This is a genomic window from Pseudomonas moraviensis (genome assembly GCF_900105805.1).
Classification (GTDB): domain Bacteria; phylum Pseudomonadota; class Gammaproteobacteria; order Pseudomonadales; family Pseudomonadaceae; genus Aquipseudomonas; species Aquipseudomonas moraviensis_A.
The window spans coordinates 740,479-797,663 of the sequence record NZ_LT629788.1 but is presented as its reverse complement, the minus strand read 5'-3'; the positions used below and the strand labels follow the sequence as shown (position 1 = coordinate 797,663).

Here is a 57,185-nt window from a genome sequence, read left to right as displayed (position 1 = left end):
TCTTACCCAACTGATAAAAGTCGAACGGCAGGTTTATATCTACGGACTTGCAAAAGGCATTGCCAGTGTAATTTCCCGACGTTATCTAACAACCTGACTGAAACTAACATCGAACTAAAAGGCCATCATCGCGAATAACCGTTGGGGTGATTCGATTGCCAGCGCCAAGTGTCGGCGACCATGTCCTGCAAGTTGCGCGTGGCCTTCCAGCCGAGTTCTTTTGCGGCTTTCGAAGCGTCGGCGAAACTTTCGGCAATGTCACCAGCCCGACGCGGCATCATCCGGTACGGCACCGGCCGCCCGCAGGCCTGTTCGAAGGCATGCAGCACTTGCAGCACGCTGTAGCCATCGCCGGTGCCGAGGTTCCAGGTGTGGATGCCGGTGCGTTCACTGATCGACTGCAACGCCTTCAAGTGGCCGTCCGCCAGATCGACGACATGGATGTAATCGCGCACGCCGGTGCCATCGGCGGTCGGGTAATCGTTACCGAAGATCGACAGTTCGCGCAGACTGCCGACCGCGACCTGGCTGATATACGGCACCAGATTGTTCGGGATGCCGTTGGGGTCTTCGCCCATGTGCCCGCTGGCGTGGGCGCCGATAGGGTTGAAGTAGCGCAGCAGTGCGATGCTCCAGCGCGGCTCGGCGAGGCTCAGGTCGCGCAGCACGTTCTCGACGATCAGCTTGGACTGGCCGTAGGGATTGGTCGGATTGCCCGTTGGAAAATCCTCGCGAATCGGCATCTCCTCAGGCTCGCCGTACACCGTCGCCGAGGAACTGAACACCAGTCTGAACACCCCCGCCGCCGCCATCGCCTGACACAGGGTGATGCTGCCGCCGACGTTGGTTTCGTAGTATTCGAGCGGCTTGCGCACGCTCTCGCCCACGGCTTTCAGCCCGGCGAAATGCAGCACGGCGTCGATCTGATGTTCGCGGAAAATACGATCCAGCAATGGGCGATCGCAAACATCGCCGCGAATCATCCACGGGCTTTTGCCGCAAATGGCTTCAACGGCGTGGAGTGCCGCATCGCTGCTGTTACAAAGATTATCCAGAACGACAACTTCATAATCTGCTTCAAGCAATGCAAGTGTGGTATGCGAGCCGATATAGCCGGCGCCACCCGTTACCAGAATCTTCATAGCGCGATCCGTCATTGAATAAATACCCGGTAGCGTGTCAAGCCTTACCTGGTGGATATGCGGGGCAATTCACACAAACAAGGCGACAACAACCTCAAACAAATTTAGTTCAACCACTGGCAATAAATATTTTCGCCGGTCAAACTATCTGCGGATACTTATTAGCACTCCCCGTGCACTTATCACTATCAACGGATACCGACTAAAAATAACTTAAAACACAGTAGTCGACATCTCATAACATTAACGCCTTTTAACGGCGCAACTAATTGCCACCCACAGCCTGACTCGGGTATTAAAGTAAGCCTTCAATAATCATTGAAACTTGCCGCCACTCTCTGGTGCGCAACCGTCGCCTGTGTTCCATGACTGTCCAGGATACTTTTATGATTCGTAAATGTTTGTTCCCCGCTGCCGGCTATGGCACACGTTTCTTGCCGGCAACCAAAGCCATGCCGAAAGAGATGCTGCCGATCGTCAACAAGCCGTTGATCGAATACGCCGTTGAAGAAGCACGGGACGCCGGTCTGCAACACATGGCCATCGTCACCGGCCGGGGCAAACGCGCGCTGGAAGACCACTTCGACATCAGCTACGAACTCGAGCACCAGATTCGCGGCACGGAGAAAGAGAAATTCCTGGCCGGCACCCGTGAGCTGATCGACACCTGCACCTTCTCTTACACCCGTCAGGTGGAAATGAAAGGTCTGGGTCACGCGATTCTCAGCGGCCGTCCGTTGATCGGCGACGAGCCGTTTGCCGTGGTACTGGCCGACGACCTGTGCCTGAACCTCGAAGGCGACGGCGTGCTGTCGCAGATGATCCAGCTGTACAAGAAATTCCGCTGCTCGATCGTCGCCATCCAGGAAGTCCCGGCCGATCAGACTCACAAGTACGGGGTGATCGCCGGCGAGCTGATTTCCGACGGCATCTACCGGGTCAACAACATGGTGGAAAAACCGGCGCCGCAGGATGCGCCGTCGAACCTGGCGATCATTGGTCGCTACATCCTTACGCCGGATATCTTCGACCTGATCGCCGACACCGAACCGGGCAAGGGCGGCGAAATCCAGATCACCGACGCCTTGATGAAACAGGCGCAGAACGGCTGCGTGCTGGCGTACAAATTCAAAGGCCTGCGCTTCGATTGCGGCGACGCCGAGGGTTATCTGCAGGCGACCAACTTCTGCTACGACAACGTGTACCTCAAGGGCCGCTGAGACGGCTTTCCACTTCCCCACAGGCAGGCAACCATGAACATTGCACAACATTCGACAGAGATTGAACGTGAGGTGGGCAACCTCGGGGTGATGAGCTGGTTGTCGCGCCATCAACCGCTGCCCAGCGCCAACGAAACCTGGCTGGGCACGATTCTGCTGGTGGAGCGGATCGGCGTGTTTCCTGCGTCCGGCGATATTCGCCGGCCGATGCGCGATCCCTATCCGCTGCTGGCGTACCTGAAGGCGCTGTACGGTGGACAAGCGCTGGAGATGGACGACCGCGATGGCCTGAAAGTGATTTTCAGCGACTGGCGCTTTCGTGTGCGCATCTGCTGCAACGACCCGGCGATCATCATCAACGTCGAAACCCGTTGTGATGCACGGTTGATGCCGCAGAAGCTCGCGGAATTACTCGAACAAGTCGACAACTTCGCGTCGGCCTGAGGAACCCGTAGGAGCTGACGAGTGAAACGAGGCTGCGATCTTTTCGGACGCAATGAACACCAAGATCAAGAGATCGCAGCCTCGTTTCACTCGTCAGCTCCTACAACGGGGTTTTGTCGCAACGGTCGTTGGCGCCCATGATCCAGCCATAAAAATAATCGGCAATCACCTTCCCGCCCGTGGCCGGCAATGGATGAATCCTGTCCGGGCCGATCATCGCGCTGGCGTAGCGTTTGACGTCGGGGCCGAATGCGCATTGCAGGTTGGCGAATCCGAGATGCTGTTCACGCGCCCAAGGCTCGAGCACCTGCGCATAGGCCGACATCGGGTAAGCGCTGGAACGCGTGGTGTCCTGGCGCATGATCAGGTTGATGCTCGCCGCTGGCTGGATCTCGCGCAGCATGCTCACCAGGCCCTGAACGTTCTGCAGATACTGCGCAGGCTTGACGCCAAAACCCTGATCGTTGCCGCCGAGCATGATCAGGTAAACGTCGGCCGGAATCTTCGACACCACGGCTTTCCATTGCGTCTGCCACTGCGGATCGGCGTGATAGAAATCGGCCGATGCCGCACCTGACGCCGCCAGTTTCGACACCCGCACACCCTTCTGCTCGTTGCCCAGCCACAGGCCGAACAGCGTCGGCGCGCCTTTCACCACTTCCAGCTTGAATGACCAGTCTGCGGCTGATGGAGCACCGGGTAGCGCGACTTCCTGAACGCCCGAGCCTGCGAGCTGCAACGGTTGCCAGTCTTGCGTGGGCGACCAGCGATAGCGCAGTTCGTCGGATCCGCCGTTACCCAGATACAACAGTTTCGCCTGAGTCACCGCGGTATCGATGCGCGGCGAAGGGTTGGCATCCACCTGCAACCAGGCGCCAGGTTTGCCGCTGATCGTGCGACTGTCCGGGCTGGCCTGGCCCAGCTCGGAAACCTTCCAGTCGCCACCGAAGTATTTGTCGCTGCTGCGGGTGTATTTGAAATGCGTGCCGCCCAGCGCCGCGCCGTGATTGAACCCGACGTAACCGGGGCCGGCGAAACCCACCTCGGCAGCCACTCGTTGCACCAGTTTGTTCAGGTAAAAATCCTGCCCGGCGGTGTAGCTGTCGCCGATCACCGAAACGGACAACACCTTGCCGGCCTTGCCCTCGCGCCATTGCGCAAAACGTTCGCTGGCATCCTCTACCGTGATGGCCGAGGTGGCGACTGGTTGAGGGGCGTCTACTGGCATCATTCAATATTTCCTTTGTCCGGGATGGCCCTTTCGCGAGCAGGCTCGCTCCCACAAGGATGTGTGACTTGCACGGATCCACTGTAGGAGCTGACGAGTGCAACGAGGCTGCGATCTTTTGATCTTCGCAAGCCACGACAAAAGATCAAAAGATCGCAGCCTCGTTTCACTCGTCAGCTCCTACAGGGATGATTGCGTGTGTACCACGGGGGTGACGGGCACCAACGGTTTCTTCTTCGCCGCGCGCTCGCCAAGGAACAACACCGAGGTGAAGTTGAACCGACTGAACACCATCGCCAACAACACCGGCCCGAGCAAACCGCTGCTCAAACCACCGAGCACCAGCAAGCTTTCATCTTTCACGCCCATGCGTCCCAGCACAAACCGCGAGGTCGCCGCGAACAGCACATGAAACAGGAAAATCGCATAGGAATATCCGCCCAGCCAGGTCAGCGCTTTCGAGCGCATGTCACTGGACAGCAAGGCGATGCAAGACACACACCCCACCGTCAGACCGATCACACTGCGACGATCGACAATCAGCTCACGATCGATCGCCGCGACATACAGCAACGTGAGCGAAATCAGCACAAACAGCAGCGGCCCGAGCACCTTGAAGCGCTGCTTCAAAACATCGACATTTTCCTGGCCAATCATCCCCGCGACGAAAAACGGTAGCAGGTATATCGCACCGTTGATGCCGAACGCATCCAGCGGCAACGGCGGCAGCAGGAACAACACCGCCGCAAACGCAAACAATCCATACAACCGCGTCGCTGAACGCAGCAGGCCGCGCCATTCCAGCAAGCCGACGAAGATGAAAATGATGAACACCGCCTGCAGGAACCAGAAGTGGTTGATCGGCACCCAGAACGACAACAGCGCATCGATCACGCCGACGTCCTTGTTCACCCCCGGCCCCACCGCTTGCAGCACCGAAAACGGCACGCCGACGCACAGCAGTGGCACGATCAACCGACGCACCTTGCCGCTAAAGAACGCGGAAAAGTCATTGCCGCGAATCTTGTAGATCGCATAGATGTAGCCGGAGATAAAGGTGAACAGCGGCATGCGCACGTACACCATCGAGTCGGCGATGACCCGGAACGGCGAGCCGATGTCGATCTTCAAGCCGCCGCCCAACGGACCGATGACGTGATAGAGCACCAGCAGCAAGCACGCCAGGCCGCGCAGGGTTTCGATCTCCAGGGATTTTTTCTTGCTCGACATAGAGCACCTGCCTTAAGTGAGAATGCGTGATTCGACCTGCGCCGGTTTGTTCGCGCGCAGCATCAATCCCAGGCCGACGAACAATACCGGCACGACCATCGAGAAATGTCGGGCGAAGGAGCCGAAGTCCGGCTCGAACAAGCCTTGCACCAACAGGAATGCCAGCGGAATCGCGATCAGCTCCTTGGGTTTGGTCTGGATCGGCGCGCCCTTGTAGTCGGTCGACGTGATGACTTTGAACAGCAGCAGCGCGGTCATGATCATCAGCGCGACGAAGATCACCTGCCCCGGCCCGGACAGCAGAATCAGCTCCACAGGGAACGACAGGCGGAAGAAAATGATCATCGAGTCCAGCGCCTGGGAGACGAAGTCGCTGCCGCTGAGCCACGAGACGATCAGCGACTTCGAACCCTCCTCGCCTGCCGTGCGCAGTTCGTTGTTGCTCGCGCGAATCGACGACACGGGAAAGCCCAGCGCCAGCTGAATGGCCATGGCCACCGCCAGATAAAACAGGAACAGCATCAGAAAGAAGGTGAAGCGCGACACGTACTTTTTCATCACACAGACGCCGACCCACGACAGCGAAAACAGAATCCAGTACGGCCGGATCAGCACGCCATAAATCACCGCCGAGAGAAAAAACCCGCCGCGATACTTGCGCGTCAATGCGCTGAGCAGAATGCTCAACACCGCCACCGAGACGATGATTTCCTTGGTCAGGTTCTCGAGGAAAAACGAACGCACGATGCCCCACAGACACAGGGTGCCGAAGATGGTCAGCGGCATGCGCCGGAACACCACCACCGGAATTGCGGTGAGGAAGAAATTGCAGAACATGCCGTAGGCCCAGGCATTGGTCAGGTTGATCCCGGTGGGCCGCAGCAGGAACGCCGAACACTCGTAGGACGAACGATCCGGCGAGAACGGGTTCCAGAAATTGCAGTTGTCCGCGCGCGCATAGGACGACCACAAGGTCATCGCATCCGGCCCCGGGTCGCGTGGCACCAGCAGCGGCATCGCCACTGACAGGAACAGCCCGGTGAACAGAATCAGGAAGGAAATCGACGAATCGAATTTGCGCCCGCGAAATTCGATGCGCGGCAGTTTCAGGCCCATGACAGCGCAGCCTTTTTCGCGCCGGTGACACGGGTCAACACTGCAATCACAGCAAGCTGCACGACGATGGCAAAGACGTTGCCCCACGCCGCGCCATAGATTGAGTAATGCTTGATCAGCATGTAACTGACCGGCACCGAAATCAGCAGACAGAGGGCCGCGCTGGCCAGCGACACCCGACTGTTCTTCGAGGCAATCAAACCGCCCCAGACGATGTCGCCGATTGCACGCAAGGCGAAGGAAAAAATCAGCACCGCGAGGAGAGCGTTATCCGGACGCGGCACGCTGCTGGCGACGTAATCGAGCACCAGGTTGAAAAACACATAGATCGCCACGGCCACAACCGCGGAGACCACCAGCGAGCGCATGACCCATTTATTCACGAACAGTTGCCTGACCGTGAACGCCTGCTGATCCGCCTGAAAACGCTTGGCCAGCACCGGGATGCCGACCACCGCCACTACTGCATACGACAACGCCTGCAACGTGTTGGCCGCCGACCACGCGTAGACATATTTTCCGAGGCTGGCGTAGGGTTCCAGATCGATGATCAGAAAGCGTTCGGCGTACTGACTCAGGGCGATCAGACCGGTGCCGAGATAGAACGGCAACCCGGCCTTCCACACCGTCGCGGTGTCCAGCACCGCTGCCTCGCGACCCTTGTGCACGTTCACCACGATCAGGTATCCGGCGATGATCACCAGCACGTTGGCGGCGACCCACAGCCACAAGACGCTGGCGATGCCCGCGACCCAGCCGAGCATCATGCCGCCGACCGCCAACATGGCCCAAAGGCCGGTCTTGATGAAGAACAGCAAGGCACCGGCGGTGGCTTTCTGTGCGGAGAACACAAAGGAATTGATTTCGAACGACAGGTGCTCGGTGAGCAGCACCAGGGTCACGCAAAGGACCAACGTGGCGGTTGCTTCCACCGACTGAAACAGCGAATAGATCAGCACGGTCAGCACCGACAACAACAGCCCCACTGCCAGGTACAGCAGCAGGACTTTGTCGACCACCCGCCGCGAACTGCCGCCGACGCTGATCAAACGGTTGATTTCGGAACTGAAGCCGACGCTGTAGAACTTCGAAGCGATCAGCGACGCCGCGACCACCACGCCGTAAAAACCCAGTGCCTCGTAACCGAGGTAATGGGTGATGGCCAACACCAGCAAGAACTTCGCGCCCAACGCTCCGCCGCGAAGCAACAGCCGAAATATCATCGAACGACACCCTTGATGATCTCGTCCATGGCCACGGTTTTCGCCTCGATCTCGCGGCAGGTGTCGGTCAGACGCTTGCCGAAATCCGCCAGCGCATTCGGTGCGTAAACGGTGTTGATGATGGTATCGACGTTGATGTCGCCGCCATTGATCACCCAGTCCTCGACGCCCATGTCCTGATAGGCGCCAAAGCCTTTGCGCTCGTAGCTGATGTGGTACGCCGGCACGCCGGAGAGCAGCGATTCGATGGCGCCGTGCAGACGCACCGAGATCACCAGGTCCGGTTGATATTTGGCGATGGTTGCCTTCAGCGAGAGCAGGTCTTCGTTGATGCCCAGCTCGCGGTAGAACGCACCGTCATCGTTGCCACGCACCGCGCTTTGCACGGCGCAGACCACTTTGCTTTTGTTCTTCAGACGCTGCAGCAGCAGTTTCAGGTTGGCCACGTAGGCGACCTTCTTTTCTTTGCTCCACTCCGGCGGCTTGCGCAGCACCACGCACACTGTCGTCGGCGAGGCGGCGCAGCGGGTGAATTTCGGTTGCTGAAGAATCTTGCCTGCCAGCGATTGCACCGCTAGGTCCGGCGCGCGATAGACGTTTTCGCAAGCGTCGAAAATCGCCGAGGAGCGGTTGTCGCGCACGAACACCGCATCGGCGCTGGCGTAATGCTCAACAATCTTGTTGCTCTCGCCATGGAACGGGCCAATGCTCTGCGGCAGGTACACCGACGGCACCTTGCTGAGGATCGCCGTTTCCAGTTGCTTGGCGTGGCCGAGCTTCAGCTTGATGTGCTCGAACGCGCTCTTCGAACGCATGTAACCACCGCCGACACCGACGATCAGATCGGTCTTCTTCAGCAGCTCGGCGAGCCCGGCGTAGGACTGATTGAGAAACACCGCTTGCTTGACCCGGCCCAGGCCTTTGGCCGCCATCACCGGCGCATCGAAACGCGGGTGCGGCAGGTAGCTGAACGACTCGGGATCGGACGCCACGACATTGATCGCGGTGTCGTCACCGAAGTTACGCTGCACCAGAGCAATGGCCAGATCGACAAGCAGACCGTCACCGGAGTTGGACGCACTGTAGCCATGCAAAATCGTTACGTTCATAAGCTTGAGTTCTACTTAATAAGTGGGAGCGTGATACAGGTCGTAGGTCTGGCGGATCATCAATGCGGCGCTGAAGCGTTCGCGGACAATGCTCCGGCCTTCGTTGCCGAGGTCGAGCAGGCGCGGTTTCTGGATGATCGTCAACACGTCGGCCAGCGCCTGGTGGTCGCCGGACGGAAAGACGTAGCCGGACACTTCATTGGTGACCAGTTCCGGCAGCGAGGTGCAGTTGCTGGCAATCACCGGCAGCCCCATGGCCATGCCTTCCAGCGGCACCATGGCGAAGCCTTCCCAGCGACTGGGCACGATCAGCGCATCGGCCTTCTGATACAGCGCCTGCACTTCGCTCGGGGTCACCCAAGGCAGGTACTCGACCGAATCCATCGGCGGGCACTCCACCGAATCCTCGTTGACCGCACTGCCGACCACGGTGAGTTTCAGGTCGTTGCGATTGACCTTGGCGTAGGCCTTGAGCAGCACGTCGAAGCCTTTCTGATAGTCCAGGCGTCCGACAAACAGCAGATGAATCGGCTCGGCGCCAGCACGCTTCGGCGCCTCGTCCTTGTGGTGAATGCCGTTGTAGATCAGCTTCATGCGCTTGCGCTCGATGCCGAAGCGCGCAGCTTTGTCGAGTTCGTACTGGCTGACGCAGATGATCACGTCGGTGACTTTCTGCAGCACCCGTTCGATCCACGCGTAGATCTTCTGCTTGGTCGGCGAGCTTTCCATCAGAAACGAAAACGCGTGCGGGCAGTAGACGATTTTCGGCTTGCGCCACGGCCGCAACAGCACGCAGACACAACGGCCAATCACCCCGGAAAAAGTGCTGTGCAGGTGCACGATGTCGGGTTTTTCCTTGAGCAGCACCTGGCTCAGGCGCCAGGCGAAACGCAGCAGCGACGTCACGTTACGACCACTGCGCGGGAAGGTGCGCACCTGCTGCGGGGCGATGCCGTGCAGTTCTTTGGCCTGATCCTCCGGGACCAGATAGACCAGTTGATAATTCGCCGCGTCGTCTTCGGGCGATGCCGAAATCGTGCGGATCACCGTCGCCACGCCACCTTTGATCGTCTCTGCCACGTGCAGTATTTTTTTCACAGCTCACCCACTTCAAACAGGAAAGAACAATCGGCAACCATCAGGATTTGTCGGACGCGTATTCGTAGTTGTAATAGCCAGTGCCGCCGTAATAGCTCGCGGCACGCTTCTCGACGCCGTTGAACACCGCGCCTTTCAACTCGATGCCGTTCTGGGCGAAGCGGCGAATGGTCAGTTCGATTTCTTTGGCCGGGTTCACGCCGAAGCGGGTGACGATCAGGCTGATGCCGGCCTCACGACCGACGATGGCGGCATCGGTCACCGCCAGCAGTGGCGGCGTGTCGATGATCACCAGGTCATAGCGCTCGCTGAGTTGCGCCAGCAGCTCACGGAAGTTGGCGTGCATCAGCAACTCGGAAGGATTGGGCGGCACCTGTCCCCGGCTGATGAAATGCAGGTTGTCGATCTCGACAGTGTTGATCGCCTGCTCGAGGGTGCAGCGCTTGACCAGCAGGTCGGACAGACCGTTGCTGATCGGAGTGTTGAGGGTTTTGTGCAGGTGCCCTTTGCGCATGTCGGCGTCGATCAGCACCACGCGCTGGCCGCTCAGGGCCATGACCGCCGCGAGGTTGGACGAGACAAAAGTCTTGCCGACCTGCGGGCTCGGCCCGGAAATCATGATGCGGTTGTTGGTCGAGTCGAGCCCGGCAAAGTGCAGGCACGTGCGCAGGCTGCGGATCGATTCGATCGACAGATCGGTCGGATTGCGCAGCGCCAGCAAGTAGGCCGGTTTATCAACGCCATCGCGGGCGCGGCCCTTTTTACTGTCCTCTTCCTCCTGCAAGGCACTGTAGGGAATCGACGCATAAACCGGCAGGCCCAACTGCTCGATGCCCTCCGGGCCTTCGAGGCCTCGACTGAGGGATTTGCGCAGCAACACCAGGGCCACGCCGACGAACGCACCGAGCAACGTCGCGATCAGCACGATCAGCGGTTTCTTCGGTTTGATCGGGCTCGTCAGGTCGACGTCAGCGGTGTCGATCAAACGCACATTGCCAACGGCCCCGGCGCGGACGATGTCCAGTTCCTGGGATTTGTTCAGCAACTGCGTGTAGATCTGCGAGGCCACTTCAACGTCGCGGGTCAGGTTGAGCAATTCCTGCTGGGTGGCGGGCAGGTCCTGAACCTTGCCTTCGAGGGATTTCTGCTGTTGGGTCAGCTCGCCGATCTGCGTCATCAGGGCTCGATAAGCCGGGTGCTGTTTGGTGAACTTGCGATCAAGCTCGGCCTGCTGCATTTTCAGTTCGGAAATGCGCGTTTCCAGCGCCACCGACTGGCCCAGCACCGACTGGGTTTCCAGCGAGATATTCACGGTCTTGCCATGGGTCTGGTAGGCATTCAAGGCGTCGCTGGCCTTGGCCAGATCGCGTTTGACCTGCGGCAACTGACTCTGCAGGAACGCCAGGCTTTGCGCGGCCTCCGCCGAGGTGCGGCGCACGTTTTGCTCGACGTAGAGCGAGGCGATCTTGTTGAGAATCTTCACCGCTTCGCCAGCGTCGGAGCTGGCCAGCGCCAGACGAATGATCCCCGACTCCTTGCCTTGCTCGGAAATATCCAGTGCGTCCTGATAGCCCTGAATGGTCACGATCCGTGGATTGCGCACCACTTGAAAACGCGTACCGGGGTTGGCCGCCAGTTGCGCGATCTGCCCTTCTACACCGTCGTTGGCAAACGCTTCACCGGCCACACCTTCGGCGAGCAGATTGTCGTTCTCATCGAACAACTGGAAGCGCTGTTGCTCGCCGGCGATCAGGGTGAGTTTCTTGCCGAGCAGGTCTTTCGGCAATTCCAGCCGTGTGAACTCCAGACGCTCACCGCCCCAGGCATAACTGCTCAGACCGAAGCGCGGCGGCGCTACGCTGGTCTCGCTTTCGCCGCGATAGCGCCGCGAAAGAAAGCCGCCGATCAACGGAAACGTGTTGGGAGTGACGTCGATATCCAGGCGCAGGTCATCAACGGTTTTGCCGATTACCGCGCGGGATTTGATGATGCCGATTTCGGTCACCGATGGCGATTGCCCACCGAGCATGCTGTTGAGGTCGGAGAAACCGAGCATGTCGTTCTTTTTCGGTTCGACCTGCACCAGCGCGTTCGCCAGATACACCGGCGTCGCCAGCACCGCATAGGCGACGCCAGTGACCATGAAGGCACCGGTCAGCGCGCCGATCAGCCACTTCTGGTCGATCAGGCTGCCAAAGATGCCGAGCAGATCAATACTGTCTTGATCATTGTCGCGGGAGCCGATTACGGACGGTAACTGCATAAGTCTGTTCTTACCATTCACTGTTCTGAAGAATATTCATCAATGCCCGAGACGCTTTGCCCATGAACTAACAGCATCTTCAATCAATGCGTGGGCATGAATAAAAGCGGCCTTGCCTTGACGATACGGGTCATGTATTTCGCGCTCGCTCTGCCATTTGCCGAGCAGAAACACTTTGCCTCTGGCGTGCGAGGCAATCTTCAGCACTTGATTGACGTGGGCCTTTTCCATGACCAGGATCAAATCCGAGTCATTGACGATGTCCGAAGTCAGTTGCCGCGCCTTGAAAGCCTCGGCGCAGTGCCCGTGTTCTTCGAGAACCTGCCGCGCCGAGGCTTCGACGCCCTCGCCCACGCGGGCGGACAGGCCGGCGGAGGACACCGTGATGGCGGACGGGCCCAGCGCGTTGCGCAGCAGCAGTTCAGCCGTCGGACTTCGGCATATATTGCCCACGCAGACAACGAGGATCTTTTTGAACAAGTCTTGCTTTCCTGTGTAATATCAAACAGCCAACATGCCGTGAAAGTTAATGAACCCCCACGACTTTCCTGCACTCAGAAATAGCTTCGCCCTGTTAGTACAGGAACATTAAGTACCACAGCGTTTTAAGCCGCCCCAACCACAATTAGCGGACTAAAAATAACTGTGATTTTCAGTTGCTGTTTTCCTGACAAAAAATAACATTCACGCACTTAGTGCCATCATCGTTATCGGAAATTGAGTAACGGGATAAATATTCGTAGTTGTCATTCTCTTCAGGAGAGCAGACATGAAATCAGCACAGCGCAATAAACTCGCCGCCCTCGTCCTGATGGCAATCGGTGCCACCAGTCAGGTTCATGCCAGTGAGCTGTTCCCCAACCTTCCAGCGAAAACCATCGGCGTTCAGGTGAAGATCCAGAGCTTTACCGCTGCCGATGCCGCGCAGATCAAAGCGGCAGGTTTCAGCTTTGTGCGCTTCGGCGTGTGGAGCGACAGCCTCACCGCCAAGGCTTATCAGAAACAGGTCAGCGACGCCTTCGCCGCCGCTGCTTCCGCCGGACTGCCGGTGCTGCTGACCGTGCGCGCAATCAAGGCATTGCCCGCGACTTCGCCCGCTGAACTGAACGCAGCCGGTGCTACGTTTGCCAACGCCGTGACCGGGCTGGAAAAATCCTGGAGTTCGCAATTGGTCGCGATCGAAATCTGGAACGAGCCGGATCTGGAAACCTACTGGCCAACCCGCAATTTCGACACCACGTTCGTGCCGTTCATGGCAGGTATGTGCAAGGCCTTCGAAGGCCAGACGCAGACGACACCGCGCGTCGGTTTCGGCTTCGCCCGGCCGCCAAGCGCCGGTTCTGCCTCAACGGTGGCGCTGAAAAGCATCGTCAGCGATTACCCCAAATGCCTCAACGCGGTGTCCTATCACCCTTACGGCATGACCGCTACGCAGATCAGCAACGCGCAGACGTTTATCCAGCAGAACTTCAATCTGCCGGGGGTCATCAGTGAGTGGGGAGTTTCGGCCCTCGCCTCCAACGGCGGGCCTGAGGGGCAGGCGACCAGGATCAACGCGTTTATCGCTGACGTTAAACGTCTGAATATCCCGCTGACATCTATCTATGAATGGCGCAACAGTGATTCAGGCAGCAATGATCGCGAGAAGAACTTCGGCTTTCTCACTTCCGACGGTCAGCCAAAACCGGCACGGTTGTCCGTGGAAGGTTTGTTGAACGCTGAGTAGGGCTTGGGCAACCGGTCTGTTCACAGGTCGGTTGCTTTGAACCTGTGGGCTGTTTTGGCATCGTATTCATCGACCCCGCGCCCCGCCTTTCAAACAATCGTTTTCAGGTTGTTGCCGCAGGGGCCATCGATCCACGAATGCACCCTTGAGTGCCCGTCAGCGCTCGGGTAATGTCTTCAGACCCATAGGATAGAGCACGCCCATGACTTCCAAGCTGGAACAACTCAAACAGTTCACCACCGTGGTTGCCGACACCGGCGACTTCGAAGCGATCGCCCGGGTCAAACCGGTCGACGCCACCACCAACCCTTCCCTGCTGCTCAAGGCCTCGGCGATTCACGGTTACGCCGAACTGCTGAACGATTGCGTCCGCGACTGCAAGGGCGATGTCGGCCTGGCCAGCGACCGTTTCGGCGTCGCAGTGGGCAAGGAAATCCTCAACGTGGTTCCTGGCCGCATTTCCACTGAAGTGGATGCGCGCCTGTCCTTCGACCAGGACGCGATCCTCAAGCGTGCACACCGCCTGATCGAGCTGTACGACAAGGCTGGCGTCGGCCGCGACCGCGTGCTGATCAAGATCGCCTCGACCTGGGAAGGTATCCGCGCCGCCGAGATCCTCGAGAAAGAAGGCATCCAGACCAACCTGACCCTGCTGTTCTCCTTCGCCCAGGCCGCCGCCTGCGCCGACGCCGGTGTCTTCCTGATTTCGCCGTTCGTGGGCCGCATCTACGACTGGTACAAGAAGGCCAACGGTAACGACTACACCGGTGCCGATGATCCGGGCGTGCAGTCGGTGACGCGCATCTACAACTACTACAAGGCCAATGATTACAAGACCGTGGTCATGGGCGCGAGCTTCCGCAACATCAACCAGATCGAGCAACTGGCCGGCTGCGATCGCCTGACCATCAGCCCGGAACTGCTGGAAAAACTCGCCGCCGACACCGGCAAGCTGGAACGCAAACTGGCACCGGGCAACGCCGGGGAAGCGCGTCTGAGCCTCAACGAAGCGCAATTCCGCTGGTTGTCCAACGAAGACGCGATGGCCACCGAGAAACTGGCTGAAGGCATCCGTCAGTTCGCACGCGACCAGGAGAAGCTGGAAGCGTTGCTGCAGGCCAAGCTGTGATTTGAGTTTAGAGAATGCAAAAAGGGCGAACCTGAGAGGGTTCGCCCTTTTTTGTGTACACGCAATTCGCTGTCAGCCAGTCACCTGTGGCGAGGGAGCTTGCTCCCTCGCCACAGGCCATCAGTGTCTTTCGAGGGCATTCACCAGATCATGAAACGCCTCACGATTGGAATCGTTCAGGCCCATGAGAATCTTGTGCGCTTCCAGCACTTTGATGCGCACCACCTCTTCCGACTGATCCTGATCCGGCAGGTCGTCCAGGCACTCCGGGCACGGCACCGGGTGGTTGACGATGTTGAACACCTGCTCGAAGCCCATCGACTGCAATAGCCGGGTGATGTCTTCGTGGGTGGTGACAACCGTCGGCAACAGACCGACCTTCTGCCGCGACAGGATCGACAGTTTGGCCAGCAGGCCGAGGGTGGTGCTGTCGATGCTGCGGGTTTCGGTCAAATCGATCACGATCGCGTTGAAGTTCAGCGCGGTGAAGATTTTCTCAATAGTCGCATCCAACGCCGAACACAGGGTCAGGCGAACTTCACCGACGAACTTCAGGACGAAGGTGCCGTCCTGCTCGGCGAACTGGATTCTACCGGTACTCATTGAAGATTCCTGCTCAACACCAACAGGGCGATATCATCCGGCATCTCCCCTAGCGTGGCCAAACCAAACACTTGCCGCAGACCATCCAGGCTGCCGCCCGCTGACTTCACCCGTTCGGGCAAAGCAGCCTCTTTTTCTTTGAGCGTTGCTTCCGGCAAAAGGTCCAGAATGCCATCAGACATCAGCGTCAGGCTGAACGTCGGCGGCAGCTCAAGCACGTGGTCTTCGTAGGTGGCTTCATTGAACAGCCCCACCGGCAGACCACGACCTTCGAGATAACGAACACTGTCAGGCGTGTACAACACAGGCAACGGCAGATGGCCGCCGATGCTATAGGTCAACAAACCGGTCTCCTCGTCGATGACTCCACCGACCATTGTGACGTGTTTACCCAGCTTACAACTGATCAGCCCCCGGTTGATATGACCGAGCACTTCCGAAGGCTTGAACTCCGGCAAGGTACCGCTGCGTTTCGATTCGAAGAGCAGACGCGTGGTCATGAACTTCAACAGCACAGTGACGAAGGCTGATGACGCGCCATGCCCGGAAACATCCGCCAGGTAGAACGCGACCCGACGCTCGTCGACGCGGAAATAGTCGACAAAATCACCCGACAGGTACAACGACGGGATGATCAGGTGGGCAAAGTTGAATTCGTCGATGCTCCACGGGCTGTCCGGCAGCATGTTCATCTGCACCTGGCGACCGGCGTTCTGGTCTTCCTGGAGCAGGTTCAGGCTGGCTTCGAGCTCGCGGTTGGCCTTTTCCAGCTTCTCGCGGTAACGCTGGTTTTCCAGTAGCAGCCGCGCACGATCCAGGGCCCGGCGCACAGAGTGCTCGAGCACAGCCAGATCTTCGAGAGGCTTGATCAGGTAATCTGCCGCGCCGAGGCGCAGGGCCTCGACCGCGTCGTTCATCACCCCGGCACCCGAGACCACGATCACCGGCGTTTGCGGCGAGCGCTCGGTGACCTGACGAATCAGTTCGAGACCGCCCATCTGCGGCATGCGCAGATCGCAGATCACCAGATCGGGCTCGTCTTGCTCGAATACCTGAAGACCCTGTTGACCGTTGCCGGCCTGCAGGACGCTGAAACCACTGTCTTCCAGATAGGCCGCGAGGCTCGCGCGCACTACCTCGTCATCATCGATTATCAGCAGCGTGGCACTGGTTTTTGGCATGTGGGCAAACGGCGCCAGAATTAGGTTGGCGTAGTGAGCGGGGCAACGGCCCCGCGCAGACTACTGGATTCGCTTTCTAGCCTCTCTGCTGCAGCGCTTTCAAGCATTCGCCTGGCGCGCGGTTTTAAACAGAGGTGCCCTTCTAAGGCGCAGACGGTACTCCCATCCGCAGAGCGTTTCAAGCATGCGCCGATTGTCGCTTGACGACTTTGTTTGTCAAATCACCGGGAGTTATAAGAACCGCTCCAACCGTAACCCGATGGAAGGTAGCGGCAGTCGATGGCGATGCTCTGGCGCAGACAAAAAAGGCGACCCGAGGGTCGCCTTTTTGGCATCGGTCGAAATCAGAAATCGTCTTCGACTTGTCCGTCCTTCACCTTGAACTCGCGGTTCTGCAGGTAAGCGTTGCGGATGAAGGTGTACTTGTCGCCGCTGATCAGCTTCTCACTCGACAGCAGGCTGGCGCGGGTGTCGACGATGTTGAGGCCGAAGATCGAGTTACGCGTGGGCACGTGATCGATGTAGCGGTACATCCCGGTGTAGCTGTCGACGTATTTCGACGGTGCGTCACGCAGGGTGCTCGGGCCCATCAGCGGCAGCATCACGTACGGGCCGCTGCCCACGCCCCAGTAACCGAGGGTCTGACCGAAGTCTTCGTCGCTGCGGTTCAGGCCCATCTGGGTGCCGACGTCGAAGAAGCCGAGCAGACCGAAGGTGGTGTTGAAAATCAGTCGGGCGGTATCAACGCCCGCTGCAGCCGGTTTGGCCTGGAGAATATTGTTTGCCAGGTTGGTGACGTCACCGACGTTGCGGAACATGTTGTGGATGCCGTCTTCAACGAACTGCGGGGTGACGAACTCATAACCCTGCGCCAATGGCTTCAGCGCGTAGGTGTCAACGAAGTCGTTGAACCGGAATATCGGCCGGTTGACGCTTTCCCAAGGGTCTTCTTCCGTGGCCGCCTGAGTGGCGAACGGCGCCAGCAACAGGCTGGCACATACACTTAGCTGAGCGAGCGAAGGGCTCCAGCGCATAGAAAAACTCCTTGGATTTGATACTGGCGCGGACCTCGGGGCCCAGGCATTAAGGCCGCTAGTATAAGCGTAAACGGCGATTTGGGCAGTCTGGCAGGCAAGGATATGCAGGAAGTTTCCTACGTCGTCTTTCACAGGGCTGTCATGCAACTGTCACCCGCGCGCCATAGCCTTGAGCGTTATTTCAGGGACGTTGCCATGACTCACGCCGAAACCTTGCCCGTCGCCGCGCCCAGTCTGACTGCCGTACTGTTCGGCCTGAGCGGTTGCCTGGTGGATTTCGGTTCCCGCGCCGCGCAACAGCTCACCGCCGGGCCGGAACACGCCGAAGCCACCCCGGGCGCGCTCGATAGCCTAAGAAGCTTGCAGCGTCAGCGGATTCCCTGTGCCTGGCTCGACGAATTGCCCCCCGCCCTCGTTCATTCACTGGCCGCTTCGCTGCCAACCTGGATCAAGCCGACGCAACATTCAGCAACAATGAATCCATGGCCGGCACCCAATGCGTGTTGGCAAGCATTGATGGATATGAACATCGACCGCCTCGATGGCTGCGTGCTGGTCAGCGGTGAGCCGCGTCTGTTGCAGGCCGGCCTGAATGCCGGACTGTGGACAATTGGCCTGGCGTCCTGCGGCTCGTTGTGCGGCCTGAGCCCGAGCGAATGGCAAGCTCTCTCGCAAACAGACCGTGAGCAGCTGCGCGGCAAAGCAACCGTGCAGTTGTTCAGCCTTGGCGTGCACTCAGTGATCGATCATCTCGGCGAACTGGATGCCTGTCTTGCCGACATCAGCTCGCGCCGCGCCAAAGGCGAAAAGCCCTGACCAACGTCATGCAGGTTCACCGAGAGTGGATTAATCTAAAGGTCAGCCATAGACCTTTGGCGCGCGGCTGCGGTCAATGCCAGTGCCTATTGATAAAAGGAAACCACCATGCCCGCCCAAGAACTGCAAAAACAGCTCGATACCCTGCGCGAGCAGCTGGAACAGAATCCACCGCTGTCGGAAGTCGAGCGTGAAGATCTGCGTGCGTTGATGGCGCAGATCGAATCGGAAATCCAGCTGGAAACTGCCACCCAGGACGCGAGCATTGCCGATGGTGTGAACCTGGCAGTGGATCGCTTCGAGCTTGAACATCCAGCTATCGCCGGCACCCTGCGCAACATCGTCAACGCGCTGGGCAGCATGGGCATCTGACGCCCCGCCGCACAAAAAAGCCCTGCCAGCGATGGCAGGGCTTTTTCATTTCCACAATTTGAGACGCAATCCTGTAGGAGTGAGCCTGCTCGCGATAGCGGTGGACCAGTCGACATCAACGTTGAATGTCATTCAGCTATCGCGAGCAGGCTCACTCCTACAGTTACTGACGCACCAGACGATGGTTCGGCAGTTGCACCTCTTCAGTGCTGCGATACGGGTTGATATCCAACCCGCCGCGTCGAACATATCGCGCAAATACAGTGAGCTTCTGCGGCTTCAGCAACCGCTGCAGATCAAGAAAAATCCGCTCCACACACTGTTCATGGAAATCCGAGTGCTGGCGGAAGCTGACGATGTATTCCAGCAGGCTGGCGTGATCCAGCGCCGCGCCGCGATATTCCACCACCACGCTGCCCCAGTCCGGCTGGCTGGTCACCGGGCAGTTGGATTTGAGCAGATGGCTGTGCACGCTCTCTTCAACGATTCGCGAATCGTCGCAACGCAGCAATTCCGGGCGCGGATGTTCGTAGTTGCTGACACTGATATCCAGATCATCGATGCACACGCCCGGCAGTGCCACGACGCCTTCAGCCTCAACGTCCTTCAAACTGCGAACCCGCACGCCCACCGGTTTGCCGGCGGCGGCGGACAGATCCTTGACCAGCGTCGCCTCCAGCGTGGCGACGTCGGCGAACGGCGTCTGGTTCAGCGAGTTGAGGTACAGCTTGAAAGACTTCGATTCGATGATGTTCGGCGAGTCCGCCGGGATGCTGAATTCAGCGATCGCCACCACCGGTTTGCCCGACGGCAGCAGCCACGACAGCTCGAAGCAGTTCCAGAAATCTACGCCTTTATACGGCAGGGTTTCGGCGCTCAGGCCCAGCTCTGCCCATTTCGCGGTGCGCGGAATCGGGAACAGCAGGGACGGCGTGTAGGTGGCGATGTATTCGCTGGATTTGCCCAGCGGCGAATGTTCGGCTGCGGGATGCATGGCGGAAACCTGACTGAAGAATCAGCGGATTCTACCAGCCTTTGCCCGCGCCTTTGAGTGCTTACTGACTGACTGTCAGTTTGCCGACCATGCCTGCCTGGTAGTGCCCCGGAATATTGCAGGCGAATTCAAGCGCCGTGGCCTTGCTGAAGGTCCAGGTCAACTCCGCGGATTTATCCGGTTCGACCAATACACTGTTGGGGTCGTCGTGTTTCATTCCGTGCCCCATCGCCGCGTGATCCATGCCCGCCATGTCGTGGGACATTTCTTTTATCCCTGTCGGCGTGAGCATGCCGCTCTGCTGCATCTGTAACATTTCCTGCTGGTGACTGGCATGCATCGCCGCGTCACCCAAGTTGAATTCGTGCAGCAACTGGCCTTTATTCACCAGCACAAAGCGAACCGTCTCACCCGCCTTGACCTGTATGGTTTTCGGATCGAAGTTCATGTCGCCCATGACGATTTCGATACTGCGCGTGGCCTGGCTGACCGCTGCCGGCTGGCCGAAAGCGTAGGTGTGCGCCGGTGTCGCCCAGGCTGGCGAAGTCAATGCCAGCAGACAAGCCGCTACTGTAAGAGGTGTGCGAAAAAACATGGTCACGCTCCAGCAAGAGAAGGTTCAGCCTGTGGGAAACTCTAACCACCCTGGGCTGGCACCGACCTGACAGACAGATTACAACTTTGTCAGCTTGGCGCTTATCGCCGGATCTCACGGTATAACGCCCTCGCCCTTCTAAATACCATCCCGTCCGAGTCGCCCATGAAACTGTTGATCGTTGAAGACCAAGCCAAAACCGGGCAATACCTGCGCCAAGGCCTGACCGAGGCCGGGTTCAATACCGAGCTGGTGGCAGACGGCATCAGCGGCCAGCAATTGGCCTTGAGCGGCGAGTACGCGCTGCTGATCCTCGATGTGATGCTGCCCGGACGCAATGGCTGGCAGATTCTGCAAGCGGTGCGCAGCGCCGGCCTCGACACGCCGGTACTTTTTCTGACGGCCAAGGACGCCGTGGAGGACAGGGTTCACGGCCTCGAACTGGGTGCTGACGATTATCTGGTCAAGCCATTCGCCTTCTCCGAACTGCTCGCCCGGGTGCGCAGCCTGTTGCGGCGCGGCAGCGCGATCGCCCAGGAAACCAGCCTGCAACTGGCCGATCTGCGCCTGGATCTGATCCGCCGCCGGGTCGAACGCAGCGGCCAACGCATCGACCTGACCGCCAAGGAGTTCGCCCTGCTGGAAATGCTCCTGCGCCGCCAGGGTGAGGTCCTGCCGAAGTCGCTGATCGCTTCGCAGGTCTGGGACATGAATTTCGACAGCGACACCAACGTCATCGAAGTGGCGATCCGCCGCTTGCGCCTGAAGATCGACGACGACTTCCCCAACAAACTGATCCACACCGTGCGCGGCATGGGTTACGTGCTCGAAGAGCGTGCGCTGTGATGCGTCACTTGTCCCTGAGCACGCGCCTGGCCCTGTTGTTTGCCGCCTGCACCGCGGTGGTCTCGCTGTTCGCCGGGGTACTGTTCGACCGCGCCAGCGAGGCGCACTTCATCGAGCTCGACCAGCAACAACTGGAAGCTAAGCTGATCGGCCTGCGCCGCGCCTTGCAGGATCTCCAGCCTGCCCAGCGCGAAGCGCGGCTGGCCGATGAGCTGAGCCGCCAGGCCGATCTGTCGTTGCGCATCACCAGCGGCGACGGTCAGCACTGGTACGACAGCTCGGTGCAGATCCCCAAGAGTCTGCCGCTGCAAACTGGCCTGTCGACCATCAGCCATGACGGCACCGACTACCGTGTACTGCGCGCCCCGCTCTACCCGGACACAGCCGATTCGCCGCAACTGACGCTGCTGCTGGACATCACCCATCACCAGCATTTCCTTGCGCGCATGCAGCATCTGATCTGGCTGACCGTCGGCCTGTCAGCGCTAGCCACGGCGTTGCTCGGTGCCTGGGCCGCGCGCAGCGGACTGCGCCCGTTGCGGCGGATAAGCGCGGTGGCCCGCGGAATTTCTGCGCAATCGCTGAATGCCCGACTGCCTGAAGAGAAAATGCCGCCAGAGCTTGCGGAAATGGCCCACAGTTTCAACGCCATGCTCGCACGCCTCGACGACTCGTTTCAGCGCCTCTCGGCGTTCTCCGCCGACATCGCCCATGAACTGCGCACGCCACTGTCGAACCTGCTCACCCACACCCAGGTCACCCTCACCCGTCCGCGGGCACTGGAGGATTACCGCGAAGCGCTGCACAGCAACCTCGAAGAGCTGCAATGGATGGCGCAACTGGTCAACGACATGCTCTACCTCGCGAAGGCCGATCACGGCCTGCTGATGCCCAAGCGCGAACCGCTGGAACTGGCGGACGAGGCTGACATGTTGCTGGAGTTTTTTGCGCCATTGGCCGAAGACGCTCGCGTTAACCTGAGTCGTGAGGGGGCGGCGCGTATCGAGGGTGATCGCGGCATGTTGCGCCGGGCCTTGTCGAATCTGCTGGATAACGCGCTGCGCTTTACCCCGGCTGAAGGTGATGTTCGGCTGAGCATTGTCGAGCAGCCGCAGGCTGTACGCGTTTGCGTCGAGAACAGTGGTGAGGGGATTTCAGCGCAGGTGTTGCCACGTCTGTTTGATCGCTTCTATCGAGCGGATCCAGCACGGCAGGAAGGCAGCAGTGAGCATGCGGGGTTGGGGCTGGCGATCACCCAGTCGATCGTGCTTGCGCATGGTGGGACGATTCATTGCGAATCTGAAGCGGGCTGGACGCGGTTTGTGATCGAATTGCCAAAGGAAGAATGAGGCCTGCAGTACCGGCCCTATCGCGAGCAGGCTCACTCCTACAGAGGGAACGCATTCCAATTGTAGGAGTGAGCCTGCTCGCGATAGCGGTTTTGCAGGCTACGAATATCTCAAGGCATGCGCCGGTTCGATCTTCGCCGCCCGCCACGCCGGATACACCGTCGCCAGAAAGCTCAGAACGAAGCCCGCCGAGCAGATCAACAGCACGTCGCCGCCCTGCAGTTCCGAGGGCAGGTTGCTGACGAAATACACGTCCGAACTGAAGATGTGCTGCCCGGTCACGCGCTCGACCCAGCCGACCAGTTCGCTGACATTGAGCGCGGCGATAACGCCCAGCACGCCACCGATGATGGTGCCGACAATGCCGATCACCGTGCCCTGCACCATGAAGATCGCCATGATCTGCCGCGGTGTGGCGCCGATGGTGCGCAGGATCGCGATGTCGGCGCCCTTGTCGTTCACCACCATGATCAGCGTCGCGATGATGTTGAACGCTGCCACCGCGACGATCATCAGCAATAGCAGGCCGATCATGGTTTTTTCCATTTTCATCGCGCTGAACAGGCTGCCCTGGGTGTGGGTCCAGTCGTCAGCCTTGAAGTCGGCGCCAAGGCCACCGGCAATGTCCGCAGACACCTTCGGCGCGGCGTACAGATCCTTGACTGCAAGGCGCACGCTCTGCACCTGATTCGGCTGCCAATGCTGCATGGTCGCCGCATCGGCGACATGGATCAGGCCCATCGAACCGTCCAGCTCGGCACCGACCTTGAACACGCCAACCACATTCAGGCGCTGCATGCGCGGAGTAATGCCTCCCGGCGCGGTGCTGACTTCCGGAACGATGAGGGTGATCTTGTCGCCGACGTTCAGGCGGAAACGCCGCGCGGTGATTTCACCGATCACCACGCCAAATTCGCCCGGCTTCAAGGCATCGAGACGCCCTTGGACGATGTGCTGAGCAACGATCGACACCTTGCCTTCCTGAGCGGGATCAACGCCGCTGATCTGAATCGGCTGCATCGAGCCCTTATAGGAGAGCATGCCTTCCATTTCGGTGAATGGCACGGCGGCGGTCACTTCCGGGTTTTTCATCGCGGCCGCGGCCACCGGTTGCCAGTCGTCGATCGGCTTGACGCCGACGATGGTCGCGTGGGGCACCATGCCGAGGATGCGCGAGCTCATTTCGCGCTGAAAACCGTTCATCACCGACAGCACCACGATCATCGCCAGCACGCCGAGGGCGAGGCCGATCATCGAGGTCATCGAAATGAATGAAACAAAGCGATTGCGGCGCTTGGCGCGGGTATAGCGCGTGCCGATAAAGATCGATAACGGTCTGAACATTCGCTGGGGCACCGTATAGAAATAAAAGACCCGGCGCCGTTACGAGCGCCGGGTTTCAGCCAGTCAGATGGGGGTGAGGCAGCCTTCCTGCAGCTGCAGAACGCGATCCATCTGGCGAGCCAGGTTCATGTCGTGCGTCACCACCAGGAACGCCGTGCGCATCGACGTGCTCAGCTCAAGCATCAGATCCTGAATGCCTTCGGCGGTGTGCAGGTCGAGGTTGCCGGTTGGCTCATCGAGCATCACCAGCCCCGGGTTGTTGACCAGGGCACGAGCGATCGCTACGCGCTGACGTTCGCCGCCGGACAGTTCCGCCGGCTTGTGCTCGAGGCGATGACCCAGACCGACCCGCTCCAGCAACGCCGTGGCACGCTGGCGCGCCTCAGGGATGGCGGTCTTGCCGATCAACAGCGGCATGCAGACGTTTTCCAGCGCAGTGAATTCCGGCAGCAGGTGGTGAAACTGATAAACGAAGCCGAGCGCGCGGTTGCGCAGCAGGCCGCGCTTCTTCTCGCTCAACGCCGACAGCTCTTCGCCATCGAGCCAGACGCTGCCCTTGCTCGGCGTATCGAGACCACCGAGCAGGTTGAGCAAGGTACTTTTGCCGGAACCGGATTTACCCACGATCGCCACGCGCTCGCCCGGATGCAACTCCAGTTGCAGGCCGGCCAGCACTTGTACCGACTCAGGGCCTTCCTCGTAGGATTTGCCCAGGTTACGGCAGCTCAGAATTGCTTGTTCACTCATGCCCGACTCACTCATAACGTAACGCCTCCGCCGGCTGGGTGCGCGCGGCACGCCAGGCGGGATACAGGGTGGCGAGGAAACTCAGGACCAACGCAGCGGCGCAGACCATGACGACGTCCTGGCTCTGTACCTGCGAAGGAAGATAATCAATGAAATACACGTCAGCATTAAGGAACTTGTGGCCGATCAGCCCTTCAAGCGCCGAAATGGCCGCACTGACATTCAGCGCCGCGAGAATCCCGACCACCGCGCCGATGGCCGTGCCGACCACGCCGATTACCGTGCCCTGAACCATGAACGTGCGCATGATCGTGCCCGGTGTGGCGCCGAGGGTGCGCAGAATGGCGATGTCGCCCTTCTTGTCGTTCACCACCATCACCAGTGTGGAAATGATGTTGAACGCGGCGACGGCGACAATCAGCAGCAACAGCAGACCGATCATGGCTTTTTCCATGCGGATCGCCTGATACAGGTTGCCGTGGGTGCGGGTCCAGTCGCGGGCGTAGTAACGGTCCTCGCCGAGGTGCTGGGCGATGTTCCACGCCTCGCGCGGGGCCTGGAACAGGTCGTCGAACTTCAGACGCAGGCCCTGCACCTGATCGGCTTTCCAGCGGTGCATTTTCGCCAGATCCTGCAGATTGGTCACGCCGAGGTAGCCATCGAGCTCACCGGCGCCGACATGGAAAATGCCGACCACGGTGAAGCGCTTCATGCGCGGGAACATCCCGGCCGGGGTGACGCTGACCTCCGGCGCGACAAAAGTAACCTTGTCGCCGATGCCGACGCCGAGCTTGGTCGCGGCCTTGTCGCCGATGACGATGCCGAAGCTGCCGGGCGTCAGGTCGTCGAGTTTGCCCTGCTTCATGAAGTTGTCGATGATCGACACATTGCGCTCGAGCGCAGGATCAATGGCATTGAGCAACACTTTGGAGACCTGACCGTTATTGGTCAGCAGGCCCTGCATCTGGGTGAACGGCGCTACTGCCGTGACCTGCCGGTTCTGCTTGACCTTGTCGGCCAGGCTCTGCCAGTCATTGATCGGCTCGCCGGTCTCGAGAGTAGCGTGGGGCACCATGCCCAGCACGCGGGTGCGCATCTCATGGTCGAAGCCGTTCATCACCGACAGTACGACGATCATCACGACCACGCCAAGGGCGAGCCCGATCATCGAAGTCAGGGAAATGAATGACACAAAATGATTGCGACGCTTTGCACGGGTATAACGCGTGCCGATAAATACGAAGAGAGGTCTGAACATGTCGGGGCTTGTTCGGAGGGAAAAGGAACGTCCTTGTGGCGGGGGTCGAAAACCAGCTTTACACTCAGACCACCGCCGCTACCATGGGTTCGCCATGTCGACATTAGATGAAGAAGATCGCCGCGAATACTACCGTATCGAGGACACGATCGCACTGGAAATTCGGCCCCTGTCCGCTCCCGAAGCCGCAGGCCAGGAAGTGTTGCAGGATGCTTCCCCACTGTTCAACCTGCTCAGCGAATTGCACCTGAGCGAATTCGAGTCGCAGCACCTGCTGCGGCAGATCAGCGAGCGCGACCGCGCCATCGCTGCATTTCTCAAATCGCAGAACAAACGCATCGACCTGCTCAGCCAGGTGATCGCCCTGACCGCGCTCGGCCACATCGGCGAGCCGCAGCCGGTGATCATCTCCGAAGGCGGGATCGACTTTCAGTACCCGACCCCGATCGCCACCGGCGCGCACCTGTCGGTGAAACTGGTGCTGATGCCGCAGGCGCTGGGCCTGCTGCTGCGCGCCCGGGTCACCCATTGCGATCCCAAGGGCGATGGCTATGACGTCGGCACCGAGTTCGAACGCCCGACCGATGCGCAGCGCCAGTTGCTTGCGCGCTACATCTTGCAAAAGCAGGCTCAGGAACGCCGTCTGGCCCGCGAACAGAACGAATCTGGCATTTAACTTAAGGAAGCACCGTGACCCTCATCTACGGCCACCGCGGCGCCAAGGGCGAAGCACCGGAAAACACCCTGAGCAGCTTTCAGGAATGCCTCAAGCACGGCGTGCGCCGCTGCGAACTGGATCTGCACCTGTCCAAGGACGGCGAGCTGATGGTCATCCATGACCCGACGCTCAAGCGCACCACCGAACGCCGCGGCAAAGTCGTCGAGCACACCGCTGCCGAACTGGTGACCTATGACGCGCGCAAGGGTGGCCCGGGCTGGATCAAGCCGTGCCCGATTCCGACGCTGGAAGAGTTGTTCGAGAAGTGTGATTTCGAGCACTGGCAGCTGGAAGTCAAAAGCGCTTCGCGCACCCGCGCGGCGACTACCGTGCTGGCGATTCGGGAAATGGCTCAGCGCCACGGACTGCTCGACAAGGTGACGATCACCTCGAGTTCGCGGGAAGTCTTGAAGGCAGCGCTGGATCTGGTACCGGACGTGTCGCGCGGCCTGGTGGCCGAATACGCCTGGCTCGATCCGTTGAAGGTCGCCGCCAGCTACGGCTGCGAGATTCTCGCCTTGAACTGGACGCTGTGTACGCCGGAACGCCTGCAGAAGGCGCAGCGTCAGGACCTGCATGTGTCGGTGTGGACCGTCAACGAGCCTGCACTGATGCGCAGACTCGCCGACTTCGGCGTTGACAGCCTGATTACAGACTTTCCCGGTTTGGCCACTGCCACCCTTGAGAATTGCTGAAATCGGTCTCCCCGGCCGGCTCAGGCCACCGGCCGGAGCCCGTCAAAAAAGCCGGTTGAGGCCGTCGTACGCTGCTACCCGATAGGCTTCGGCCATGGTCGGGTAGTTGAACGTAGTGTTGACGAAATACTTCAGGGTGTTCAGCTCGCCCGGCTGGTTCATGATCGCCTGACCGATGTGAACGATCTCCGACGCCTGATAACCGAAGCAGTGCACACCGAGCACTTCCAGCGTCTCGCGGTGGAAGAGGATTTTCAGCATGCCTTGCGGCTCGCCGGCAATCTGCGCCCGCGCCATGCTCTTGAAGAAGGCCTTGCCGACTTCGTAGGGCACTTTGGCCTGGGTCAGCTCCTGCTCGTTCTTGCCGATCGAGCTGATCTCCGGAATGGTGTAGATGCCGGTCGGCACGTCATTGACGAAGCGCCAGCTGCCATTGTCGACGATGCTGCCAGCGGCCGAACGACCCTGGTCGTGGGCGGCACTCGCCAGGCTTGGCCAGCCGATCACGTCACCGGCGCCGTAGATGTTCTCCACGCAGGTGCGGTAGTTCTGGTCGACTTCGATCTGGCCACGGCTGTTGACCTTGACCCCGATGTTTTCCAGACCCAGCGTGTCGGTATTGCCGGTACGGCCGTTGCACCAGAGCAAGGCGTCGGCCTTGATCTTCTTGCCGGACTTGAGGTGCAGGATCACACCGTTGTCCACGCCTTCGACGCGGTCGTACTCTTCGTTGTGGCGCACGGTGATGTTGTTGTTGCTGAAGTGGTAGCTCAGCGCCTGGGAAATTTCCGAGTCGAGGAAGCTCAGCAACTGGCCCCGGTTGTCGACCAGTTCGACCAGCACACCCAGACCACTGAAGATCGACGCGTATTCGCAACCGATCACACCAGCGCCGTAAACGATCAGTTTGCGCGGGGTGTGGCCGAGGCTGAGGATGGTGTCGCTATCGTAGATACGCGGGTGGTGGAAATCGATGTCCGCCGGGCGATACGGACGCGAACCGGTGGCGATGATGATGTGCTTGGCGACCAGTTTTTCGACCACGCCGTTGCCGCAGACCACTTCGATGGTTTGCTCGTCGGCAAAGCTGCCGGTGCCGAAGAACACGTCAACGCGGTTACGGGCGTAGTAGCCGGTGCGCGAAGCGACTTGCTTGGAAATGACTTTCTCGGCGCTTTTCAACACGTCCGGGAAGGAGAACCAGCGTGGCTCGCCGATCGCGCGAAACATCGGGTTGGTGTTGAACTGCATGATCTGCCGCACCGAGTGACGCAGTGCCTTGGACGGGATGGTGCCGAGGTGGGTGCAGTTGCCGCCGACCTGGCGACGGCTGTCGACCATCGCGACCTTGCGCCCCGCTTTGGCGGCGTTCATTGCCGCGCCTTCTCCCGCCGGGCCGGAACCCAGTACCACCACGTCGTAGTTGTAGACAGCCATGCGTACTCCTCAGAACAGGCCGCGATGCCAGCAGCACCGGCGGCTAAATCACGCCGAACGGCGGCGCGAAGGAACAATTGGGGGCCAGTGAAGAACCCGGACACAGTCTATAGAAGCGTCAACGCCGCGCACATTAACCCTTGGTCGCGTCGTAGGCTACTTTTGCCTGCACTACAACGCCAGCTTTCGTCTTGTCTTCAGTCAGTTTTTGTCGTCGACAAGCTGCGCAAATGCCTGACTGCTGCGGGTGACGAAACCTGTATCGGCACGCAGGACAAAGAATGCAGCAATGTCATGCTTTTGGGCATAGTCCTGCGCCCTTTCCGGCCCGAGAATCAGCAACAGCGTCGATAGTCCATCGGCCATCAACGCTGAAGGATGAATCACCGTGACTGACGCCAGCTCATGTAGGACCGGTCGCCCACTGCGTGCATCGATAGTGTGGGAATAACGCCGGCCGTCCTGCAGAAAATAGTTGCGGTAGTCGCCGGAGGTGGATACGCCGTAACCATCGACATCGATAATCCGCTCGGCCACTTGCTGGTCATCCCGGGGCTCTTCGACGGCGATGCGCCACGCTGAGCCATCTGGCTTGCTGCCCTTGGCTTTGAGTTCGCCCGTGGCTTCGACCAGGTAATTGGCGATGCCCATGCCCTGCAATCTGGCGGCGATGGCATCCACGGCATAACCGGCGGCGATGCTGTTGAAGTCGACTTCGACAGCGGCGTCCTTGCACAAACGGTTGCCGTCGATACGCAGATGCTGATGGCCGACCCGCTGCATGACCTCGGCCAGGGCAATCTCATCGGGGATGATCTCTTCGCGTCCTTGCGGACCGAATCCCCAGAGATTCATCAGTGGTTCCACGGTCAGATCGTAGGAACCTTCGCTTTGCGTCGAAAGCTGTTCACCGACGCGGATCAACTCAAGCACCGCTGCCGGCATCGATTGGCAACTGTCGGCAGGCAACGAGTTGAAACGCTCGATGGCGGAGTCACTTCGGTAAGTCGACATCTGTTGATCGACTTCACCGAGGATGGCCTCCACTTCGCCGCGCACCTCTGCAGGATCGGCAACCCCGGCGTGGCGCACGTACTTGACCGACCAGGTGCTGCCCATGGTCGAGCCGCCGACCTGTTCCAGGGAATCGCCGTTGCCGCAGCCGCCGATTGCCCCCGCCAAGACCACAAGCCCCAACCAGCGTCCAGTTAACAATTCTTCATCTCCCCGCAAAACCACGGCGGCCATTATGAACTACAAGCACCCGCTCGCTTCCCCATGGCAGCAACGCCTTTATACAAAATTGAACAGTGAGTACCTCCCATGTCCTCGACCACGGGCAAAGGCAAAGCGATCTTTCGCGTTGTCAGCGGCAACTTCCTCGAAATGTTCGACTTCATGGTCTACGGCTTCTATGCCACGGCCATCGCCAAAACCTTCTTCCCCACCGACAGCGCGTTCGCTTCGCTGATGCTGTCGCTGGCAACCTTCGGTGCCGGCTTCCTGATGCGCCCGCTCGGGGCGATTTTTCTCGGCGCCTATATCGACCGTCACGGACGGCGCAAAGGGCTGATCATCACTTTGGCGATGATGGCCGCCGGTACAGTGCTGATTGCCTGCGTGCCCGGCTACGCGACGCTCGGCGTCGCCGCGCCGCTGCTGGTGTTGTTCGGCCGTCTGTTGCAAGGCTTCTCGGCGGGCGTGGAACTGGGCGGTGTGTCGGTGTATCTGGCGGAAATCTCCACGCCGGGGCGTAAAGGCTTTTTCGTCAGTTGGCAGTCCGCCAGCCAACAAGCTGCGGTGGTGTTCGCCGGCCTGCTCGGCGTTGCTCTGAATCACTGGCTGAGTCCGGAGCAAATGGGCGAATGGGGCTGGCGCGTACCGTTTCTGATTGGCTGCATGATCGTGCCGGTGATTTTCTTCATCCGTCGCTCGCTGGAGGAAACCCCGGAATTCCAGGCGCGCACCCACCGCCCTACCCTCGGCGAAATCGTCCGTTCGATCGGCCAGAACTTCGGCATCGTCATCGCCGGCATGGCACTGGTGGTGATGACCACGGTGTCGTTCTACCTGATCACCGCCTACACCCCGACGTTCGGCAAAGCCGAACTGCACCTGTCGGACCTCGATGCCTTGCTGGTGACCGTGTGCATTGGTTTGTCGAACTTCTTCTGGCTGCCGGTGATGGGCGCAGTGTCCGACAAGATCGGGCGAAAACCCTTACTGCTGGCGGCAACGATTCTGGCGATCCTGACTGCGTATCCGGCGCTGTCGTGGCTGGTGGCGAATCCGAGCTTCAGCCATTTGCTGATTGTCGAACTGTGGCTGTCGTTCCTCTATGGCTCCTACAACGGCGCGATGGTGGTGGCGCTGACCGAGATCATGCCGGTGGAAGTGCGCACGACCGGGTTTTCACTGGCCTACAGCCTGGCGACGGCGACGTTCGGCGGGTTCACTCCGGCGGCGTGCACCTACCTGATTCATGTGCTGGACAACAAGGCAGCACCGGGCATCTGGCTCAGCGGCGCGGCGGTATTGGGCCTGGTTGCCACGCTGGTGTTGTTCCGTGGCAATCGGCATGAGTTGCGCACGGCGCAGGCTTCGGTTGCCAGCGGCGCCTGACAGAATGCTTTCGCGAGCAGGCTCGCTCCCACAGGGAATTGTGAACGCCCCCCCTGTAGGAGTGAGCCTGCTCGCGATGAGGCCTACGCAGGCAACACAACTCTATAAAGCAGACAAACAAAAACGCCCCGACAAAATGCCGGGGCGTTTTCATTCAAGCCTGAGGCTTAGCGCGGGAACGCTGGCGGATTCACATCAGCCATGTCTTCCATCACGCGAACCACCTGGCAGCTGTAGCCGAACTCGTTGTCGTACCAGACGTACAGAACAACGCGGTTGTCCTGCACGATGGTCGCTTCAGCATCGACCACACCGGCGTGACGCGAGCCGACGAAGTCAGTCGACACAACTTCCTGCGAATTGACGAAGTCGATCTGCTTGTGCAGCTCGGAGTGCAGCGCCATGTAGCGCAGGTACTCGTTCATCTCTTCACGGGTGGCGGCTTTCTCAAGGTTGAGGTTGAGAATGGCCATCGACACGTTCGGCGTCGGCACACGAATCGCGTTGCCGGTCAGCTTGCCGGCCAGCTCTGGCAGCGCCTTGGCCGCAGCGGTGGCGGCGCCGGTTTCGGTGATCACCATGTTCAGCGCGGCGCTGCGACCACGGCGATCGCCCTTGTGGAAGTTGTCGATCAGGTTCTGGTCGTTGGTGTACGAGTGAACGGTTTCGACGTGACCGTTGATGATGCCGAACTTGTCATTCACAGCCTTCAGCACCGGCACGATGGCGTTGGTGGTGCAGGAAGCGGCGGACACGATCTTGTCGTCAGCGGTGATTTCACCGTGGTTGATGCCGTGAACGATGTTCTTCAGCTTGCCCTTGCCAGGCGCGGTCAGAACAACGCGGTCGATGCCCGGGCAGGCCAGGTGCTGACCCAAGCCATCGGCGTCACGCCATACACCGGTGTTGTCCACCAGCAGCGCGTCTTTGATGCCGTACTGGGTGTAATCCACCTCGGTCGGGTTCTTCGCGTAGATCACCTGGATCAGGTTACCGTTGGCGGTGATGGTGTTGTTTTCTTCGTCGATGGTAATGGTGCCGTTGAACGAACCGTGTACCGAATCGCGGCGCAGCAGGCTGGCGCGTTTGGTCAGGTCGTTCTCGGCGCCTTTGCGCACGACGATGGCACGCAGACGCAGACCGTCGCCACCACCGGTTTTCTCGATCAGGATGCGCGCCAGCAGACGGCCGATACGACCGAAGCCGTAAAGAACAACGTCAGTGCCTTTGCGGGCCGAGGCGTTTTGCTGAGCAACCACGTCAGCCATCTCTTCACGCACGAATTGCTCGGCGCTGCGGCCGTTGCCTTCATTGCGGAATTTGAACGCCAGCTTGCCCAGATCCACCGACGCCGCGCCGAGCTTGAGCTCGCTCATGGCCTTGAGCAGTGGGAATGTTTCGTGGACGGAGAGTTCGCTGTCGTCGGAAGAACGGTGGCGAGCAAAGCGGTGAGCTTTGAGAATCGCGATGACAGACTGGTTGATCAGGCTGCGGCCATAGATCGAGCTAACCACGTTGTTATTGCGGTAGAGCTGACCGATAAGCGGGATCATCGCTTCTGCGAGTGCTTCACGGTCGATCCATTCACCAAGACACTGGTCGGGCTTCTGAGTCACGGTAACCTTCCACATGTAGGGGCAGAAAAAAGGGGCTACATTATGCCGCCGACAAGCCCTTTCAGCAATGCGCGCTTGTCGCGCAATCGGTAACAAAATCCCGTTCAAAAAATTTACGCCTTTCTCCAGCCCAGTAAAACCGGGGCTTTCAGCGCAGTCAATTTTTCGACGACTGTTAGACGATGTCTGTAACCCTCCGTAACACCGCCCGGTTTCGGCACTACATAACCACGAAAAAAGTGCCCGTTTTTATGGTTACCACTACATTTCGTCCAAACCGTGAAGATAGACGCAGTCTGCAACTGACAGGCGGCACCGGAGGCCGCTACAATTACCGACTTTGTCGCAACGCCTGGAGCTCAACCTTCCGTGCCTGTTCTGCGTCTACCGCTACTCCCTGCCGAAGCAGGTAAACAGCATTGGGGCAATCTGCCCGGTGCCGCCCTCAGCCTGGCGATTGCCGAGGCTGCCAGCGCTGCCAAGCGCTTTACCCTGCTGCTGACCGCCGACAGCCAAAGTGCCGAACGGCTGGAACAGGAGCTGAGTTTCTTCGCCCCGGATTTGCCCGTGCTGCATTTCCCCGACTGGGAAACCCTGCCCTACGACCTGTTCTCGCCGCACCAGGACATCATTTCCCAGCGCATCGCCAGCCTCTATCGCCTGCCGGAACTGGCCCACGGTGTGCTGGTGGTGCCGATCACCACCGCCCTGCACCGTTTGGCGCCGACCAAATTCCTGCTCGGCAGCAGTCTGGTGCTGGATATCGGCCAGAAACTCGACGTGGAACAGATGCGCGCGCGGCTCGAAGCCAGCGGCTATCGCTATGTCGACACGGTGTATGAGCACGGCGAGTTCACCGTACGCGGCGCGTTGATCGACCTGTTCCCGATGGGCAGCAAGCTGCCCTATCGCATCGACCTGTTCGATGACGAAATCGAAACCCTGCGCACCTTCGATCCGGAAACCCAGCGTTCGATCGACAAGGTCGAGTCGGTCAAGCTGCTGCCGGCTCGTGAGTTCCCACTGCAGAAAGACGCAGTCACCCGCTTCAAGGCACGCTTTCGCGAGCGCTTCGACGTCGACTTCCGCCGCTGCCCGATCTTTCAGGACCTGAGCAGCGGCATCACCCCGGCCGGTATCGAGTACTACCTGCCGCTGTTCTTCGACGAAACCTCGACCTTGTTCGATTACCTGCCCCAGGACACTCAGGTGTTCTCGCTGCCGGGCATCGAGCAAGCGGCGGAAAATTTCTGGAACGACGTGCGCAACCGTTATGAAGAACGCCGCGTCGATCCTTCGCGTCCTTTATTGCCACCGGCCGAACTGTTCCTGCCGGTGGAAGACTGCTTTGCGCGCCTGAAGAACTGGCCGCGGGTCGTCGCCAGTCAGCAGGACGTTGAAAGCGGCGTGGGCCGTGAACGCTTCCCGGCGCACGCGCTGCCGGATCTGGCCATCGAAGCCAAGGCCACGCAACCGCTGGCGGCGCTGGCAGGTTTCCTCGAAGAATTCCCCGGGCGCGTGCTGTTCACCGCTGAATCGGCGGGTCGTCGCGAAGTCCTGCTGGAACTGCTGGAACGTCTGAAGCTGCGGCCGAAAACCGTCGACAGCTGGCCGGACTTCGTCGCCAGCAAGGATCGTCTGGCGATCACTATCGCTCCGCTCGACGAAGGTCTGCTGCTCGACGACCCGGCACTGGCGCTGGTCGCGGAAAGTCCGCTGTTCGGTCAGCGCGTCATGCAACGTCGTCGCCGCGAGAAGCGCAGCGACGTCAGCAACGATGCGGTGATCAAGAACCTCACGGAGCTGCGCGAAGGCGCGCCGGTGGTGCATATCGATCACGGCGTCGGCCGCTACCTGGGCCTGACGATTCTGGAAATCGACAATCAGGCCGCCGAATTCCTCACCCTCGAATACGCCGAGAACGCCAAGCTCTACGTGCCGGTCGCCAACCTGCACCTGATCGCACGCTACACCGGCAGCGACGATTCGCTCGCGCCGCTGCATCGCCTCGGCTCGGAAACCTGGCAGAAAGCCAAGCGCAAAGCCGCCGAACAGGTGCGCGACGTCGCCGCTGAACTGCTCGACATTTATGCCCGTCGCGCCGCCCGTGAAGGTTATGCCTTCGCCGACCCGAAGGCCGATTACGCTACGTTCAGCGCCGGTTTCCCGTTCGAAGAAACTCCCGACCAGCAAGCCACCATCGAGGCCGTGCGCGAGGATATGCTCGCGCCAAAACCGATGGATCGCCTGGTCTGTGGCGACGTCGGTTTCGGCAAGACCGAAGTGGCCATGCGCGCCGCGTTCATTGCCGTGCACGGCGGTCGTCAGGTGGCAATTCTGGTGCCGACCACCCTCCTCGCCCAGCAGCACTACAACAGCTTCCGCGACCGCTTCGCCGACTGGCCGGTGACGGTGGAAGTGATGAGCCGCTTCAAGTCGGCCAAGGAAGTCAACGCGGCAATTGCCGACCTGGCGGAAGGCAAGATCGACATCGTCATCGGCACGCACAAGCTGCTGTCCGACGACGTCAAGATCAAAAACCTCGGGCTGGTGATCATCGACGAAGAACACCGTTTCGGCGTGCGCCAGAAGGAACAGCTCAAGGCCCTGCGCAGCGAAGTCGACATCCTCACCCTGACCGCTACGCCGATCCCGCGCACGCTGAACATGGCAGTGTCGGGCATGCGCGACCTGTCGATCATCGCCACTCCGCCGGCGCGACGCCTGTCGGTGCGCACTTTCGTCATGGAGCAGAACAAGAGCACGGTCAAAGAGGCGTTGCTGCGTGAACTGCTGCGTGGCGGTCAGGTTTACTACCTGCACAACGATGTGAAGACCATCGAAAAATGCGCCGCCGACCTCGCCGAACTGGTGCCGGAAGCGCGTATCGGTATCGGCCACGGGCAGATGCGCGAGCGTGAACTCGAACAGGTGATGAGCGATTTCTACCACAAGCGCTTCAACGTGCTGATCGCCTCGACCATCATCGAGACCGGCATCGACGTGCCGAGCGCCAACACCATCATCATCGAGCGCGCCGACAAGTTCGGTCTGGCGCAGTTGCACCAGTTGCGTGGTCGTGTCGGTCGCAGTCACCACCAGGCTTACGCCTACCTGCTGACGCCGCCGCGCCAGCAGATCACCTCGGATGCGGAAAAGCGTCTGGAGGCGATCGCCAACACCCAGGACCTCGGCGCCGGTTTCGTCCTGGCCACCAACGACCTGGAAATCCGTGGCGCCGGCGAACTGCTCGGCGATGGTCAGAGCGGGCAGATTCAGGCGGTCGGTTTCACCCTGTATATGGAGATGCTCGAGCGCGCGGTGAAGTCGATCCGCAAAGGCGAGCAACCCAACCTCGATCAACCGCTTGGCGGCGGCCCGGAAGTCAATCTGCGGGTGCCGGCGCTGATTCCGGAAGATTATCTGCCGGATGTGCATGCGCGGCTGATTCTGTATAAACGCATCGCCTCGGCCACCGATGAGGAAGGGCTCAAGGATCTGCAGGTCGAGATGATCGACCGCTTCGGCCTGCTGCCGGAGCCGACCAAGAACCTGGTGCGGATCACCGCGTTGAAACTGCAGGCGGAAAAGCTCGGCATCAAGAAGGTCGATGGCGGGCCGCAAGGCGGACGCATCGAGTTCGAAGCGCAGACGCCGGTCGACCCGATGACCCTGATCAAGCTGATCCAGACGCAGCCCAAACGCTACAAGTTCGAAGGCGCAACGATGTTCAAATTCCAGGTGCCGATGGAGCGCCCGGAAGAACGTTTCAATACTGTCGAGGCGCTGTTTGAGCGCCTCATCCCGAAATCCGCTTGAAGGACGCCCGATGCGCCTGTTCCGCTCTCTGACTTTGTTGCTTGCCTCGCTCTTGATGACAGTGGCAGCACCAGCGGCGTTTGCCGATGACACGTATCAGGTCGAAATGATTCTGGTGCGCCAGAATGCCGTGCCCGCAATCGTCAGCCGCGCAGCGCCGGAAGACTGGGCCGCTGGCGCCCAGCGTTTGGGCAACGACAGCCAGCGCACGCCGGCGCTCAATGATGTGGTAACCAAACTCACGGCCAGTGGCGAGTACACGGTGCTGATGCACAAAGCCTGGCAGCAGAGCCTCGGCGAAGCGCCAGCGAAAGTCGCAGTCAGTGAAGGTCAGGAGCAGTTCGGCCAGTTCCCCATCGAGGGCACGCTGGAAATGAAACTCGGCCGCTTCACCGACGTGACCGCCGACTTCTGGGTCAATCAGATCGACGCCAATGGCCTGGTCACCGCCAGTGAGCACCTGCGCCAGGACAGCCACACCAAGAACGGCCAGCTCAACTACCTCGACAACGGTCATCTGGCCTTGCTGATCAAGATCACTTCCCTCACCGCGCCAGCGCCGCGGGAAGCGCCTGAAGTCGTGCCGGACTGATCGAAGTCCTTATGCCACCGCCCCTGAGCAAACCGCTGGCCCCGTCGTGGGTCAGCCGATTCAAAGAACAGAGTCTGGAGCGCGGCCGTCGCTACGCTTTGGAGAATCGGGTGTGCATCGCCCAGGTCGGCGATGCGACCATCACCGCCAGTTGCGAAGGTTCTGGCGGCAGTGTCTACCGGCAGACTATCCATCTGCGCGAGTCAGCCAAAGCCACCCTGCTGCTGGTCGACGCCACCTGCACCTGTCCGGTGCGCAGCAACTGCAAACACTGCGCTGCGGTGCTGCTGAAAATCCAGGAAACCCTCGACTACCCCGCCGCCGCGAAAGATGCCGAACTGCTGGAGAAACTCCAGGCGGTGCTGGAAAACCGCAGCCCGAAAGCGCCGCCGCAAGTGCTGGTGGACAACGTGCAGCCGGTGCCGCGCCTGTGGCTGGCCAGTGTCGAGTTCAGCGCTTTCGAGCCGCGTAATGGCAAGATGCAGCGCTACATTCAACACCGCGCGGCGCTGTCGTTCAGCTATCTGGACGAATACGTCAGCGGGCAAAAGCACAGCGATATCCTGATCCGTCAGGAAGCCCAGACCTTGCGGATAAAACGCCACCCGGATGTTGAACAGTCCTACCGCGAGCAGTTAAGAATCCTCGGTTTCCGCATCGCCACAAGGCAGAGCAAAGCCCTGCCGGAAAGCGCCGGCGAACTCTACGAAATGGTCAACGACAGCGCCTGGCTGACCTTCACTCTCAACGATCTGCCGAAGTTGCGCAGCCAGGGCTGGGAGTTGCAGATCGATGAAGAATTCGGCTTCGACCTGACCGCCGTCGACGACTGGTACGCCACCGTCGAACAGGCGCCGGAGCGCGACTGGTTCGATCTGGAACTGGGCATTATCGTCAACGGCGAACGCCTGAGCCTGCTGCCGATCCTGCTCAATCTGATGCGCTCGCACACCGAGATCCTCAACCCGGAACGCCTCGCCCGTCGTCGCGATGACGAATTGATTCTGGTAAACATTCCGCAACGCACCAGCGAGCACGGCCCGTTGCAGGTGGCGCTGCCGCTCGGCCGCTTGAAGCCGGTATTGATGACGCTGGGCGAGTTCTATTTGCAGGAGCCGGGCGAAACCACCCTGCGCCTGAGCAAGGCTGATGCCACCCGACTCAATTCGCTGGAAGGGCTACCGCTGCTGTGGGAAGGCGGCGAGCAGATCCGCACCTTCGCTCAGCGCCTGCGCGACATCCGCGATTTCAGCGCCGAAGCGCCGCAAGGCTTGAACGCAACGCTGCGCCCCTACCAGCTCGAAGGCTTGAGCTGGATGCAATCGCTGCGGCAACTGGAAGTCGGCGGGATTCTTGCGGATGACATGGGCCTGGGCAAAACCCTACAGACCCTAGCGCATATTCTCACCGAGAAGAACGCCGGACGCCTCGATCGCCCGTGCATGGTGGTGATGCCGACCAGCCTGATCCCCAACTGGCTCGACGAGGCCGCGCACTTTACTCCGCAACTGAAAGTACTCGCGCTGTACGGCGCCAGCCGCAAAAAGCATTTCGACAATCTCGCCGACTTCGATCTGATCCTGACCACCTACGCCCTGCTGCCCAAGGACGTCGAGCGCCTGGCCAAACAGCCGCTGCACGTACTGGTGCTGGACGAAGCGCAGTACATCAAGAATCCCAACAGCAAAGCCGCCCAGGCCGCGCGCGAGCTGAATGCGCGCCAGCGCCTGTGCCTCAGCGGTACGCCGCTGGAAAACCACTTGGGTGAGCTGTGGTCGCTGTTTCACTTCCTGCTGCCGGGCTGGCTCGGCGACGTGAAGAGCTTCAATGCCGACTACCGCGTGCCGATCGAAAAGCGCGGCAGCGAAGTCAGACTGCAACACCTCAACGGTCGGATTAAACCGTTTCTGCTGCGCCGCACCAAAGAGCAGGTCGCCACTGAGCTGCCGCCGAAAACCGAAATCATCCATTGGGTCGAACTCAACGAAGCGCAGCGCGATGTGTACGAAACCATGCGCCTGGCGATGGACAAGAAAGTCCGCGACGAGATCACCCGCAAAGGTGTGGCGCGCAGCCAGATCATCATTCTCGAAGCACTGCTCAAGCTGCGTCAGGTCTGCTGCGACCTGCGTCTGGTCAACGACGCCACCCTGCCCGCACGCGGCAGCACCTCGGGCAAACTCGACAGCCTGATGGAAATGCTTGAGGAATTGTTCGAAGAAGGTCGGCGGATTCTGCTGTTCTCGCAATTCACTTCGATGCTGTCGTTGATCGAGGACGAACTGAAAAAACGCAAGGTCGCCTATGCCCTGCTCACCGGCCAGACCCGTGACCGGCGCACCCCGGTAAAGGAATTCCAGAGCGGCAAGCGTCAGATCTTTCTGATCAGCCTGAAGGCTGGCGGTGTCGGTCTGAACCTGACCGAAGCCGATACGGTGATTCACTACGACCCGTGGTGGAACCCGGCGACCGAGAACCAGGCCACCGATCGGGCCTATCGCATTGGCCAGGAAAAACCGGTGTTCGTGTACAAGATGATTGCCCGGGGAACGGTAGAAGAGAAGATTCAGCACCTGCAGAAGGAAAAGTCCGACCTCGCCGCGGGCGTGCTCGATGGGCGCAAGGCCGGAGACTGGAAGTTGCAGAGCGATGACATCGAAGCGCTGTTTGCGCCGTTGCCGGACAAGATCGACAAGCGTTGAAATCGTCGTCGCCGGTTGGATAGTTATTGCGAGCAGGCTCACTCCTACAGTTTGAAATGCGTTCCCCTGTAGGAGTGAGCCTGCTCGCGAAAGGCATCACCTCGGTCAAACGATTGAAACCGAAGCTCAATCCCTGGAAACCGGCAACGGCGCAAACAAAGCTTCGATATCACTCTGTTCGAGTTTGAATCCCCCCGTCGTGCCCCCCTCAAGCACCGCCCCGGCCAGCGCAGCCTTCTCCTGCTGCAACGCCTGGATCTTCTCCTCGACGGTGCCTTTGGCAATCAATTTGTAGACGAACACCGGATTGTTCTGGCCGATACGATAAGCCCGATCAGTCGCTTGATTCTCCACGGCCGGGTTCCACCACGGGTCGAAGTGAATCACCGTGTCCGCCGCCGTCAGGTTCAGACCGGTACCGCCGGCCTTGAGACTGATGAGGAACAACGGCACCTTGCCGCCCTGAAAATTCTTGACTGGCGTGCGCCGGTCGGTGGTGTCGCCGGTCAGCAACGAATAACCGAGCCCACGCTGCTGCAACTCCTCCTCGATCAGCGCCAGCATCGAGGTGAACTGGGAGAACAGCAGAATTCTGCGACCTTCACCGAGCAATTCTTCAAGCATCTCCATCAGGCTGGTCAGCTTACCGCTGCCCGAGCGCAACGCCTTCGCCGTGAGCGGCATGTTGATCAAGCGCAGATCGCAGCAGACCTGACGCAGCTTGAGCAGCGCATCGAGAATGATGATCTGACTGCGCGCCACGCCGCTGCGGGCGATTTCGTCGCGGACCTTTTTGTCCATCGCCACGCGCACCGTTTCATAGACGTCGCGCTGACCATCGCTGAGTTCGACCCAGTGAATGATCTCGGTTTTCGGCGGCAACTCGGTAGCGACCTGATCCTTCTTGCGCCGCAGCAAAAACGGCTTGATCCGCGCCGTCAGGTGCTGCATGCGCTGCACGTTGCCGTGCTTCTCGATCGGTGTGCGGTAATCGCGGTTGAACGACTTGCTGTCGCCGAGCCAGCCGGGCATGAGGAAATGGAACTGCGACCACAGCTCGCCGAGGTGGTTTTCCAGTGGCGTACCGCTCAGACACAAGCGCTGACGGGCCTGCAAGTCACGCGCGGCCTGTGCGGCTTTGCTCAGCGGGTTCTTGATGTTCTGCGCTTCGTCGAGAATCAGTACGCTCCACGCCTGCGGCTGCAACGTTTCCAGATCCCTGGGCAGCAATGCGTAAGTGGTCAGCACAAGGTCGTATTCGGCGAGATTGGCGAAGTCCTTTTGCCGCCCGGTGCCGTGCAGCGCCAGGACTTTCAACTGCGGCGTGAAGCGCTCGGCTTCATCGAGCCAGTTGGGAATCAGGCTGGTCGGCATTACCGCCAGTGCCGGGCAATCGAGACGCCCGGCGTGCTTTTCCGTGAGCAGGTGCGCCAGGGTCTGCAGGGTTTTGCCCAGGCCCATGTCATCGCCAAGAATGCCGCCGACCTCCAGCTCGCGCAGGGTTTGCATCCAGTTCAAGCCTTCGAGCTGATACGGGCGCAGTTGCGCATTGAGACCGGCCGGCGCAGCAACGTGGGCGTGACTGGAATTCTGCAGGCGCCTGGCAAAAGTCCGCAGGCGTTCGCCGCCCTGCCAATCCAGCGGCACGCCATCGAGCATGCTCAGACGCGCGGCGTCTGGAGCGGTCAAGCGCAGTGCATCGCCCTGATGTCCGCCCAGGTACAACTCGCCCAGCGTCGCCATCAGCGGTTTGACCCGACTCAGCGGCAACGCGACCTTGGCACCCGCCTGGTCGCCAAAACCGTTGGGCTTGAGTTCGATCAGGAGTTTTTCGTCATCGCTGCGTTGCGCCAGATTGACCGGGTCGAGCAAGCGCGGCTGGGTGCGCAGCAGATGCAGAAGGATCGGCAGCAAGCTGTAGCGCTCGCCATTGACGACGATGCCCAACTGCAAATCAAACCACTGATGCCCGGCCTCTTCTTCGACCTCGGCGTACCACTGTTCAACCGGTTGCACATTGAAATGGAAGCCGGGACTGATCTCGATTTTCCAGTCTGCGGCGCGCAGTGTGGCAAGCCCTTCGTGCATGAATCCGAGCCAGGCGGAATCATCCGGCAAGGTAAACATCTCGCCGGGACGATCCATGGCGCTCTTGCGCGTGGCTTTTTTGAAGCCGTGCTTTTGCAGGCTCTGGCGCAGCTTCTTTTCCAGCGCAGGCTGACGTTGAATGCGCTGGGTTTCGCTGCCGTTGAGGATCATCACTTCCGGATTACGATCCACCGCCGGCTGGCCGTTGTAGGTAAACACCAGAGCGGCGCGGTGCTCCAGAACGTATTCCCAGCGCGAACGCTCCCGGCCGCTGACCAGGGTCAGTTGCGGCTGCGGGAGCACGTCATCGATGATTCGTTCGGTGAGCTTGTGCGGCGGCGGGATTCTGCTCGTCGCGCTCATGCGATGGCTGAACTGCATGGCCTGACGCGCCGGAATGTCAGGAGCCAGGGTCAAGTGGCAGGCTAGTTTTTCTTCCAGCTCAGTGAACAGCGGGCCAACCTGGCGCTGCTCGCGATCAAGGTAGTAAAGCGGCTCCAGCGCCAGCACGGTTTCCTGTGCGGCTTCGGCACTGCTCCACTGCGCGCGGAAGCCGCCGTCGGCCTGCTCGGCCCAAGAGAACTGGCCCACGCGTTTCGCGCCCGGCGCCAGGGGCTGCAAGTCTTCGAAGTCGAGGAACAGGCGCGAGGTGCGCAGGAGCATTTCCAGCAGTTCGGCGCCACTGCTGCCTTCCAGCGGATAGCCGCTGTAATAGGCGTGATGGGAGTGCATGGCGACCAGCAGCCTGGCGACGCGCAGATCCAGCTCGGACAGGTAGCCGGGCTGGCGCATGAGCATGTCCGAGAGCGAATACATCGGTTTTACTTCGCGCAACTCGCCGCTCTTGAGCTGATAGACCTTGAAAATATCGAGCAGCCACTTGCCGTTCGCAGGCGTCGGTTTTAGCTTGTAAAACAGACGCGTGCCTGCGGTTTGCGCACTCTCTTCAGCAGGCTTGGCCGGCACGGGAATTGTCGACAGCCAATGCTCCAGGGCCCGGCCCAAGGGGACCGCTGCGTCACTTTCAGACGTATCGTCGTCAGTGCCCTGCAGGTGATAGAGCACCGCTGCACAATGCTTGCAATCGATCGCAACGGGACAGGTACACAAGCACCGCAAATTAACCGTTCCCAGGCGATCTTCGGACAGGTAGATGCTTTGCTCATACGCCTGAAGTTCCGAACCGACACAGAACGCCTCGATCTTTTTGTCATCGATTTCGATGATCTCGACCCGGTCATCGGCAGCATAAGCGCGGGCTTTGGCCAACGCCTTGCTAGTGAATGCGTGGGTCCATATCAGCCCTTTAAGCCGCTCGATGAAAATGCTCACGGACAGTCCTTAGCTGGCCAGCACCCGTGCCAACGTAGATTTCACCTTGCCCATGCCATCGTGCAGTGCCTGCTCGATTTCGGCCATGGTGATCACTTCTGTGGTCTTGCCCGCGGCTGGATTCACCACCAGTGCGAGACAGGCGTAATCCAGATCCAGCTCACGGGCCAGGGCGGCTTCCGGCATGCCGGTCATGCCAACGATGTCGCAGCCGTCACGTTCCAGTCGGACGATCTCCGCGACCGTTTCCAGACGTGGGCCCTGGGTGCAGGCGTACACGCCCTGATCGCTGTATTCGCAGCCTTCAGCGGCGACCGCGGCAATCAGTTGCTGACGCAACGGCTCGCTGTAGGGAAAGCTGAAATCGATATGAGTGACGTGTTCCAGATCATCGGCGAAATAGGTGTGCTCGCGCCCGCTGGTGTAGTCGACGATCTGATGCGGCACGCAGAAATGCCCGGTGCCCATGGCCGAATGAATCCCGCCGACCGCATTCACTGCGATGATCGCTTCGGCACCGGCCTGCTTCAATGCCCAGAGGTTGGCGCGGTAGTTGACCTTGTGTGGCGGAAAGCGGTGCGGGTGACCGTGACGGGCGAGGAACAGCACTTCCTTGCCAGCGTACTCACCAATCTGCACTTCGGCCGAAGGCGCACCGTAAGGAGTGTCGACTGCCAGCGACTGGCGGATGCTCAAACCTTCGAGCTGAGTCAGGCCGGTGCCACCGATGATTGCGTAAACGGTCATAACGAAAAATCCTTAATCGATCAGTTGGGCGTCTTTGAGCGCGCCGAGGGCGGTGAGCCAACGGGGGTCCTGACGATAATCGGTGCTGGCGAAAGCCTGACCGCGCATCTTCGCGATACGCGCGGACGGCTTGACCTTCATGCGCTGGGCGGCGCTGAGGGCCAGTTCGGCAGCGGCGCGGTCGTTGCACACCAGGCCCATGTCGCAGCCAGCAGTGAGCGCAGCTTCGATGCGACTGGCGGCGTCCCCGACCACATGGGCGCCGGCCATCGACAGATCATCACTGAAGATAACGCCATCGAACTGCAACTCGCCGCGCAGGATCTCCTGTAGCCAGCGCCGGGAGAAGCCGGCGGGCTGTGAGTCAACTTGCGGATAGATGACGTGGGCCGGCATGACGGCGGCCAGGTGTTTGCTGAGTTTGGCAAACGGCACGAGATCGTTGGCGCGGATCTCGTCGAGGCTGCGCTCGTCGTTCGGGATCGCCACGTGAGAATCGGCTTCGGCCCAACCGTGGCCGGGGAAATGTTTGCCGGTGGCGGCCATGCCAGCGCTGTTCATGCCGCGAATGAATGCCCCTGCGAGCAAGGCAGCACGCTCGGGATCGCCTTCGAAAGAACGGGTTCCGACCACGGCGCTGCGCTGATAGTCCAGATCCAGCACCGGGGCGAAACTCAGGTCGAGCCCGACCGCCAGCACTTCGGTGGCCATGATCCAGCCGCATTGCTCGGCGAGGTATTCGGCGTTCGGGTTGTCGGCGATGGCGCGCATGGCCGGCAGACGGACGAAACCCTGACGCAGGCGCTGCACGCGCCCGCCCTCCTGATCCACCGCCAGCAACAGATCCGGACGAATCGCACGGATAGCCGCGCTGAGTTCACGCACCTGGCGCGGGTGCTCGATGTTACGGGCGAAAATGATCAGGCCGCCCACTTCGGGCTGACGCAACAATTGGCGATCTTCGGCCGTCAGCCAGGTACCGGCGACGTCCACCATCAACGAGCCTTGCAGGCCAGCAGTCATAGAGATTCCTTGAAAACGAAAAACCCGACCTGCCTGTGTTCGCTACCGTGGGCAGCGCCCGGACGGTCAGCAGAACTCATGCAGATCGGGTTCAGTACGAGAGTCGGCATGGCCGGCTAGCTTAGCGGATCCCCGCTGCCGCGCCCACCCGTGCGCGGTCAAACCTTGGCGGCGACCGGCGTGGATTTGCTGCGCGGCCGCAATTGCGCACTGGCCATGGCTGTATCGGTAACGCCGGTTTCGGCGCGCATGCCGGCGGCGAGGAACGGCACCATCAGGCGCATCACTTGCTCAATGGACGTGTTGACGCCGAAATCGGTTTCGGCAATCGCGCGCAAGGCCTTGATCCCGGACATGCTGAACGCGGCGGCGCCAAGCATGAAGTGCACGCGCCAGAACAGCTCGATCGGCGGAATGCGGGGCGCCGCTTCGTTAACCAGGAGCATGTAGCGGCGGAACACCTTGCCGTACATGTCTTCCAGATAACGCCGCAAGTGGCCCTGGCTCTGGCTGAATGCGAGGCCGAGCAAGCGCATGAAAATAGACAGGTCGTTGCCGCTGCGAGGCTGCACGACGAGCGCTTGCTCGACGAGGATTTCCAGCAACTCTTCGAGCGTCGGCTTGTTTTCCGGCTTGGCCTGACGGCGCTCGAGCTCTTTGTCGAGACTGACGCAGAATGGTCCGAGAAAACGCGAAAACACCGCCTGGATCAGCGCCTTCTTAGAGCCGAAGTGATAATTCACCGCAGCCAGATTGACGCCAGCCTTGCTGGTGATCAAACGCAATGAGGTTTCAGCGAATCCTTTCTCCGCGAACAACTGCTCGGCAGCATCAAGAATGCGTTCAACGGTTTCCGACTGGGCCATGGCTACTCCGCCTGACAAACACTTGTTTGAAACATACGTTTCAGCCTGTGCCTTGTCAAGCCTGCCGGTTCGTTTTGGGAATGGTCGGTCAGCTATTTAACCACACAAGACCACAGCATTAATAAGTGCCCTTGGCGACCGCTCGGCGGGCGGCAAAAAAACGGCCATTGCCAAGAGCGCTTCACTGTATATAATCCCAGTCACTGTATAAAAAGACAGAGCGATCAATATGCTAAAGCTGACGCCACGCCAAGCCGAGATTCTGGCCTTTATCAAACGTTGCCTAGAAGACAACGGCTATCCGCCCACCCGTGCGGAAATCGCTCAGGAACTGGGTTTCAAATCGCCCAATGCGGCGGAAGAACATCTCAAGGCCCTGGCCCGCAAGGGCGCGATCGAGATGACGCCCGGTGCTTCCCGCGGCATCCGTATTCCCGGCTTCGAAGCCAAGGCCGACGACTCCACCCTGCCGATCATTGGCCGAGTGGCTGCCGGCGCGCCGATCCTCGCCCAGCAGCACATCGAAGAATCCTGCAACATCAACCCGACCTTTTTCCATCCTCGCGCCGACTACCTGTTGCGTGTGCACGGCATGAGCATGAAGGACATCGGCATCTTCGACGGTGATCTATTGGCCGTCCATACCACCCGTGAAGCACGTAACGGCCAGGTCGTGGTTGCCCGTATCGGCGACGAAGTCACGGTCAAGCGCTTCAAGCGCGAAGGCAGCAAAGTCTGGCTGATCGCCGAAAACCCCGAGTTTGCCCCTATCGAAGTCGACCTGAAAGATCAGGAACTGGTGATTGAAGGCTTGAGTGTCGGCGTCATTCGCCGCTAAAGGAGGCTCCATGCAGTTCCCACACACACCTCAGCAAACACAACTGCCTTTATTCGAAGCGTTTCTGGCCCAGCCTATGGCGCCGATTCTGAAAGACGTGGTCGAGCGTGATTGGAATGCCAAACCCGATGCCTTCAGTGAACTGTCACTGCGTGGTGCTGCCGGGAACTGCCTGAACCTGCTCGCGCCGATTCTGCGCGAGCTTAGCGAGGATCAGGATGCTCGCTGGCTGACGCTGATCGCTCCGCCCGCCAGCCTGACGCAAACCTGGCTGCGCGATGCCGGACTGAATCGCGAACGCATTCTGCTGCTGCAACCGCGGGGCACTCAAAGCGCTCAGCAACTGGCGTGCGAAGCGTTGCGCCTGGGTCGCAGCCATACCGTGGTGACCTGGCTCAACCCGTTGAACGCCAACTCGCGGCAACAACTGATCAGCGCCGCGCGTACGGGCGAAGCTCAGAGTCTGAACATTCGTTTGGGGTAATTGCCTGGTGATGCGCGCTGTGTGAAGCGCAGGGCTTCTCCATGGATAGAGAAGCCGATCTGAAGCGCAAGCGATCGAGAAAAGGTCAAGGCGTGGATCAATGAAGAACCCGAGGCCCCTCTTCCTTATCAAACTCGCCTTCAACCATACGCCCTGCCATCTGCACGCCGACGCTCAGCATCGCTTTGGCAATTTCGACGTGCTGGCCTTGCAGGAACGCCTTGGCATCCTCGGAGAAATCCAGCGTCACCAGGGAACCTTCGTCCTCAGCCCTGCGCAGTTCGATTCGGCCGTCTGGTAACTCGACAATTTCTAGAAAGGACGTTGGCATATAAGTCTGTTCTCCACGAAAGGCAGCGATTATATAGACATCATTCGAGCTTCGCTCGGGATCTTGACCAGCAGCATGTTTCTGATTGCCACTGCATCAAACCCCGTCAGCACTCGTTCAAGCCTTCACGGAATCTGATGGCCAAGCCTTTGAGGCTCTGCCGCCAGCTTTCCAGCTCCTCTCGAGTCAACTCTTCTGGCGCCTCTTCTTCATCCAGGTTGACGGCCTGAATCAGCGGCTGTGTCACGTCGCCTTTCGGTTTGCGTGGCACCCTGGGAGGTTGAAACAGTGCCGCGTGCGCCGCCAGCAGTTTGGCCAGCCAGGTTTCCGGATTCCCGGCCAGCTCGACCATTTCTGCCAGCTCCGGGATAGCGATCGATTCCAGGACTTCCTGCTTCAGCAACTCCTCCGCCCTCGGCGAATTGGCCTGCGGTAGCCGGTAAAAGCCGGCAATCTCATGGCACAGACCCAGCAGTGCGCCGTAGAGGTGGAACAGCGCCGACTCACGCCCGGCCTGAATCAGCGCCAGAGAATTCATCGCCCGCCCTTCTTCAGCACGAGCCAGAGCTTCCAGTGACAGGCCGGCGAAATAGATTTTCTGGTTGGTGCGGGTATAGAGTTCGTGGGCCATGACGGCAGCCTCCACAACGAAATAATTGCTTCACACAGGCCCGACAGTGTCGTGGATCAGCCAACGCCACCGCAAGCACAAAACAAAAAGGCCGCATGAAATCCTTAAGGTTTCATGCGGCCTTTTCGCTGTTCAGACTAACGCTTACTCAGCCTTGGCCTTCGCGCTGCGCTTGTCTTCAACTGTCCACTTGCCACCGTCGTAATACGCCTTCCATCCTGTAGGCTTGCCATCGACTTCGGTCTGCACGTATTGCTCCTTGGTCTTGCGGCTGTAGCGGATGACCGCCGGCAGACCGTCAGGATCCTTCTGCGGAGCTTCGCACAGGAAGTGGTACTTCGGATCGATCTCGTCCTTGTGCGGCAGAATCTCGATTACCAGCGGAGCACGGGTCTCGCGGTTTTTCGGGAACTGACTGGCGGCCAGGAACAGACCGGATGCGCCGTCGCGCAGGATGTAGGTGTCGTTGACCTTTTCGCATTTCAGCTCAGGCATCTTCACCGGATCCATCTTCGGTGGCGCTGCGTCACCGCTCTTCAGCAGTTTGCGGGTGTTTTTGCACTCCGGGTTGGTGCAACCGAAGAATTTGCCGAAACGACCGGTCTTGAGCTGCATCTCGCTGCCGCACTTGTCGCATTCCAGACTAGGACCTTCATAGCCCTTGATGCGATAACTGCCTTCTTCGATTTCATAACCGGCGCAATCCGGGTTGTTGCCGCAGATGTGCAACTTGCGCTTTTCGTCCAGCAGGTAGGCGTCCATCGCCGTGCTGCAGATCGGGCAACGATGCTTGCCACGCAGTACCAGCGATTCCGATTCACCCTCGTCGTCCGCTGCGATTTCATCGCCCGGCACCAGGTTGACCGTGGCCTTGCAGCGCTCTTTCGGCGGCAGGCTGTAGCCCGAGCAGCCGAGGAACACACCAGTCGAGGCAGTACGAATCTGCATCGGGCGACCGCAGGTGGTGCACGGAATGTCGGTCATGACCGGCTGGTTGGCGCGCATGCCGCTGTCCGGGTTTTCCGCTACTTCGAGTTTCTTCTTGAAGTCGCCGTAGAACTCGTCCAGTACGTTTTTCCAGTCGCGCTCGCCTTGCGCCACGTCATCGAGGTTCTCTTCCATGCCGGCAGTGAAGCCGTAGTCCATGAGATTGGAGAAACTTTCGGAAAGACGCTCGGTGACGATGTCGCCCATCTTCTCCGAATAGAAACGGCGGTTGTGCAGCGTCACGTAACCGCGATCCTGAATGGTCGAAATGATCGCAGCGTAGGTCGAAGGACGACCGATGCCGCGCTTTTCCATTTCCTTGACCAGACTGGCTTCGGAGTAACGCGCCGGTGGCTTGGTGAAATGCTGCGACGGATCGAGCTTGATCAGCTTCATCACATCGCCCTGCGCCATATCCGGCAGTACGTCGTCATCGCCAGGCTTGACAATTTGTGGCATCACGCGGGTGTAACCGTCGAACTTGAGGATACGGCCCTTGGCGCGCAGCTCGAAGTCGCCAGCGCCAACGCTGACGGTGGTCGACAGGTACTGCGCCGGCAGCATCTGGCAGGCGAGGAACTGACGCCAGATCAGCTCATACAGACGCTCGGCATCGCGCTCCATACCCGCCAGTTTGCTCGGTGTGGTGTTGGCGTCGGAGGGACGAATCGCTTCGTGAGCCTCTTGCGCACCTTCCTTGCTGCTGTAGACGTTTGGCGATTCCGGCAGGTATTTCTTGCCGAACTCGTCTTCGATGTAAGTGCGCGCCATCGCTACGGCGTCGGCCGAGAGATTGGTCGAGTCGGTACGCATGTAAGTGATGTAGCCGGCTTCGTACAGACGCTGGGCCATCATCATGGTTTTCTTCACGCCGAAACCGAGGCGGTTGCTCGCGGCCTGCTGCAAGGTCGAGGTGATGAAAGGCGCCGACGGCTTGCTGCTGGTCGGCTTGTCTTCGCGCTTGACGATGCTGTAGCTGGAGGATTTGAGCTTCTCCAGCGCAGCCATGGCTTGGGCTTCGTTGAGCGGCTTGAAGGCTTCGCCTTTTTCGCGAGCCACTTCAAAACGCACGGTCGAGCCTTTGGCAGTGCCGAGATCGGCATGCACTTCCCAGTATTCTTCCGGGATGAACGCACGAATTTCGCGCTCACGCTCGACCACCAGTTTCACCGCTACCGATTGCACACGACCGGCGGACAGACCACGGGCGATCTTGGCCCACAGCAGCGGCGACACCATGTAGCCGACAACGCGATCGAGGAAGCGACGCGCCTGCTGGGCGTTGACACGATCGATGTCCAGCTCGCCCGGCTCGGAGAAGGCTTCCTGAATCGCCTTCTTGGTGATTTCGTTGAACACCACGCGCTTGTAGCGACTGTCATCACCACCGATGGCTTCGCGCAGGTGCCAGGCAATGGCTTCCCCCTCGCGATCCAAGTCGGTTGCGAGATAGATGGTGTCAGCATCCTTGGCGAGCCGGCGCAGCTCTTCGATGACCTTCTCTTTACCCGGAAGGATCTCGTACTTGGCTTTCCAGCCGTGCTCGGGATCGACGCCCATACGCGAGACCAGCTGCTTGCGCGCTTTGTCTTTCGGCGAGAGCACCGGACCTTCGCCCGCAGCCGCCTTGCCACGCTTGGCGGCTGGCTCTTTGCTGGCGCTAGCCGAACCGCTGGTGGGCAGGTCTCGGATATGGCCGATACTCGACTTCACCACGTATTGGTTACCCAGATACTTGTTGATGGTCTTGGCCTTAGCCGGGGATTCCACAATGACCAGCGATTTGCCCATGGATCAGAAAATTCCTGAATTCTAGAAGTGAAAGGCGGTTGGCGCCTGACGCGGCACCGCTATATATAGTTGATACAAGGTGAGGTCAAGCGCAGGGTTCTCTGCGCAGTCGCCTCAAACCTTGGGAAAAAGGCTCGGTTCGGCTTGCACCAAAGCAAAGCGCGGCACCTGCTCGCCGTCAACCTCGACCGACTCGACAAACATGCTCAGCGGGCGCACCCAAAAGCCGTAATCGCCATACAGGGCTTGGTAAAAGACCACTTCTTCTTCGGTCTCGGAATGCCGCGCAATACTGAATACACGGTATTGCGGACCTTTGTAATGTTGATAGAGCCCAGGTTGTATCGGCATGCTTCGGCCCTCACTGAAATCTTTTCAAAAATAAATAAAAAACCCAAAAACAAAAACCGGGGCACTGGGCCCCGGCTTCCATCGACGAGACGCTTAAACGCGTTCGAAGACGGTGGAGATACCTTGGCCGAGACCAATGCACATAGTGGCCACCCCGAAGGTACCGCTATTCTGCTTCATCACGTTCAGCAGGGTGCCGGAAATACGCGCACCGGAGCAACCGAACGGGTGACCCAGGGCGATCGCGCCGCCGTGCAGGTTAACCTTCTCGTTCATCTTGTCGAGCACTTTCAGATCTTTCAGCACTGGCAGGGCCTGTGCAGCGAAAGCTTCGTTGAGCTCGAAGAAGTCGATATCGTTGATGCCAAGGCCCGCACGCTTCAGGGCTTTTTGGGTCGCTGGCACTGGACCATAGCCCATGATCGCCGGATCCACACCCGCCACTGCCATCGAACGGATCACCGCCATCGGCTGGATACCCAGGTCCTGCGCGCGCTGCGCCGACATCACGATCATGCACGAGGCGCCGTCCGTGATCTGCGACGAAGTGCCCGCCGTCACGGTACCGCCCTTCGGATTGAATGCCGGTTTGAGCGCCGCCAGACTTTCCAGGGTAGTTTCCGGACGAATGGTTTCGTCGTAGTCGTACAGTTTCAGGAAACCGTTCTCGTCGTAACCCTGCATCGGGATGATTTCATCTTTGAACTTGCCTTCCACAGTTGCCTTGTGGGCCAACTGGTGAGAACGCACGCCAAAAGCATCCTGCTGTTCGCGGGTGATGCCGTGCATCTTGCCGAGCATTTCAGCGGTCAGGCCCATCATGCCCGAGGCTTTCGCCGCGTACAGCGACATATGCGGGTTCGGATCGACACCGTGCATCATGCTCACGTGGCCCATGTGCTCGACGCCGCCGACCACGAACACGTCACCGTTGCCGGTCATGATCGCTTGCGCAGCAGTGTGCAGTGCACTCATCGACGAGCCACACAGACGGCTGACGGTCTGGCCGGCCGAGGTGTGCGGAATCTGGGTCATCAGCGACGCCATGCGCGCGATGTTCCAGCCCTGTTCCAGGGTCTGGTTGACGCAGCCCCAGATCACGTCCTCGACTTCCGCCGGGTCGACCTTGCTGTTACGTTCCAGCAGTTTGCTGATCAGGTGCGCCGACATGTCTTCAGCGCGGGTGTTGCGGTGCATGCCGCCCTTGGAGCGGCCCATCGGAGTACGACCGAAGTCGACAATCACGACGTCTCTAGGATTCAAGCTCATAAGTTCACTCTCACTCTAGTTGGGGGCGCTTAACCGAAGAAGCTCTGGCCGTTTTTGGCCATTTCGCGCAGCTTCGCGGTCGGGTGGTACAGCGCGCCCAAATCAGCGTACTGGTCAGCCAGGGCAACGAACTCGGCGACACCGATCGAATCGATGTAGCGCAGCGCGCCGCCACGGAATGGAGGGAAACCGATACCGTAAACCAGACCCATGTCGGCTTCGGCGGCGGTTTCGACGATGCCGTCTTCCAGGCAGCGCACGGTTTCCAGGCACAGCGGGATCATCATCCAGTTGATGATGTCTTCGTCAGTGACTTCGCGCTGCTCGTAAACGATCGGCTTGAGCACTTCCAGCACCGACGGATCGGCGACTTTCTTCTGCTTGCCTTTCTTGTCGGCCTCGTAGGCGTAGAAACCCTTGCCGTTCTTCTGGCCCAGGCGCTTGGCTTCGTACAGCACGTCGATGGCCGAACGACGGTCATCCTTCATGCGATCCGGGAAACCTTCAGCCATGACGTCACGACCGTGGTGACCGGTGTCGATGCCGACCACGTCCATCAGGTATGCCGGGCCCATCGGCCAGCCGAATTTTTCCATGACCTTGTCGATACGCACGAAGTCGACACCGGCGCTGACCAGCTTGGCGAAACCGCCGAAGTACGGAAACAGTACGCGGTTAACGAGGAAGCCCGGGCAGTCGTTGACGACGATCGGGTTCTTGCCCATTTTCTTGGCGTAGGCAACGGTGGTGGCAACAGCCAGTTCACTCGACTTTTCGCCACGGATCACTTCCACCAGCGGCATCATGTGCACCGGGTTGAAGAAGTGCATGCCGACGAAGTTTTCCGGACGCTTGAGGGCCTTGGCCAGCAGGCTGATGGAAATGGTCGAAGTGTTGGAGGCGAGGATGGTGTCCTCTTTGACCTGACCTTCGACTTCAGCCAGTACCGTTTGCTTGACCTTCGGGTTCTCGACCACAGCTTCGACGACCAGATCGACGTGACCAAAGTCGCCGTAGGACAGGGTCGGACGAATGCCGTTGAGCACTTCAGCCATCTTCGCGGCGGTCATGCGACCTTTGTCAACGCGACCAACCAGCAGCTTGGCGGCTTCGGCCAGACCCTGTTCGATACCGTGCTCGTTGATGTCCTTCATCAGGATCGGCGTGCCTTTGGAGGCCGACTGATAGGCGATACCGCCACCCATGATGCCAGCGCCGAGTACGGCGGCCTGCTTCACGTCTTTGGCGATTTCGTCGTAGGCCTTGGCCTTTTTCTTCAGTTCCTGATCGTTCAGGAACAGACCGATCAGGCTCTGCGCAGCAGAAGTCTTGGCCAGTTTGACGAAGCCTGCAGCCTCCACTTCCAGAGCTTTGTCGCGCCCGAAGTTCGCGGCTTTCTGGATGGTCTTGATCGCTTCGACCGGCGCCGGGTAGTTCGGACCCGCTTGACCGGCGACGAAACCTTTGGCGGTTTCGAAAGCCATCATCTGCTCAATGGCGTTCAACTTGAGTTTTTCAAGTTTCGGCTGACGCTTGGCCTTGTAGTCGAACTCACCGGAAATGGCGCGCTTGATCAGCTCGAGGGCAGCTTCCTGCAGCTTCTCGGGAGCAACCACGGCGTCGACGGCGCTGACTTTCAGCGCGTCTTCAGGGCGGTTTTCCTTGCCGGCGGCAATCCATTCGATGGCGTTATCGACGCCGATCAGGCGTGGCAGACGTACGGTACCGCCGAAGCCCGGGTAGATGCCCAGTTTGACTTCCGGCAGGCCGATCTTGGCCTTGGTGGACATGACGCGATAGTCGGCAGCCAGGCACATTTCCAGACCGCCACCGAGGGCGATGCCGTTGATGGCCGCGACGGTTGGCACGTTGAGGTCTTCGAAATCGCTGAAGATCTTGTTGGCTTCGAGATTGCCAGCAACCAGCTCGGCATCCGGCAGCTTGAAGTTGTCGACAAATTCGGTGATGTCGGCGCCGACGATGAACACGTCCTTGCCGCTGCTGACGATCACACCCTTGATCGAAGCATCTGCCTTGATGGTGTCTACGGCCTGACGCAGTTCGTTCAGGGTTAGACGGTTGAACTTGTTGACGGACTCACCCTTGAGGTCGAATTTCAATTCGACGATGCCACTTTCAAGAGCTTTAACCGTGATGGCTTTACCTTCGTAAATCATCAACTGATCTCCACGATATGGAAGCTGAACAGTACACGTCGGACGCAGGCATATGGCTCAGAAGGACGCTTTGTTCGTCGATGCTGACACCTGTCCGCCTGGCACACCCGCCAACGCGATAGTCGGGATTCTGTAGGAGCAGTCTGTAAGACAAACGCTCAATTCATACGCCCGTTTGATTCGGGTACGTCACATTCACGGAATTTCTGACAATTGTCAATCGCCCTAAATTCGGGCTGAAACGCGACTTTGCAGTCATTTCTGCACCATGATGAGCAGCAACACGCGCCCGCATGGTCAGCTATTCATAGAATCAATAGTTAGAAAAGTCGCCCTAATTCCCGACGTGCCCTGTTCAGAAGGCTACGCTAGGTGGACTTCAGAGAATTTGCCGAGGCGAACCAAGCGCCTGCCGCGAAAAAGTTTACCGGCCTGCCTGGCCAACCCGCCCGACGAATCATGTCGGGCTTTTTAATGCGCGTCTGCCGGACGCATCACACCGTTGCAGTGAGAAAAATCGCCACGTCACGCGAGCGCTTTCAGCGTCGCATCAATGTCCTGCAGAACTGTCGCCTCACCCTTCTCGCCCCAGTACAGGGCGATCATCTGCCTGTCCGCTTCGATCTTGAAAACATTGCCCGGCAATTTTTCGAAATAATCCAGCAGCGTCCGCTCATCACAGACTTCCTGCCACTGATTGACCCAGACTCCGGGAGTCTTCTGCCAGTAGGTCCAGCACGCCGGCTGACTGCCACGCCGCGGCCGGTGGTACTGGGCGCAGGGATTCGGCGGCTCAGGCAACAGCCAGTGCGGCCACTCCTGCGGCGCCAGCTGCATGGCCAGGCCGATGCGCCGCGCTTCCATGCGCAGGGCCATGCGCCCGCTCTGTGTACGCGATGGGCGCAACCATGCCAGCGGACTTAAAACTACCAGCAGGATTGACACCACCAGCCAGACCGTCATATCTGTACTCCCGATTTTTGATGAGCCCATTGTGTCACTAGCGAACCAATGCGCTTGAAACCAGCCATACTTACCAATATCGAACCCTCAGGAGGAGCACCTCATGCCCTACCACCACATACTGGTCGCTGTAGATCTGACCGAAGAGTGCGACCCTGTGATCCACCGCGCCCGCGAGCTGTCGGTGAGCAACGGTGCCAAGTTGTCGCTGGTGCACATCGTTGAACCGATGGCCATGGCCTTCGGTGGCGACGTGCCGATGGACCTGTCACAACTGCAACAACAGCAGTTCGATCAGGCCAAGGAGCGCCTGGAAAAACTGAAATCAAAATATCCCGAACTCGAAGGCGCCAATTGCCACCTGACCTACGGCCAGCCACGCCAGGAAATCCACCACTTCGCCAAAGACCAGGCGTGCGATCTGATTGTGGTTGGCAGCCACGGCCGTCATGGTTTGGCGCTATTGCTCGGCTCGACTGCGAATGACGTGCTGCACGGTGCGCCTTGCGATGTACTGGCGGTGCACCTGGTCAAACGCTGACTTGTCTTGCTCATTGTGGGAGCGAGCCTGCTCGCGAATACGTCGGCGCATTCAAAATGAGTGCTGCCTGACACACCGCTTTCGCGAGCAGGCTCGCTCCCACAGGTAATTTGATTCATCCTTTATCGCATTACATATGAAAAGCCCGGCGCTCATTACTAAGCGCCGGGCTTTTTCATATCAGGATCAATCAGGCATCCAGCTCGGCCCAACGCTCCACCAACGCATCCAGCTCGGCCTGCAGTTGCTCCAGCGAAGCTATCACCTTGGCCGTTTCCGCCGGCGGACGCTGATAGAAACCGGCTTCAGCCATTTCCGCCTCAACCGCCGCAATCTGCTGTTCCTTGGCGTCGATGTCGCCCGGCAAGGCTTCCAGCTCACGCTGGAGCTTGTAGCTCAGCTTCTTCTTGGCAGCCGGTGCAGCAGCGCCTGGCGCAGCAACCACAGCAGGTTCAGCGGTAACCACTGCCGAGTTCAGGTCCGCCTTGCCCGACT

General features: G+C 59.7%; 49 protein-coding genes (1 of these 49 running past the window's edge). 17 read left to right on the top strand and 32 right to left on the bottom strand.

The genetic code is table 11. The annotated features are described in order from the left end of the window. Positions 1–125: 125 nt before the first annotated feature. Positions 126–1,142 carry a UDP-glucose 4-epimerase GalE gene (gene galE / locus BLU71_RS03790; RefSeq protein WP_065615898.1) on the bottom strand — a complete coding sequence of 339 codons (1,017 nt, stop codon included), beginning with the start codon at positions 1,140–1,142 and terminating at the stop codon, positions 126–128. A 386-nt stretch (positions 1,143–1,528) separates the two neighbouring features. Between galE and galU the strand changes: the two genes are divergently transcribed. Beyond that, positions 1,529–2,362, top strand: coding sequence for a UTP--glucose-1-phosphate uridylyltransferase GalU (gene galU / locus BLU71_RS03785; protein ID WP_042609065.1), 834 nt, complete (start codon positions 1,529–1,531; stop codon positions 2,360–2,362). Between the two features lie 33 nt (positions 2,363–2,395). Then, the gene (locus tag BLU71_RS03780; protein WP_083352323.1) at positions 2,396–2,806 is read left to right on the top strand and encodes a mannose-1-phosphate guanylyltransferase; all 411 of its coding nucleotides are present in this window, start codon (positions 2,396–2,398) and stop codon (positions 2,804–2,806) included. Between the two features lie 100 nt (positions 2,807–2,906). Here the strand turns inward: BLU71_RS03780 and BLU71_RS03775 are convergent, their stop codons facing one another. The 8 genes from BLU71_RS03775 to BLU71_RS03740 all read right to left on the bottom strand — a co-directional run bounded on the left by BLU71_RS03775 (position 2,907) and on the right by BLU71_RS03740 (position 12,553). Continuing rightward, positions 2,907–4,037, bottom strand: coding sequence for an SGNH/GDSL hydrolase family protein (locus BLU71_RS03775; RefSeq protein ID WP_083352322.1), 1,131 nt, complete (start codon positions 4,035–4,037; stop codon positions 2,907–2,909). Between the two features lie 177 nt (positions 4,038–4,214). Beyond that, complete coding sequence (locus BLU71_RS03770; RefSeq protein WP_083352321.1) at positions 4,215–5,264, bottom strand: acyltransferase family protein; 1,050 nt, start codon at positions 5,262–5,264, stop codon at positions 4,215–4,217. A 12-nt stretch (positions 5,265–5,276) separates the two neighbouring features. Further along, positions 5,277–6,380: a hypothetical protein gene (locus tag BLU71_RS03765; RefSeq protein ID WP_024013616.1), complete on the bottom strand. Its 1,104-nt coding sequence runs from the start codon at positions 6,378–6,380 to the stop codon at positions 5,277–5,279. After that, entirely contained in the window at positions 6,371–7,603 is a 1,233-nt protein-coding gene (locus BLU71_RS03760; protein ID WP_083352320.1) for a phosphoribosylaminoimidazole carboxylase, read from the bottom strand. The genes BLU71_RS03765 and BLU71_RS03760 overlap by 10 nt, the downstream gene beginning before the upstream one ends. Next, on the bottom strand, positions 7,600–8,712 hold the full coding sequence (locus BLU71_RS03755; RefSeq protein ID WP_083352319.1) for a polysaccharide pyruvyl transferase family protein: 1,113 nt from the start codon (positions 8,710–8,712) through the stop codon (positions 7,600–7,602). The genes BLU71_RS03760 and BLU71_RS03755 overlap by 4 nt, the downstream gene beginning before the upstream one ends. Positions 8,713–8,727: 15 nt before the next feature. Next, positions 8,728–9,810, bottom strand: coding sequence for a glycosyltransferase (locus BLU71_RS03750; RefSeq protein WP_065615892.1), 1,083 nt, complete (start codon positions 9,808–9,810; stop codon positions 8,728–8,730). A 40-nt stretch (positions 9,811–9,850) separates the two neighbouring features. Further along, a complete protein-coding gene (locus tag BLU71_RS03745) occupies positions 9,851–12,073 on the bottom strand; it encodes a polysaccharide biosynthesis tyrosine autokinase (RefSeq protein ID WP_064361420.1) in 2,223 nt (740 codons plus the stop codon). 39 nt (positions 12,074–12,112) lie between these two features. Then, entirely contained in the window at positions 12,113–12,553 is a 441-nt protein-coding gene (locus BLU71_RS03740; RefSeq protein WP_016775466.1) for a low molecular weight protein-tyrosine-phosphatase, read from the bottom strand. A gap of 289 nt (positions 12,554–12,842) precedes the next feature. On the opposite strand from BLU71_RS03740, the gene BLU71_RS03735 reads away from it, so the two are divergent. Continuing rightward, positions 12,843–13,799: a cellulase family glycosylhydrolase gene (locus BLU71_RS03735; RefSeq protein WP_083352318.1), complete on the top strand. Its 957-nt coding sequence runs from the start codon at positions 12,843–12,845 to the stop codon at positions 13,797–13,799. Between the two features lie 202 nt (positions 13,800–14,001). After that, a complete protein-coding gene (gene tal, locus BLU71_RS03730; protein WP_041477315.1) occupies positions 14,002–14,928 on the top strand; it encodes a transaldolase in 927 nt (308 codons plus the stop codon). 120 nt (positions 14,929–15,048) lie between these two features. Here the strand turns inward: tal and rssC are convergent, their stop codons facing one another. From rssC to BLU71_RS03715, 3 genes are all read right to left on the bottom strand, one after another. Then, entirely contained in the window at positions 15,049–15,531 is a 483-nt protein-coding gene (gene rssC / locus BLU71_RS03725; protein WP_003226553.1) for an anti-sigma factor antagonist RssC, read from the bottom strand. Continuing rightward, positions 15,528–16,712 carry a two-component system response regulator RssB gene (gene rssB / locus BLU71_RS03720; RefSeq protein ID WP_083352317.1) on the bottom strand — a complete coding sequence of 395 codons (1,185 nt, stop codon included), beginning with the start codon at positions 16,710–16,712 and terminating at the stop codon, positions 15,528–15,530. The genes rssC and rssB overlap by 4 nt, the downstream gene beginning before the upstream one ends. A 344-nt stretch (positions 16,713–17,056) precedes the next feature. After that, a complete protein-coding gene (locus BLU71_RS03715) occupies positions 17,057–17,746 on the bottom strand; it encodes a VacJ family lipoprotein (RefSeq protein ID WP_042609055.1) in 690 nt (229 codons plus the stop codon). Between the two features lie 198 nt (positions 17,747–17,944). Between BLU71_RS03715 and BLU71_RS03710 the strand changes: the two genes are divergently transcribed. Both BLU71_RS03710 and BLU71_RS03705 read left to right on the top strand, forming a co-directional pair. Further along, the gene (locus tag BLU71_RS03710; RefSeq protein ID WP_083352316.1) at positions 17,945–18,565 is read left to right on the top strand and encodes a phosphatase; all 621 of its coding nucleotides are present in this window, start codon (positions 17,945–17,947) and stop codon (positions 18,563–18,565) included. A 108-nt stretch (positions 18,566–18,673) separates the two neighbouring features. Next, on the top strand, positions 18,674–18,937 hold the full coding sequence (locus BLU71_RS03705) for a DUF4404 family protein (RefSeq protein WP_042609053.1): 264 nt from the start codon (positions 18,674–18,676) through the stop codon (positions 18,935–18,937). 163 nt (positions 18,938–19,100) lie between these two features. Here the strand turns inward: BLU71_RS03705 and queF are convergent, their stop codons facing one another. Both queF and BLU71_RS03695 read right to left on the bottom strand, forming a co-directional pair. Further along, positions 19,101–19,931 (bottom strand): NADPH-dependent 7-cyano-7-deazaguanine reductase QueF, encoded by an 831-nt coding sequence (gene queF / locus BLU71_RS03700; protein WP_083352315.1) that lies wholly within the window; start codon positions 19,929–19,931, stop codon positions 19,101–19,103. Positions 19,932–19,992: 61 nt separating this feature from the next. Next, positions 19,993–20,526 (bottom strand): cupredoxin domain-containing protein, encoded by a 534-nt coding sequence (locus BLU71_RS03695; RefSeq protein WP_083352314.1) that lies wholly within the window; start codon positions 20,524–20,526, stop codon positions 19,993–19,995. Positions 20,527–20,691: 165 nt separating this feature from the next. On the opposite strand from BLU71_RS03695, the gene BLU71_RS03690 reads away from it, so the two are divergent. Further along, the gene (locus BLU71_RS03690) at positions 20,692–21,372 is read left to right on the top strand and encodes a heavy metal response regulator transcription factor (protein WP_042609050.1); all 681 of its coding nucleotides are present in this window, start codon (positions 20,692–20,694) and stop codon (positions 21,370–21,372) included. Next, the gene (locus tag BLU71_RS03685) at positions 21,372–22,721 is read left to right on the top strand and encodes a heavy metal sensor histidine kinase (protein WP_083352313.1); all 1,350 of its coding nucleotides are present in this window, start codon (positions 21,372–21,374) and stop codon (positions 22,719–22,721) included. The genes BLU71_RS03690 and BLU71_RS03685 overlap by 1 nt, the downstream gene beginning before the upstream one ends. A gap of 99 nt (positions 22,722–22,820) precedes the next feature. Here BLU71_RS03685 and BLU71_RS03680 read toward each other — a convergent pair whose 3' ends face one another. From BLU71_RS03680 to BLU71_RS03670, 3 genes are all read right to left on the bottom strand, one after another. Continuing rightward, complete coding sequence (locus tag BLU71_RS03680; protein WP_064361429.1) at positions 22,821–24,065, bottom strand: lipoprotein-releasing ABC transporter permease subunit; 1,245 nt, start codon at positions 24,063–24,065, stop codon at positions 22,821–22,823. 63 nt (positions 24,066–24,128) lie between these two features. Beyond that, positions 24,129–24,827 (bottom strand): lipoprotein-releasing ABC transporter ATP-binding protein LolD, encoded by a 699-nt coding sequence (gene lolD, locus BLU71_RS03675; RefSeq protein ID WP_024013628.1) that lies wholly within the window; start codon positions 24,825–24,827, stop codon positions 24,129–24,131. Further along, on the bottom strand, positions 24,820–26,070 hold the full coding sequence (locus BLU71_RS03670; protein ID WP_083352312.1) for a lipoprotein-releasing ABC transporter permease subunit: 1,251 nt from the start codon (positions 26,068–26,070) through the stop codon (positions 24,820–24,822). The genes lolD and BLU71_RS03670 overlap by 8 nt, the downstream gene beginning before the upstream one ends. Positions 26,071–26,164: 94 nt before the next feature. Between BLU71_RS03670 and BLU71_RS03665 the strand changes: the two genes are divergently transcribed. Together BLU71_RS03665 and BLU71_RS03660 are read left to right on the top strand one after the other, a co-directional pair. Continuing rightward, complete coding sequence (locus BLU71_RS03665) at positions 26,165–26,746, top strand: PilZ domain-containing protein (RefSeq protein WP_042609045.1); 582 nt, start codon at positions 26,165–26,167, stop codon at positions 26,744–26,746. A gap of 14 nt (positions 26,747–26,760) precedes the next feature. After that, positions 26,761–27,483: a glycerophosphodiester phosphodiesterase gene (locus BLU71_RS03660; RefSeq protein ID WP_083352311.1), complete on the top strand. Its 723-nt coding sequence runs from the start codon at positions 26,761–26,763 to the stop codon at positions 27,481–27,483. A 42-nt stretch (positions 27,484–27,525) separates the two neighbouring features. Here the strand turns inward: BLU71_RS03660 and sthA are convergent, their stop codons facing one another. Beyond that, positions 27,526–28,920 (bottom strand): Si-specific NAD(P)(+) transhydrogenase, encoded by a 1,395-nt coding sequence (sthA, locus tag BLU71_RS03655; RefSeq protein WP_016775479.1) that lies wholly within the window; start codon positions 28,918–28,920, stop codon positions 27,526–27,528. 201 nt (positions 28,921–29,121) lie between these two features. Further along, positions 29,122–30,168: an FAD:protein FMN transferase gene (locus BLU71_RS03650; protein WP_083352310.1), complete on the bottom strand. Its 1,047-nt coding sequence runs from the start codon at positions 30,166–30,168 to the stop codon at positions 29,122–29,124. Between the two features lie 75 nt (positions 30,169–30,243). On the opposite strand from BLU71_RS03650, the gene BLU71_RS03645 reads away from it, so the two are divergent. Then, positions 30,244–31,542, top strand: coding sequence for an MFS transporter (locus tag BLU71_RS03645; protein ID WP_042609043.1), 1,299 nt, complete (start codon positions 30,244–30,246; stop codon positions 31,540–31,542). 167 nt (positions 31,543–31,709) lie between these two features. Here BLU71_RS03645 and BLU71_RS03640 read toward each other — a convergent pair whose 3' ends face one another. Next, positions 31,710–33,173 carry a glyceraldehyde-3-phosphate dehydrogenase gene (locus BLU71_RS03640; RefSeq protein ID WP_083352309.1) on the bottom strand — a complete coding sequence of 488 codons (1,464 nt, stop codon included), beginning with the start codon at positions 33,171–33,173 and terminating at the stop codon, positions 31,710–31,712. A gap of 354 nt (positions 33,174–33,527) precedes the next feature. Here BLU71_RS03640 and mfd point away from each other — a divergent pair, with 354 nt between their 5' ends. Genes mfd through BLU71_RS03625 form a run of 3 tightly spaced genes read left to right on the top strand, consistent with a single transcriptional unit; the run spans position 33,528 to position 40,271 of the window. Beyond that, the gene (gene mfd, locus BLU71_RS03635) at positions 33,528–36,977 is read left to right on the top strand and encodes a transcription-repair coupling factor (RefSeq protein WP_024013632.1); all 3,450 of its coding nucleotides are present in this window, start codon (positions 33,528–33,530) and stop codon (positions 36,975–36,977) included. Positions 36,978–36,987: 10 nt separating this feature from the next. Next, entirely contained in the window at positions 36,988–37,569 is a 582-nt protein-coding gene (locus BLU71_RS03630) for a CsiV family protein (protein WP_083352308.1), read from the top strand. A gap of 11 nt (positions 37,570–37,580) precedes the next feature. Further along, positions 37,581–40,271, top strand: a complete 2,691-nt coding sequence (locus BLU71_RS03625; RefSeq protein WP_083352307.1) for a DEAD/DEAH box helicase — start codon at positions 37,581–37,583, stop codon at positions 40,269–40,271. Between the two features lie 126 nt (positions 40,272–40,397). Here the strand turns inward: BLU71_RS03625 and BLU71_RS03620 are convergent, their stop codons facing one another. The 4 genes from BLU71_RS03620 to BLU71_RS03605 all read right to left on the bottom strand — a co-directional run bounded on the left by BLU71_RS03620 (position 40,398) and on the right by BLU71_RS03605 (position 46,327). Beyond that, positions 40,398–43,691 (bottom strand): DEAD/DEAH box helicase, encoded by a 3,294-nt coding sequence (locus tag BLU71_RS03620; protein ID WP_083352306.1) that lies wholly within the window; start codon positions 43,689–43,691, stop codon positions 40,398–40,400. Positions 43,692–43,700: 9 nt separating this feature from the next. After that, complete coding sequence (locus BLU71_RS03615; protein WP_064365360.1) at positions 43,701–44,438, bottom strand: S-methyl-5'-thioinosine phosphorylase; 738 nt, start codon at positions 44,436–44,438, stop codon at positions 43,701–43,703. 12 nt (positions 44,439–44,450) lie between these two features. Next, positions 44,451–45,461, bottom strand: coding sequence for a beta-N-acetylhexosaminidase (gene nagZ / locus BLU71_RS03610; RefSeq protein ID WP_064365361.1), 1,011 nt, complete (start codon positions 45,459–45,461; stop codon positions 44,451–44,453). Between the two features lie 158 nt (positions 45,462–45,619). Then, entirely contained in the window at positions 45,620–46,327 is a 708-nt protein-coding gene (locus tag BLU71_RS03605) for a TetR/AcrR family transcriptional regulator (RefSeq protein ID WP_042609037.1), read from the bottom strand. A gap of 229 nt (positions 46,328–46,556) precedes the next feature. Here BLU71_RS03605 and lexA point away from each other — a divergent pair, with 229 nt between their 5' ends. Continuing rightward, positions 46,557–47,165 carry a transcriptional repressor LexA gene (gene lexA / locus BLU71_RS03600; protein ID WP_016775490.1) on the top strand — a complete coding sequence of 203 codons (609 nt, stop codon included), beginning with the start codon at positions 46,557–46,559 and terminating at the stop codon, positions 47,163–47,165. A 10-nt stretch (positions 47,166–47,175) separates the two neighbouring features. Further along, positions 47,176–47,649 (top strand): SOS-induced cell division inhibitor SulA, encoded by a 474-nt coding sequence (gene sulA / locus BLU71_RS03595; RefSeq protein ID WP_064365362.1) that lies wholly within the window; start codon positions 47,176–47,178, stop codon positions 47,647–47,649. Between the two features lie 97 nt (positions 47,650–47,746). Here the strand turns inward: sulA and BLU71_RS03590 are convergent, their stop codons facing one another. The 7 genes from BLU71_RS03590 to BLU71_RS03555 form a co-directional block, all read right to left on the bottom strand. Then, positions 47,747–47,980 (bottom strand): hypothetical protein, encoded by a 234-nt coding sequence (locus BLU71_RS03590; protein ID WP_003226592.1) that lies wholly within the window; start codon positions 47,978–47,980, stop codon positions 47,747–47,749. 106 nt (positions 47,981–48,086) lie between these two features. After that, positions 48,087–48,611 carry a DUF6586 family protein gene (locus BLU71_RS03585; RefSeq protein ID WP_083352305.1) on the bottom strand — a complete coding sequence of 175 codons (525 nt, stop codon included), beginning with the start codon at positions 48,609–48,611 and terminating at the stop codon, positions 48,087–48,089. A 144-nt stretch (positions 48,612–48,755) separates the two neighbouring features. Beyond that, positions 48,756–51,389: a type I DNA topoisomerase gene (topA, locus tag BLU71_RS03580; protein WP_083352304.1), complete on the bottom strand. Its 2,634-nt coding sequence runs from the start codon at positions 51,387–51,389 to the stop codon at positions 48,756–48,758. 114 nt (positions 51,390–51,503) lie between these two features. Next, the gene (locus BLU71_RS03575; protein ID WP_042609033.1) at positions 51,504–51,740 is read right to left on the bottom strand and encodes a DUF1653 domain-containing protein; all 237 of its coding nucleotides are present in this window, start codon (positions 51,738–51,740) and stop codon (positions 51,504–51,506) included. 93 nt (positions 51,741–51,833) lie between these two features. Then, complete coding sequence (fadA, locus tag BLU71_RS03570) at positions 51,834–53,009, bottom strand: acetyl-CoA C-acyltransferase FadA (RefSeq protein WP_016775495.1); 1,176 nt, start codon at positions 53,007–53,009, stop codon at positions 51,834–51,836. A 29-nt stretch (positions 53,010–53,038) separates the two neighbouring features. Next, positions 53,039–55,186, bottom strand: a complete 2,148-nt coding sequence (gene fadB, locus BLU71_RS03565) for a fatty acid oxidation complex subunit alpha FadB (protein WP_083352303.1) — start codon at positions 55,184–55,186, stop codon at positions 53,039–53,041. 525 nt (positions 55,187–55,711) lie between these two features. Continuing rightward, positions 55,712–56,149 (bottom strand): hypothetical protein, encoded by a 438-nt coding sequence (locus tag BLU71_RS03555; protein ID WP_042609031.1) that lies wholly within the window; start codon positions 56,147–56,149, stop codon positions 55,712–55,714. 103 nt (positions 56,150–56,252) lie between these two features. Between BLU71_RS03555 and BLU71_RS03550 the strand changes: the two genes are divergently transcribed. Next, a complete protein-coding gene (locus tag BLU71_RS03550) occupies positions 56,253–56,690 on the top strand; it encodes a universal stress protein (RefSeq protein WP_042609030.1) in 438 nt (145 codons plus the stop codon). Positions 56,691–56,880: 190 nt separating this feature from the next. Here the strand turns inward: BLU71_RS03550 and BLU71_RS03545 are convergent, their stop codons facing one another. Next, a protein-coding gene (locus BLU71_RS03545; protein WP_083352302.1) for an ATP-binding cassette domain-containing protein crosses the window boundary here: on the bottom strand, positions 56,881–57,185 show its 3' end. Its footprint extends 1,618 nt past the window's final position; 305 of the gene's 1,923 nt are visible here — the last part of the coding sequence; the start codon falls outside the window, past its right edge; it ends in the stop codon at positions 56,881–56,883.

What these genes read in the sequence shown, in the direction of transcription:
- tal (WP_041477315.1), top strand. Translation starts at nt 14,002, where the DNA reads ATGACTTCCAAGCTGGAACAACTCAAACAGTTCACCACCGTGGTTGCC.
- BLU71_RS03650 (WP_083352310.1), bottom strand. Translation starts at nt 30,168, where the DNA reads ATGGCCGCCGTGGTTTTGCGGGGAGATGAAGAATTGTTAACTGGACGC.
- BLU71_RS03670 (WP_083352312.1), bottom strand. Translation starts at nt 26,070, where the DNA reads ATGTTCAGACCTCTCTTCGTATTTATCGGCACGCGTTATACCCGTGCA.
- BLU71_RS03665 (WP_042609045.1), top strand. Translation starts at nt 26,165, where the DNA reads ATGTCGACATTAGATGAAGAAGATCGCCGCGAATACTACCGTATCGAG.
- BLU71_RS03685 (WP_083352313.1), top strand. Translation starts at nt 21,372, where the DNA reads ATGCGTCACTTGTCCCTGAGCACGCGCCTGGCCCTGTTGTTTGCCGCC.
- BLU71_RS03630 (WP_083352308.1), top strand. Translation starts at nt 36,988, where the DNA reads ATGCGCCTGTTCCGCTCTCTGACTTTGTTGCTTGCCTCGCTCTTGATG.
- BLU71_RS03680 (WP_064361429.1), bottom strand. Translation starts at nt 24,065, where the DNA reads ATGTTCAGACCGTTATCGATCTTTATCGGCACGCGCTATACCCGCGCC.
- fadB (WP_083352303.1), bottom strand. Translation starts at nt 55,186, where the DNA reads ATGATTTACGAAGGTAAAGCCATCACGGTTAAAGCTCTTGAAAGTGGC.
- BLU71_RS03755 (WP_083352319.1), bottom strand. Translation starts at nt 8,712, where the DNA reads ATGAACGTAACGATTTTGCATGGCTACAGTGCGTCCAACTCCGGTGAC.
- lolD (WP_024013628.1), bottom strand. Translation starts at nt 24,827, where the DNA reads ATGAGTGAGTCGGGCATGAGTGAACAAGCAATTCTGAGCTGCCGTAAC.
- BLU71_RS03735 (WP_083352318.1), top strand. Translation starts at nt 12,843, where the DNA reads ATGAAATCAGCACAGCGCAATAAACTCGCCGCCCTCGTCCTGATGGCA.
- lexA (WP_016775490.1), top strand. Translation starts at nt 46,557, where the DNA reads ATGCTAAAGCTGACGCCACGCCAAGCCGAGATTCTGGCCTTTATCAAA.
- BLU71_RS03585 (WP_083352305.1), bottom strand. Translation starts at nt 48,611, where the DNA reads ATGGCCCACGAACTCTATACCCGCACCAACCAGAAAATCTATTTCGCC.
- BLU71_RS03645 (WP_042609043.1), top strand. Translation starts at nt 30,244, where the DNA reads ATGTCCTCGACCACGGGCAAAGGCAAAGCGATCTTTCGCGTTGTCAGC.
- sulA (WP_064365362.1), top strand. Translation starts at nt 47,176, where the DNA reads ATGCAGTTCCCACACACACCTCAGCAAACACAACTGCCTTTATTCGAA.
- BLU71_RS03590 (WP_003226592.1), bottom strand. Translation starts at nt 47,980, where the DNA reads ATGCCAACGTCCTTTCTAGAAATTGTCGAGTTACCAGACGGCCGAATC.
- BLU71_RS03625 (WP_083352307.1), top strand. Translation starts at nt 37,581, where the DNA reads ATGCCACCGCCCCTGAGCAAACCGCTGGCCCCGTCGTGGGTCAGCCGA.
- BLU71_RS03615 (WP_064365360.1), bottom strand. Translation starts at nt 44,438, where the DNA reads ATGACCGTTTACGCAATCATCGGTGGCACCGGCCTGACTCAGCTCGAA.
- BLU71_RS03770 (WP_083352321.1), bottom strand. Translation starts at nt 5,264, where the DNA reads ATGTCGAGCAAGAAAAAATCCCTGGAGATCGAAACCCTGCGCGGCCTG.
- topA (WP_083352304.1), bottom strand. Translation starts at nt 51,389, where the DNA reads ATGGGCAAATCGCTGGTCATTGTGGAATCCCCGGCTAAGGCCAAGACC.
- nagZ (WP_064365361.1), bottom strand. Translation starts at nt 45,461, where the DNA reads ATGACTGCTGGCCTGCAAGGCTCGTTGATGGTGGACGTCGCCGGTACC.
- queF (WP_083352315.1), bottom strand. Translation starts at nt 19,931, where the DNA reads ATGCATCCCGCAGCCGAACATTCGCCGCTGGGCAAATCCAGCGAATAC.
- BLU71_RS03710 (WP_083352316.1), top strand. Translation starts at nt 17,945, where the DNA reads ATGACTCACGCCGAAACCTTGCCCGTCGCCGCGCCCAGTCTGACTGCC.
- BLU71_RS03575 (WP_042609033.1), bottom strand. Translation starts at nt 51,740, where the DNA reads ATGCCGATACAACCTGGGCTCTATCAACATTACAAAGGTCCGCAATAC.
- BLU71_RS03705 (WP_042609053.1), top strand. Translation starts at nt 18,674, where the DNA reads ATGCCCGCCCAAGAACTGCAAAAACAGCTCGATACCCTGCGCGAGCAG.
- galE (WP_065615898.1), bottom strand. Translation starts at nt 1,142, where the DNA reads ATGAAGATTCTGGTAACGGGTGGCGCCGGCTATATCGGCTCGCATACC.
- BLU71_RS03775 (WP_083352322.1), bottom strand. Translation starts at nt 4,037, where the DNA reads ATGATGCCAGTAGACGCCCCTCAACCAGTCGCCACCTCGGCCATCACG.
- sthA (WP_016775479.1), bottom strand. Translation starts at nt 28,920, where the DNA reads ATGGCTGTCTACAACTACGACGTGGTGGTACTGGGTTCCGGCCCGGCG.
- galU (WP_042609065.1), top strand. Translation starts at nt 1,529, where the DNA reads ATGATTCGTAAATGTTTGTTCCCCGCTGCCGGCTATGGCACACGTTTC.
- BLU71_RS03780 (WP_083352323.1), top strand. Translation starts at nt 2,396, where the DNA reads ATGAACATTGCACAACATTCGACAGAGATTGAACGTGAGGTGGGCAAC.
- BLU71_RS03605 (WP_042609037.1), bottom strand. Translation starts at nt 46,327, where the DNA reads ATGGCCCAGTCGGAAACCGTTGAACGCATTCTTGATGCTGCCGAGCAG.
- rssC (WP_003226553.1), bottom strand. Translation starts at nt 15,531, where the DNA reads ATGAGTACCGGTAGAATCCAGTTCGCCGAGCAGGACGGCACCTTCGTC.
- BLU71_RS03695 (WP_083352314.1), bottom strand. Translation starts at nt 20,526, where the DNA reads ATGTTTTTTCGCACACCTCTTACAGTAGCGGCTTGTCTGCTGGCATTG.
- BLU71_RS03690 (WP_042609050.1), top strand. Translation starts at nt 20,692, where the DNA reads ATGAAACTGTTGATCGTTGAAGACCAAGCCAAAACCGGGCAATACCTG.
- BLU71_RS03760 (WP_083352320.1), bottom strand. Translation starts at nt 7,603, where the DNA reads ATGATATTTCGGCTGTTGCTTCGCGGCGGAGCGTTGGGCGCGAAGTTC.
- BLU71_RS03555 (WP_042609031.1), bottom strand. Translation starts at nt 56,149, where the DNA reads ATGACGGTCTGGCTGGTGGTGTCAATCCTGCTGGTAGTTTTAAGTCCG.
- fadA (WP_016775495.1), bottom strand. Translation starts at nt 53,009, where the DNA reads ATGAGCTTGAATCCTAGAGACGTCGTGATTGTCGACTTCGGTCGTACT.
- BLU71_RS03765 (WP_024013616.1), bottom strand. Translation starts at nt 6,380, where the DNA reads ATGGGCCTGAAACTGCCGCGCATCGAATTTCGCGGGCGCAAATTCGAT.
- BLU71_RS03550 (WP_042609030.1), top strand. Translation starts at nt 56,253, where the DNA reads ATGCCCTACCACCACATACTGGTCGCTGTAGATCTGACCGAAGAGTGC.
- rssB (WP_083352317.1), bottom strand. Translation starts at nt 16,712, where the DNA reads ATGCCAAAAACCAGTGCCACGCTGCTGATAATCGATGATGACGAGGTA.
- BLU71_RS03715 (WP_042609055.1), bottom strand. Translation starts at nt 17,746, where the DNA reads ATGCGCTGGAGCCCTTCGCTCGCTCAGCTAAGTGTATGTGCCAGCCTG.
- BLU71_RS03745 (WP_064361420.1), bottom strand. Translation starts at nt 12,073, where the DNA reads ATGCAGTTACCGTCCGTAATCGGCTCCCGCGACAATGATCAAGACAGT.
- BLU71_RS03640 (WP_083352309.1), bottom strand. Translation starts at nt 33,173, where the DNA reads ATGTGGAAGGTTACCGTGACTCAGAAGCCCGACCAGTGTCTTGGTGAA.